This is a genomic window from Arthrobacter sp. TMT4-20, assembly GCF_054510775.1.
On record NZ_JBTNDW010000010.1, the window covers coordinates 115086 to 162910 of the forward strand.

General features: G+C 63.4%; 56 protein-coding genes and 1 pseudogene (1 of these 57 only partly in view). 40 read left to right on the forward strand and 17 right to left on the reverse strand.

Going from position 1 to position 47825, the window contains the following annotated elements; all coding sequences use genetic code 11:
• The 5 genes from sufB to ACX80Z_RS11285 form a co-directional block, all read left to right on the forward strand.
• Positions 1-451 carry the end of a Fe-S cluster assembly protein SufB gene (sufB, locus tag ACX80Z_RS11265; protein WP_019483808.1) on the forward strand. It extends 1025 nt beyond the left edge of the window, so 451 of the gene's 1476 nt are visible here — the last part of the coding sequence; the start codon falls outside the window, past its left edge; the stop codon is at positions 449-451.
• A 2-nt stretch (positions 452-453) separates the two neighbouring features.
• The gene (gene sufD / locus ACX80Z_RS11270; RefSeq protein WP_459315935.1) at positions 454-1719 is read left to right on the forward strand and encodes a Fe-S cluster assembly protein SufD; all 1266 of its coding nucleotides are present in this window, start codon (positions 454-456) and stop codon (positions 1717-1719) included.
• The gene (locus ACX80Z_RS11275) at positions 1719-2078 is read left to right on the forward strand and encodes a non-heme iron oxygenase ferredoxin subunit (protein ID WP_019483810.1); all 360 of its coding nucleotides are present in this window, start codon (positions 1719-1721) and stop codon (positions 2076-2078) included. The genes sufD and ACX80Z_RS11275 overlap by 1 nt, the downstream gene beginning before the upstream one ends.
• 78 nt (positions 2079-2156) lie before the next feature.
• Complete coding sequence (gene sufC / locus ACX80Z_RS11280) at positions 2157-2945, forward strand: Fe-S cluster assembly ATPase SufC (RefSeq protein ID WP_019483811.1); 789 nt, start codon at positions 2157-2159, stop codon at positions 2943-2945.
• A 47-nt stretch (positions 2946-2992) separates the two neighbouring features.
• Entirely contained in the window at positions 2993-3322 is a 330-nt protein-coding gene (locus ACX80Z_RS11285) for a metal-sulfur cluster assembly factor (RefSeq protein WP_019483812.1), read from the forward strand.
• Between the two features lie 146 nt (positions 3323-3468).
• Here the strand turns inward: ACX80Z_RS11285 and ACX80Z_RS11290 are convergent, their stop codons facing one another.
• Genes ACX80Z_RS11290 through ACX80Z_RS11300 form a run of 3 tightly spaced genes read right to left on the reverse strand, consistent with a single transcriptional unit; the run spans position 3469 to position 5506 of the window.
• A complete protein-coding gene (locus ACX80Z_RS11290; RefSeq protein WP_459315936.1) occupies positions 3469-4125 on the reverse strand; it encodes an energy-coupling factor transporter transmembrane component T family protein in 657 nt (218 codons plus the stop codon).
• Positions 4122-4838, reverse strand: a complete 717-nt coding sequence (locus ACX80Z_RS11295; protein ID WP_459315937.1) for an energy-coupling factor ABC transporter ATP-binding protein — start codon at positions 4836-4838, stop codon at positions 4122-4124. The genes ACX80Z_RS11290 and ACX80Z_RS11295 overlap by 4 nt, the downstream gene beginning before the upstream one ends.
• A 20-nt stretch (positions 4839-4858) precedes the next feature.
• Positions 4859-5506, reverse strand: coding sequence for a biotin transporter BioY (locus ACX80Z_RS11300; RefSeq protein WP_116777767.1), 648 nt, complete (start codon positions 5504-5506; stop codon positions 4859-4861).
• A 151-nt stretch (positions 5507-5657) separates the two neighbouring features.
• On the opposite strand from ACX80Z_RS11300, the gene ACX80Z_RS11305 reads away from it, so the two are divergent.
• The gene (locus ACX80Z_RS11305; RefSeq protein WP_116777768.1) at positions 5658-7256 is read left to right on the forward strand and encodes an ABC-F family ATP-binding cassette domain-containing protein; all 1599 of its coding nucleotides are present in this window, start codon (positions 5658-5660) and stop codon (positions 7254-7256) included.
• Here ACX80Z_RS11305 and ACX80Z_RS11310 read toward each other — a convergent pair.
• From ACX80Z_RS11310 to ACX80Z_RS11320, 3 genes are read right to left on the reverse strand one after another with little or no spacing between them, the layout of a single operon-like run.
• A complete protein-coding gene (locus ACX80Z_RS11310) occupies positions 7253-8089 on the reverse strand; it encodes an SURF1 family cytochrome oxidase biogenesis protein (protein WP_116777769.1) in 837 nt (278 codons plus the stop codon). The two genes, ACX80Z_RS11305 and ACX80Z_RS11310, sit on opposite strands and share 4 nt — an antisense overlap.
• Complete coding sequence (locus ACX80Z_RS11315; protein ID WP_019482666.1) at positions 8090-8368, reverse strand: hypothetical protein; 279 nt, start codon at positions 8366-8368, stop codon at positions 8090-8092.
• Positions 8365-8772: a DUF3099 domain-containing protein gene (locus ACX80Z_RS11320; RefSeq protein ID WP_459303734.1), complete on the reverse strand. Its 408-nt coding sequence runs from the start codon at positions 8770-8772 to the stop codon at positions 8365-8367. The genes ACX80Z_RS11315 and ACX80Z_RS11320 overlap by 4 nt, the downstream gene beginning before the upstream one ends.
• A 150-nt stretch (positions 8773-8922) precedes the next feature.
• Here ACX80Z_RS11320 and fabG point away from each other — a divergent pair, with 150 nt between their 5' ends.
• Together fabG and ACX80Z_RS11330 are read left to right on the forward strand one after the other, a co-directional pair.
• Positions 8923-9660, forward strand: coding sequence for a 3-oxoacyl-ACP reductase FabG (gene fabG, locus ACX80Z_RS11325; protein WP_019482668.1), 738 nt, complete (start codon positions 8923-8925; stop codon positions 9658-9660).
• A gap of 61 nt (positions 9661-9721) precedes the next feature.
• Positions 9722-10465, forward strand: a complete 744-nt coding sequence (locus tag ACX80Z_RS11330) for an SDR family oxidoreductase (RefSeq protein ID WP_019482669.1) — start codon at positions 9722-9724, stop codon at positions 10463-10465.
• 70 nt (positions 10466-10535) lie between these two features.
• On the opposite strand, the gene serB is transcribed toward ACX80Z_RS11330, so the two are convergent.
• Positions 10536-11420 (reverse strand): phosphoserine phosphatase SerB, encoded by an 885-nt coding sequence (gene serB / locus ACX80Z_RS11335; protein WP_116777772.1) that lies wholly within the window; start codon positions 11418-11420, stop codon positions 10536-10538.
• Between the two features lie 196 nt (positions 11421-11616).
• Here serB and ACX80Z_RS11340 point away from each other — a divergent pair, with 196 nt between their 5' ends.
• The 5 genes from ACX80Z_RS11340 (at position 11617) to ACX80Z_RS11360 (ending at position 15579) form a co-directional block, all read left to right on the forward strand.
• Positions 11617-12408: an ABC transporter ATP-binding protein gene (locus tag ACX80Z_RS11340; protein ID WP_024476526.1), complete on the forward strand. Its 792-nt coding sequence runs from the start codon at positions 11617-11619 to the stop codon at positions 12406-12408.
• Between the two features lie 18 nt (positions 12409-12426).
• Positions 12427-13206, forward strand: coding sequence for a sulfite exporter TauE/SafE family protein (locus tag ACX80Z_RS11345; protein WP_024476525.1), 780 nt, complete (start codon positions 12427-12429; stop codon positions 13204-13206).
• The gene (locus ACX80Z_RS11350; protein ID WP_459315938.1) at positions 13203-14006 is read left to right on the forward strand and encodes a TrmH family RNA methyltransferase; all 804 of its coding nucleotides are present in this window, start codon (positions 13203-13205) and stop codon (positions 14004-14006) included. The genes ACX80Z_RS11345 and ACX80Z_RS11350 overlap by 4 nt, the downstream gene beginning before the upstream one ends.
• Positions 14007-14146: 140 nt before the next feature.
• Complete coding sequence (locus tag ACX80Z_RS11355; RefSeq protein ID WP_019482674.1) at positions 14147-14401, forward strand: type B 50S ribosomal protein L31; 255 nt, start codon at positions 14147-14149, stop codon at positions 14399-14401.
• A gap of 101 nt (positions 14402-14502) precedes the next feature.
• Positions 14503-15579 carry a lipoate--protein ligase family protein gene (locus ACX80Z_RS11360; protein ID WP_459315939.1) on the forward strand — a complete coding sequence of 359 codons (1077 nt, stop codon included), beginning with the start codon at positions 14503-14505 and terminating at the stop codon, positions 15577-15579.
• Between the two features lie 13 nt (positions 15580-15592).
• On the opposite strand, the gene pepN is transcribed toward ACX80Z_RS11360, so the two are convergent.
• Positions 15593-18193: an aminopeptidase N gene (pepN, locus tag ACX80Z_RS11365; RefSeq protein ID WP_459315940.1), complete on the reverse strand. Its 2601-nt coding sequence runs from the start codon at positions 18191-18193 to the stop codon at positions 15593-15595.
• Between pepN and ACX80Z_RS11370 the strand changes: the two genes are divergently transcribed.
• From ACX80Z_RS11370 to ACX80Z_RS11385, 4 genes are read left to right on the forward strand one after another with little or no spacing between them, the layout of a single operon-like run.
• Positions 18119-18658 carry a hypothetical protein gene (locus ACX80Z_RS11370; protein WP_459315941.1) on the forward strand — a complete coding sequence of 180 codons (540 nt, stop codon included), beginning with the start codon at positions 18119-18121 and terminating at the stop codon, positions 18656-18658. The genes pepN and ACX80Z_RS11370 overlap by 75 nt on opposite strands.
• 48 nt (positions 18659-18706) lie before the next feature.
• Positions 18707-20332, forward strand: a complete 1626-nt coding sequence (locus ACX80Z_RS11375) for a circularly permuted type 2 ATP-grasp protein (protein ID WP_116777778.1) — start codon at positions 18707-18709, stop codon at positions 20330-20332.
• Complete coding sequence (locus ACX80Z_RS11380; protein WP_019482679.1) at positions 20325-21251, forward strand: alpha-E domain-containing protein; 927 nt, start codon at positions 20325-20327, stop codon at positions 21249-21251. Before ACX80Z_RS11375 ends, ACX80Z_RS11380 begins: the two co-directional genes overlap by 8 nt.
• Complete coding sequence (locus tag ACX80Z_RS11385) at positions 21248-22099, forward strand: transglutaminase family protein (RefSeq protein WP_459315942.1); 852 nt, start codon at positions 21248-21250, stop codon at positions 22097-22099. The genes ACX80Z_RS11380 and ACX80Z_RS11385 overlap by 4 nt, the downstream gene beginning before the upstream one ends.
• Before the next feature lie 53 nt (positions 22100-22152).
• On the opposite strand, the gene ACX80Z_RS11390 is transcribed toward ACX80Z_RS11385, so the two are convergent.
• Positions 22153-22464 (reverse strand): hypothetical protein, encoded by a 312-nt coding sequence (locus ACX80Z_RS11390; RefSeq protein ID WP_459315943.1) that lies wholly within the window; start codon positions 22462-22464, stop codon positions 22153-22155.
• An 857-nt stretch (positions 22465-23321) separates the two neighbouring features.
• Between ACX80Z_RS11390 and ACX80Z_RS11395 the strand changes: the two genes are divergently transcribed.
• The 3 genes from ACX80Z_RS11395 (at position 23322) to ACX80Z_RS11405 (ending at position 25472) form a co-directional block, all read left to right on the forward strand.
• Positions 23322-23774 (forward strand): hypothetical protein, encoded by a 453-nt coding sequence (locus ACX80Z_RS11395; RefSeq protein ID WP_116777781.1) that lies wholly within the window; start codon positions 23322-23324, stop codon positions 23772-23774.
• 176 nt (positions 23775-23950) lie between these two features.
• A complete protein-coding gene (locus ACX80Z_RS11400; RefSeq protein ID WP_133185371.1) occupies positions 23951-24151 on the forward strand; it encodes a hypothetical protein in 201 nt (66 codons plus the stop codon).
• Between the two features lie 964 nt (positions 24152-25115).
• Complete coding sequence (locus ACX80Z_RS11405; RefSeq protein ID WP_459315944.1) at positions 25116-25472, forward strand: GntR family transcriptional regulator; 357 nt, start codon at positions 25116-25118, stop codon at positions 25470-25472.
• Positions 25473-25770: 298 nt separating this feature from the next.
• Here ACX80Z_RS11405 and glgC read toward each other — a convergent pair whose 3' ends face one another.
• Positions 25771-27009 carry a glucose-1-phosphate adenylyltransferase gene (gene glgC, locus ACX80Z_RS11410; RefSeq protein WP_024476520.1) on the reverse strand — a complete coding sequence of 413 codons (1239 nt, stop codon included), beginning with the start codon at positions 27007-27009 and terminating at the stop codon, positions 25771-25773.
• 97 nt (positions 27010-27106) lie between these two features.
• On the opposite strand from glgC, the gene glgA reads away from it, so the two are divergent.
• The gene (gene glgA / locus ACX80Z_RS11415) at positions 27107-28309 is read left to right on the forward strand and encodes a glycogen synthase (protein ID WP_459315945.1); all 1203 of its coding nucleotides are present in this window, start codon (positions 27107-27109) and stop codon (positions 28307-28309) included.
• Positions 28310-28387: 78 nt separating this feature from the next.
• Positions 28388-28618: a hypothetical protein gene (locus ACX80Z_RS11420; RefSeq protein ID WP_207771289.1), complete on the forward strand. Its 231-nt coding sequence runs from the start codon at positions 28388-28390 to the stop codon at positions 28616-28618.
• An 8-nt stretch (positions 28619-28626) separates the two neighbouring features.
• On the opposite strand, the gene ACX80Z_RS11425 is transcribed toward ACX80Z_RS11420, so the two are convergent.
• Together ACX80Z_RS11425 and ACX80Z_RS11430 are read right to left on the reverse strand one after the other, a co-directional pair.
• Positions 28627-30723, reverse strand: coding sequence for an acyl-CoA dehydrogenase family protein (locus ACX80Z_RS11425; RefSeq protein WP_019482685.1), 2097 nt, complete (start codon positions 30721-30723; stop codon positions 28627-28629).
• On the reverse strand, positions 30720-31460 hold the full coding sequence (locus ACX80Z_RS11430; protein ID WP_237742119.1) for a TetR/AcrR family transcriptional regulator: 741 nt from the start codon (positions 31458-31460) through the stop codon (positions 30720-30722). The genes ACX80Z_RS11425 and ACX80Z_RS11430 overlap by 4 nt, the downstream gene beginning before the upstream one ends.
• Positions 31461-31526: 66 nt before the next feature.
• Here ACX80Z_RS11430 and ACX80Z_RS11435 point away from each other — a divergent pair, with 66 nt between their 5' ends.
• The 4 genes from ACX80Z_RS11435 (at position 31527) to ACX80Z_RS11450 (ending at position 36434) form a co-directional block, all read left to right on the forward strand.
• Complete coding sequence (locus tag ACX80Z_RS11435; RefSeq protein WP_019482687.1) at positions 31527-32855, forward strand: acetyl-CoA C-acetyltransferase; 1329 nt, start codon at positions 31527-31529, stop codon at positions 32853-32855.
• Positions 32852-34186, forward strand: coding sequence for a 3-oxoacyl-ACP reductase (locus ACX80Z_RS11440; RefSeq protein WP_459315946.1), 1335 nt, complete (start codon positions 32852-32854; stop codon positions 34184-34186). The genes ACX80Z_RS11435 and ACX80Z_RS11440 overlap by 4 nt, the downstream gene beginning before the upstream one ends.
• Entirely contained in the window at positions 34183-35100 is a 918-nt protein-coding gene (locus ACX80Z_RS11445; protein ID WP_459315947.1) for a MaoC/PaaZ C-terminal domain-containing protein, read from the forward strand. Before ACX80Z_RS11440 ends, ACX80Z_RS11445 begins: the two co-directional genes overlap by 4 nt.
• Positions 35101-35201: 101 nt before the next feature.
• Positions 35202-36434: a kynureninase gene (locus ACX80Z_RS11450; protein ID WP_459315948.1), complete on the forward strand. Its 1233-nt coding sequence runs from the start codon at positions 35202-35204 to the stop codon at positions 36432-36434.
• A gap of 122 nt (positions 36435-36556) precedes the next feature.
• On the opposite strand, the gene ACX80Z_RS11455 is transcribed toward ACX80Z_RS11450, so the two are convergent.
• Positions 36557-36859, reverse strand: coding sequence for a DUF4193 domain-containing protein (locus ACX80Z_RS11455; RefSeq protein WP_019482691.1), 303 nt, complete (start codon positions 36857-36859; stop codon positions 36557-36559).
• A 334-nt stretch (positions 36860-37193) separates the two neighbouring features.
• Between ACX80Z_RS11455 and ACX80Z_RS11460 the strand changes: the two genes are divergently transcribed.
• From ACX80Z_RS11460 to ACX80Z_RS11485, 6 genes are all read left to right on the forward strand, one after another.
• Complete coding sequence (locus tag ACX80Z_RS11460) at positions 37194-37901, forward strand: MSMEG_4193 family putative phosphomutase (RefSeq protein WP_024476513.1); 708 nt, start codon at positions 37194-37196, stop codon at positions 37899-37901.
• Between the two features lie 9 nt (positions 37902-37910).
• Positions 37911-38477, forward strand: a complete 567-nt coding sequence (locus ACX80Z_RS11465) for a DUF3090 domain-containing protein (RefSeq protein ID WP_459315949.1) — start codon at positions 37911-37913, stop codon at positions 38475-38477.
• Entirely contained in the window at positions 38477-39244 is a 768-nt protein-coding gene (locus ACX80Z_RS11470; protein ID WP_459315950.1) for an SCO1664 family protein, read from the forward strand. Before ACX80Z_RS11465 ends, ACX80Z_RS11470 begins: the two co-directional genes overlap by 1 nt.
• Before the next feature lie 12 nt (positions 39245-39256).
• A complete protein-coding gene (gene arfB, locus ACX80Z_RS11475) occupies positions 39257-39679 on the forward strand; it encodes an alternative ribosome rescue aminoacyl-tRNA hydrolase ArfB (protein ID WP_459315963.1) in 423 nt (140 codons plus the stop codon).
• 166 nt (positions 39680-39845) lie between these two features.
• Positions 39846-40352, forward strand: coding sequence for a DUF805 domain-containing protein (locus ACX80Z_RS11480; protein ID WP_459315951.1), 507 nt, complete (start codon positions 39846-39848; stop codon positions 40350-40352).
• 241 nt (positions 40353-40593) lie between these two features.
• Entirely contained in the window at positions 40594-41046 is a 453-nt protein-coding gene (locus tag ACX80Z_RS11485) for a hypothetical protein (RefSeq protein ID WP_459315952.1), read from the forward strand.
• Positions 41047-41058: 12 nt separating this feature from the next.
• Here the strand turns inward: ACX80Z_RS11485 and ACX80Z_RS11490 are convergent, their stop codons facing one another.
• Positions 41059-41274, reverse strand: coding sequence for a hypothetical protein (locus ACX80Z_RS11490; RefSeq protein WP_459315953.1), 216 nt, complete (start codon positions 41272-41274; stop codon positions 41059-41061).
• Between ACX80Z_RS11490 and ACX80Z_RS11495 the strand changes: the two genes are divergently transcribed.
• From ACX80Z_RS11495 to ACX80Z_RS11510, 4 genes are all read left to right on the forward strand, one after another.
• Entirely contained in the window at positions 41273-41719 is a 447-nt protein-coding gene (locus ACX80Z_RS11495; RefSeq protein WP_459315954.1) for a hypothetical protein, read from the forward strand. The two genes, ACX80Z_RS11490 and ACX80Z_RS11495, sit on opposite strands and share 2 nt — an antisense overlap.
• A 1205-nt stretch (positions 41720-42924) precedes the next feature.
• Complete coding sequence (locus ACX80Z_RS11500; protein ID WP_459315955.1) at positions 42925-43464, forward strand: hypothetical protein; 540 nt, start codon at positions 42925-42927, stop codon at positions 43462-43464.
• A gap of 67 nt (positions 43465-43531) precedes the next feature.
• Positions 43532-43768, forward strand: a complete 237-nt coding sequence (locus tag ACX80Z_RS11505; protein WP_459315956.1) for a hypothetical protein — start codon at positions 43532-43534, stop codon at positions 43766-43768.
• Between the two features lie 438 nt (positions 43769-44206).
• Positions 44207-44371, forward strand: coding sequence for a hypothetical protein (locus tag ACX80Z_RS11510; protein WP_459315957.1), 165 nt, complete (start codon positions 44207-44209; stop codon positions 44369-44371).
• A gap of 47 nt (positions 44372-44418) precedes the next feature.
• On the opposite strand, the gene ACX80Z_RS11515 is transcribed toward ACX80Z_RS11510, so the two are convergent.
• Entirely contained in the window at positions 44419-44559 is a 141-nt protein-coding gene (locus ACX80Z_RS11515; RefSeq protein WP_459315966.1) for a hypothetical protein, read from the reverse strand.
• Between ACX80Z_RS11515 and ACX80Z_RS11520 the strand changes: the two genes are divergently transcribed.
• Entirely contained in the window at positions 44494-44805 is a 312-nt protein-coding gene (locus ACX80Z_RS11520) for a DUF2958 domain-containing protein (RefSeq protein WP_459315964.1), read from the forward strand. The genes ACX80Z_RS11515 and ACX80Z_RS11520 overlap by 66 nt on opposite strands.
• Here ACX80Z_RS11520 and clpX read toward each other — a convergent pair.
• Positions 44714-45527 (reverse strand): annotated as a pseudogene (gene clpX, locus ACX80Z_RS11525) (ATP-dependent Clp protease ATP-binding subunit ClpX); the annotation flags it as partial. The gene ACX80Z_RS11520 and the pseudogene clpX overlap by 92 nt on opposite strands.
• 177 nt (positions 45528-45704) lie before the next feature.
• Between clpX and ACX80Z_RS11530 the strand changes: the two are divergent.
• Positions 45705-46097: an OmpA/MotB family protein gene (locus tag ACX80Z_RS11530; protein WP_459315965.1), complete on the forward strand. Its 393-nt coding sequence runs from the start codon at positions 45705-45707 to the stop codon at positions 46095-46097.
• 24 nt (positions 46098-46121) lie between these two features.
• On the opposite strand, the gene ACX80Z_RS11535 is transcribed toward ACX80Z_RS11530, so the two are convergent.
• Positions 46122-46724 carry a hypothetical protein gene (locus ACX80Z_RS11535; protein ID WP_459315958.1) on the reverse strand — a complete coding sequence of 201 codons (603 nt, stop codon included), beginning with the start codon at positions 46722-46724 and terminating at the stop codon, positions 46122-46124.
• Positions 46725-46884: 160 nt separating this feature from the next.
• Between ACX80Z_RS11535 and ACX80Z_RS11540 the strand changes: the two genes are divergently transcribed.
• Positions 46885-47043 (forward strand): hypothetical protein, encoded by a 159-nt coding sequence (locus tag ACX80Z_RS11540; protein ID WP_459315959.1) that lies wholly within the window; start codon positions 46885-46887, stop codon positions 47041-47043.
• A 575-nt stretch (positions 47044-47618) separates the two neighbouring features.
• Entirely contained in the window at positions 47619-47771 is a 153-nt protein-coding gene (locus ACX80Z_RS11545) for a hypothetical protein (protein ID WP_459315960.1), read from the forward strand.
• Positions 47772-47825 lie beyond the last annotated feature (54 nt).

Sequence of the window (47825 nt, forward strand, 5' to 3'; positions counted from 1 at the left end):
TGCTTTCGCCGGCGAGGGTCAGCACCAGGACACCGGTTCGAAGATGGTGCACATCGCACCGAACACCAAGTCATCGATCATCTCCAAGTCGGTTGCCAGGGGCGGTGGACGGGCCGCCTACCGCGGGCTGGTCCAGGTCCGCGAGGGTGCCACGCATTCGGCAAACACTGTGCGCTGTGACGCCCTGCTGGTGGACACGATCTCCCGGTCCGACACCTACCCGTACGTGGACATCCGCGAGGATGACGTCACCATGGGCCACGAGGCAACCGTCTCGCGCGTCAGCGAGGAACAGCTGTTCTACCTGATGTCCCGCGGCATGCCCGAGGACGAGGCCATGGCCATGATCGTGCGCGGGTTCATCGAACCCATCGCCCGTGAACTCCCCATGGAGTACGCCCTCGAACTGAACCGCCTGATCGAACTCCAGATGGAAGGGGCAGTAGGCTGATAATGGCTGAAGCTACCCAATTAGACGCTCCGGCGTCCGAAGAGAAAATTGCCATCGACGGTTTCACCGAAGAAGGGGAAAACCTTTCCCCTTTCAACGAGGGCACCGACCAGCATGGCGCGAAAAAGCACAGCCACGGCGACGCCCCGGTCATCCCCGAGGCATCCCGCGGTGAGCGGCTCAAGTCCTACAGGCTGGCCGACTTCGCACCGCTGAACGGCCGCGAAGAGGACTGGCGGTTCACCCCGCTCAAGCGTCTCCGCGGGTTGCACGACCAGCCGCTGACCGGTTCGGGGCCCACCGTTGAGGTTTCCGGCGCCACCAACATCCAGGTGGAAACCGTCGGCCGCGACGACTCCCGCATCGGCTCCGCGTCCATTCCCGATGACCGGGTCTCGGCCGCAGCCTGGGAAGCGTTCACTGAGGCCACGGTCGTGACCATCCCGGTGGAGACCATCGCGGACAGCGACATCCAGATCACCATCAATGGCGTCGATGAGGCCCCTGCAGCCCAGCACCTGATCATCACCGCGGAGCGGTTATCAAAGGCCGTCGTGGTGCTCGATCACCACGGCAAGACCACCCTCGCGCAGAACGTCGAAATCGTCGTCGGCGACGGCGCTGAACTCACCGTCGTCAGTGTGCAGGAATGGGACGACGACGCCGTCCACACCTCCACCCAGCAGGCCAAAATCGGTCGGAACGCGAAGTTCAAGCACGTCGTGATCAGCCTGGGCGGAGACCTGGTGCGGATGACGCCGTCGTCGCTCTTCACCGGACCAGGCTCCGAGGTCGAGATGTACGGACTGTACTTCGCCGACGCAGGCCAGCACCTTGAGCAGCGCCTTCTGGTGGACCACGCCGTCCCGAACTGCAAATCCCGCGTCACCTACAAGGGCGCCCTGCAGGGCCAGGACGCTCACACCGTCTGGGTCGGCGACGTGCTGATCCGCAAGGAGGCAGAGGGGACCGATACGTACGAAACGAACCGTAACCTCCTGTTGACTGACGGAACGCGCTCGGACTCGGTGCCGAACCTGGAGATCGAAACTGGTCTCATCGAGGGTGCAGGCCACGCCAGCGCCACCGGCCGGTTCGACGACGAGCACCTGTTCTACCTGATGGCTCGCGGCATCGACGAGAAAACCGCCCGCCGACTGGTGGTCCGCGGTTTCCTCAACGAGGTCATCCAGCAGATCAAGGTGCCAGCCCTGGAGGAGCGGCTGACCGACGCCGTGGAGCGGGAACTCGCGGCAGGAAACATCTGATGGCTGACGCACCGAAGGGCGAACTGGTCTGCAATGTCAACGACATTGAGGTCCGCCAGGCCCTGCGCATTCTGATCGACGACTATCCGGTGGCTGTGGTGAAGGACTCCGAGGGTGCAATCCATGCTCTCGGGGACACTTGCTCGCATGCCGATATCTCCCTCTCCGAGGGGGACGTCGAAGGATGCGTCATCGAATGCTGGGGACACGGATCGCAGTTCGATCTGCGCAGCGGCGCCCCGCTGCAACTGCCAGCCTATGAACCTGTCCCAGTGTTTGCCCTGGAAATTCACGGCGACGAGGTCTACGTGGACATCACCACCGTCACCAACGGTGCCGCTGTCCCGGACCTCGGCTAGCCACCACACACTTTTCGACTACTTAGCTCGAACACCTACTGCACTCCCTGCCACGCAGGGCGCGAAGGAGAACCACAGATGTCCACCCTTGAAATCAAGGACCTCCACGTCAGCATCGAGACGGAGCAGGGGGTCAGGAAGCAGATCCTCAAAGGGGTCAGCCTGACCATCAACACTGGCGAGTCACACGCCATCATGGGCCCCAACGGTTCCGGCAAGTCGACCCTCGCCTCGACGATTGCCGGTCACCCCCGGTACCTCGTTGACAGCGGATCCATCACCCTCGACGGCGAAGACGTCCTCGATATGAGCGTCGACGAGCGGGCCCGCGCCGGCCTGTTCCTGGCCATGCAGTATCCGGTCGAGGTACCCGGCGTCACCATGACCAACTTCCTGCGGACCGCGAAGACTGCCCTCGATGGCAAGGCTCCGAGCCTGCGTCACTGGACCAAGGACGTCAAGGAAGCGATGTCGCAGCTGCGCATCGACGCCGACTTCGCCCAGCGCAACGTCAACGAGGGTTTCTCCGGCGGCGAGAAGAAGCGCGTCGAAATTCTTCAGCTCGAGCTGTTCAAGCCCCGCTTCGCCATCCTGGATGAGACCGACTCAGGCCTCGACGTCGATGCGCTGAAGGTCGTGTCCGAAGGCGTGAACCGCGAGCATTCGAAGGGCGAAATGGGTACCCTGTTGATCACCCACTACACCCGGATCCTGCGCTACATCAAGCCGGACTTCGTCCACGTGTTCGTTGACGGCAGGATTGCTGAACAGGGTGGGCCTGAGCTGGCCGACCGCCTCGAGGCCGAAGGCTACGACCGCTTCGGTGCCCAGTCCCCGGCTCCTGCTGTCACCACAGCCGGCGCCTAGGCTCAGCAGCAAGTGAACTCGGTAACACTTCGAGAAGGTAGAGAACAATGAGTGAAGTGAACGCGGGACAGACCGCGCTTGACGACGTCGAGGAAGCCCTCAAGGACGTGATTGACCCCGAGTTGGGTGTCAACATCGTTGACCTTGGCCTCCTGTACGGCCTGAAGTACGCCGACGACGGCGCCCTGCTGATCGACATGACGCTCACCACAGCGGCGTGCCCGCTGACTGACGTCATCGAGGAGCAGGTGGGCCTGTCGCTGGACGGCGTCGTGGACGACTGGCGCCTGAACTGGGTGTGGATGCCACCATGGGGTCCCGAGAAGATCACCGACGACGGCCGCGACCAGATGCGGGCCCTCGGCTTCAACATCTAGGACGCTCCTGCGCAGCATTCCCGGACGGGCGCAGCATTCCCGGACCACCGCAGCAGAAAACGGCAGGCGCCCCAGATATAACTGGGGCGCCTGCCGTTTTCTGCTGCGCTAGCCGTTTTTTGGGGCGGCTGCCGGTTCATGCTGCGCTAGCCGGTTTGGGCCGGTCCGCTGGGGTCTGCAGCGTTCGGTTCCCCGAGACCCCGGGCCGCCAGCGCCTCGCCGGTCTGGTGGGCGTAGGCGACGGCGCCGATCACCACCGGGATCACCAGGGCCCGCGGGTTCCGTTCCAGACCGCGGGCCTTTGCCGCGTCCCGGACGTCCGCTACCGAGCCCACAAGATACGGGAGGCTCCGGGTCATCAGGGCAAGCGTCAGGCCGAACCGCTCGGGGTCGGCGCCCAGCCGCCGAAACGGGACGGCGAGGGCGACCAGCCCATCCAGGAGGCGTTGGCCCTCGGTGGTCAGGGTCAGCAGGCGGGCCGCGAGGAGGCACGTGGTGATGTTTCCCACCACCTGCAGGGCCGGTTCCGGCCCGTTAGCGATGATCTGGTAGCCGCCGAGGATCACGAGCATGGGCCAGACCGGCACCAGCGGTCGCCACAGGTGGATCGGGGGCAGGCGTGCACCGATCAGGTAGCCAACTGCCACCAGTCCAAATGCGACGGCGGTCAGCGCCAGTAGGTTCACCACCAGCACGCTCGTGGACAGCAGCAGTACAGCCAGGCCTTTCACCCACAGGGGAGTCCGGTGGAGCAACGAATCACCGGCGACGTAGGTGCCGAACAGGCTGCCGTGGCCCCTCACGGGCGGTGTTCCGGCAGCGGGTCCGCCTCGAGATGCATCCTCCGGTAGTGGTCGATCGCTGCGCCGGGGTCGCCGTCGAACACCAGCTGTCCCGCGTCGATGACCAGCACCCGGTCGCTGTCCCTGGCGAAGTCGAGATCATGGGTGGTGAAGACCACCTGTTGGTCCAGTCCGCGAAACACGCTGCGGACCCGGCGCTCGTTGCGGAGGTCAAGCAGGGTGGTGGGTTCGTCTGCGACCAGGATGGCCGGGTCGACGGCGAGGACCGTGGCCAGCGCCATCAGCTGCCGCTCCCCACCGGAGAGGTCGTAGATGCTTTGCTCTGCCAGCGGCCCCAGCCCGAACCGCTCCAGGACGGCCAGTGCCGCGTTTCGCCGTTCGGTAGGGTTGCGCAGCCGAGCCCGCAGCGACAGCTCAACATCCTCGAGCCCGGTGGGCATCACCAGTTGGGACAGGGGATCGGTAAACACGAATCCCACCCGCTGCCGGACCGCCCGGCCGGCCTTGACCGTGTCGAGTCCTGCCACCAGAACGCTCCCGGCGGATGGAGGGATCAGCCCGTTGATGAGTTTCAGCAGGGTCGACTTCCCGGACCCATTCGCGCCGATGACCGCGATCCGACGCTCGGACAGTTCCAGCGTCAGCGGCGCCAGAATCAGTCGCGCACCATCCGGGCCATCGACGCTGACCGCAGCACCCTCGAAAACGATCATCGGCTAGCTGCTCCGACGGCTCACGTGGCCGTCACAGAAGCATTCCGGCCTGCGCCAATCAACCGGGGGAACGCCCGGTGCACACTCAACCCGATCGCTGCTGCAACGAGGTTCTTCACCACGTCGCCGGGCAGGTAGATCACGTCGGCGAGGATTGCGGTCACGAAGTCCAGCTTGCCGTTGATCATCAGACCAGCAATCCCGAGGGTGTGGACCACCAGCAGGCTGGTCACCATGCAGGCTGCGAACAGGGCGGCATACCTGAACCGGCGCACCCGGACCAGGACGAGACGGGCCAGGAACCCGGCGACGAGTGCAGCAAGAGGGAACGCCAGAAGGTAGCCGGCCGACGGGCCAGCGAGGACACCCACGCCCCCCGAAAAGCCAGCGAAGATCGGCAGACCAGCCAGGCCTACCGCCACATACAGTGCCACTGCAGCGAAGCCACGGCCGGGTCCAAGGACAATTCCGGTCACCATCACGGCGAGAGTCTGCAGGGTCAGGGGTACCCCGAGCGGGCCGGCGGGGATAGCAGGTAGGATTGCTAGAGCGGCCACGAAGGCCGCGAAGACCGCGATCAGCGAAAGATCTGTGGCACTCCAGCGGCGCCTGGCGTGAGTGGGAGTACCCACAGCGGCGGCCGCGGGAGCCTGATTCTCCAGATGCATGGTGACTCTTCCTGTTAGTTATCGACAACAGTGTGCCGTCACTTACTGAGATTAGTGCCACCAGTTCTTATTTCGCTTGTAGGTTTCCTACAAAATTAGGCATCCAGCAAACTCCAATGATGCGGAACCGTTCCATTGAAAGGCCACGTAATTGATTACCGTCTCGAACTTAGAGCTTCGCGCGGGAGCGCGCCTGCTTATGGATGCGGTGTCATTCCGTGTTGACCGCGGGGACAAGATTGGTCTGGTGGGTCGAAATGGTGCCGGCAAGACCACTCTGACCAGGGTCCTGGCGGGGGAGGGTCTGCCGGCCGGCGGGTCCGTCACCCGAAAGGGCGAAATCGGGTACCTGCCCCAGGACCCGCGGACACCCAATATGGAGCAGTTGGCCCGGGACCGGATCCTTTCGGCGCGGAACCTCGACGTCGTCGTCACCAAGCTGCGGGCCGCCCAGGAAGACATGGCGAGCGAAAACAATTCGGTGCGCGACAAGGCGATGGCCCGCTACGACCGGATCGAAGCAGAATTCCTTGCGCACGGCGGGTACGCTGCCGAAGCGGAGGCAGCCGCGATTTCCTCGAACCTCGCCCTGCCGGACCGGATCCTGAACCAGCCGCTGAGCACCCTCTCCGGTGGTCAGCGCCGGCGTGTTGAACTTGCGCGCATCCTGTACTCGGGCGCGGAGACCATGCTCCTCGATGAGCCAACCAACCACCTTGACGCTGACTCCATCACCTGGCTGCGCGAGTTCCTCAAGAACCACCAGGGTGGCCTGATTGTGATCAGCCACGATGTGGACCTGCTTGAAGCGACGGTGAACAAGGTGTTCCACCTGGATGCCAACCGCGCCACGATCGACATCTACAACATCGGCTGGAAGCGTTACCTGCAGCAGCGCGAGACTGATGAACGCGCGAGGAAGCGTGAGCGCGCCAACACGGAGAAGAAGGCCCAGGTCCTCATGGACCAGGCCAACAAAATGCGGGCCAAGGCCACCAAGGCAGTTGCTGCGCAGAACATGGCGAAGCGTGCGGAACGCCTGCTGGGCGGGCTGGAAGCGGTGCGCGCGCAGGACCGCGTTGCTGCGCTGCGGTTCCCCGAACCGTCCCCGTGCGGCAAGACCCCCATGACCGCCGAGGGGCTCAGCAAGTCCTACGGTTCGCTGGAGATCTTCACCGACGTCGACCTCGCCATCGACCGCGGATCGAAGGTAGTGATCCTCGGACTGAACGGTGCTGGCAAGACCACCCTGCTGCGGATGCTCGCCGGCGTCGACAAACCGGACACCGGCGAAGTCATCCCCGGGCACGGCCTGAAGGTGGGCTACTACGCCCAGGAACACGAAACCCTCGACACTGAGCGGACCGTCCTCGAGAACATGCGCTCCTCGGCACCGGACATGAAGGACGCCGAAGTCCGCGGTGTCCTCGGGTCCTTCCTCTTCACGGGCGACGACGTCGACAAGCCTGCCGGGGTGCTCTCCGGTGGTGAGAAGACTCGACTGGCTCTGGCCACCATCGTCGCGTCGTCAGCCAACGTGTTGCTGCTCGACGAACCGACCAACAACCTGGACCCCGCCAGCCGTGCCGAGATTCTGGGGGCGCTGCGCAACTACAGTGGCGCCGTCGTCCTGGTCAGCCACGATGAGGGAGCGGTTGAGGCGCTCAACCCCGAACGGGTGGTGCTGCTACCCGACGGCGTCGAGGACCTTTGGAGCGATGACTATCTCGACCTGGTGACGATGGCCTAATAGCCGCGCGCGTCGAGGTAGGCGTCTTCTTCTTCCTCGGCGGTGGGGCGGCGCTGTCGTCGCGACGGCAGCGCCGAGATAGTGCCGTTGGCTTCTGCGGCCTCTTCTTCGTCCGTCCGCTGCTGCTGCCGGGCAGCGTAGCCGAACCCGACGAACAACAGGCCGCCGAAGGCGAACCACTGCATGGAGTAGGACAGGTGTGGTCCGGCGTCCAGGGACGGACGGGGGAAGATCCGCGGCGAAGTCGCCGGTGCCGGACTTTCGGCTGACATCAGCCCGTAGGCACCCGTCTGAAGCTCGTAGTCGAGGACCTCGTCGTACCGTGCCAGGTTGATGGACGCGATCTGGCCCTCCGGGGCCCCGCGATCCAGCTGCGGCTCACCCGGCTTGATCCTCGCCGTCACGGTGACCTCGCCGTCGGGCGGCTGAGGGAAAGCATCGGGACGGCCCGCCGCATCATTGCCGATCGGTAGCCAACCGCGGTTGATAATCACCGCTGACCCGTCCGCCAGTTTGAGCGGCACCAGCACTTCGTAGCCGGGGCGTCCGCTGAAGGGACGGTTGCGCACCACCAGCTGGTTGGCCGTGTCATAGGTTCCGGTCAGCTCAATGGGCAGCCATTCCTCGGCAGGGTCAAACGATCTGAAATCGGCGGTGTCCGCTGCATACGGGACGGCTGGCTGGTCATAGTTGGCTTCGATCCGTTGGATCGTGTCAGCCAGCTGGTCACGACGGTCGAGCTGCCACATACCGAGGGAGCTGCACGCGACGGCGAGCAGGACCACGAGGGCAAACCACCCCAGCCAGCGGGGCGAAACGAGAAAACGGTACATCTATGCTGTGTCCTCGGCTGAGCCCGCCAGGGGCAGGGTTTCCTTCCACAGATCACGGGTCTGCAGGTAGTTCTCCAGCCAGTCGCGGTGCTCCCCACACGCAACCCAAATTTTCCGGCGCTCTGGCGTGTGGATTTTTGGGTTGTTCCATAGCAGCTGCCAGGTTGCGGGCAGCCGGCACGCCTTGCGTGAGCACACGGTCTCGGCGGGCCGGCCGCCCGGCTCCTGCGTGGTTCCTGGGGCAGCGCTGAGCTGCTGCAGCTGGTCAAGAAGATTCATACGGTGGGACGTCCCCTGTACAGCTTGTCGTTGGTGGTGGCCGGGTCGTCGTCGTCAATAATTTCGCCCTGCAGCACGTCGTCGGTGGGCTCCGGGGACACCGGGGCCGCGGTCTCAAGAGCGGGCAGGGGCACGTTATCGATCAGCGACTGGCTGTGGGGCAGGTCGCTGGTGTCGGACCCACCGTTAGCGAAGATCACCGCGAAGTACGGCAGCACCACCGCACCAACGATCACCACCCACTGCAGCCAGCCCTCAACGAAAAACACGAGGACGATGCAGACGAGACGGATACCCATCGAAATGGAATATTTGATCATTCGCCCGCGTATTTCATCGCTGTGGGCGCTTCGCGCATCGGTAATACTGTGGACGTCAGCGCCATGCCGGATTTGCTTGCTCATCACACTCCAAGGGACCTTTCTATTGTCTCACTCAGTGCCCCAAGATGTTAAAAGCCTGGCAGCCACCAAAGGTTCCCCCGGCGGCTGCCCTTCGCCACATTCTTGCAGTTCAGCAGGTCCCAGCTAGGATCGGCAGGGATAGTTGGAGCAATGATTCTGGAGGAATCCGTGGCAGACGCCGAGCAGGGACGCAGTGTTTTGGTAACCGGAGGCAACCGCGGCATTGGGCTTGCCATTGCGCGAGCCTTTGTTGAGAACGGTGACCGGGTGGCCATTACCTACCGCAGCGGGGAGGTTCCTGAGGGACTTCTCGGCGTGAAAGCCGACGTCACCAGCGAAGCGCAGGTCGACGCCGCGTTCACCGCCGTCGAGGAAGCCCACGGCCCCGTCGAGGTGCTGGTCGCCAACGCCGGGATGACCCGTGACACGCTGCTGCTGCGGATGAGTGAGTCGGACTTCACCGACGTCATCGACACCAACCTCACCGGCGCGTTCCGCGTCATCAAGAGGGCTTCGAAGGGGATGATCCGCCTCCGGAAAGGCCGCGTGGTGCTGATCTCTTCGGTGACGGGGCTGTACGGTGCGCCCGGGCAGATCAACTATTCGGCGTCGAAGGCGGGCCTGATCGGCATCGCCAGGTCGCTCACCCGCGAACTGGGTTCGCGGGGTATCACCGCGAACGTGGTGGCTCCGGGTTTCATTAACACCGATATGACCGCCGAGCTGCCCGAGGACACCCGCAAAAACTACCTCGCCACCATCCCGGCCCGACGGTTCGCTGAGCCGACCGAGGTGGCCAACGTGGTGCGGTGGATTGCCAGCGACGACGCCGCCTACATCTCCGGAGCGGTCATCCCCGTCGACGGTGGACTGGGCATGGGCCACTAACAGCACAGCGTTTATCACCCGTTTTCACTGACTAATGTTTCACCGACTAAGAGGAGTACCTATGGCCGCGTTGGATGGCACAACCGCAATCGTCACCGGATCATCACGCGGAATCGGGGCTGATGTCGCGAAACTGCTCGCGGACCAGGGCGCCGCCGTCGTCGTCAATTACCGCCAGAAGGCACCGCGCGCCGCGAAGGTGGTGGCGGGGATCGAGGCCGCTGGCGGGAAGGCGGTAGCTGTTGGCGCCGACCTGACCACCGCTGAGGGGTCAGCGGCGCTGATCCAGGCAGCGGTCGACAACTTCGGGGGTCTGGGTTTGCTGGTCCTCAATGCGTCGGGCGGGATGGAATCGGGAGTCGAGGAAGACTATGCCCTGAAACTGAACCGTGACGCGCAGGTCAACATGCTCCGCGCGGCGATGGACGTGATGCCGTCGGGTTCCCGCGTGGTGTTCATCACCAGCCACCAGGCGCACTTCATCAACACGGTTCCCACGATGGCAGCCTACGAGGCCGTCGCTCGCAGTAAGCGGGCCGGTGAGGATGCCCTCCGCGAGCTGCTGCCTGAGCTGGAAGCCAAGGGCATCACTCTGGTTGTGGTTTCCGGCGACATGATCGAGGGAACCGTCACGGCAACCCTGCTGGACCGGGCCACCCCCGGGGCGATTGAAGCGCGCCGCGAGCAGGCCGGGCGGCTCTACTCGGTCGCCGAGTTTGCCGCTGAGATCGCGAAGATGGCCACTGCCGATGTCCCCAGCGGACACACGGAGTACGTCGGCGGCTACGAGTACTTCACCAAGTAGCCGGTTCCTTCACCGCCCCAGGATTGGGTCCTGGGGCGGTGAAGTCCATCAAGAGTCAGCCCGGTCCAGGTCAGTACCGGCTGAAGTGCCTGACCACGTCCAGGTAGGGCAGATCGATCGAGGCGTCCGCAGCCGCACGGACCGCGGGCTTGGCGTTGAAAGCCACCCCGAGCCCAGCCGCGCCAAGCATGTCGAGGTCATTGGCACCGTCCCCGACGGCGATGGTCCGCTCCATCGGCACGCCGGCCTCCGCAGCCCACCGCCGTAGGGCCCGTTCCTTGGCTGCGCGGTCCACTACCGGGCCCACGACCTCACCGGTGAGATGTCCGTCGTCGCTGACGCCCAGTACGTTGGCCTCCGCGAAGGTCAGGCTCAGTTGGGCGGCCAGCGGGTCGAGTAGCTGGGTGAAACCGCCCGAGACTGCGGCAACCGCGTGCCCTGCCGCCAGATAGTGGCGGACCAGCTCCTCAGCGCCGTCGCTGAACTCAATGACCGATCCCACCTCGGCGAGGACACTGACCGGAAGGCCCTTGAGCACCGCCACCCTCGATCGGAGGCTCTGGGTGAAATCTATTTCGCCGCGCATCGCCGCGTCGGTGACGGCGGCGACCTCAGCCTCCCGGCCAGCGTGGGCAGCCAGCAACTCAATGACTTCCTGCCGGATCAAGGTGGAATCCACGTCCATGATGAGGAGCTTTCGTCCCTCGTCAACCAGTGGGGGAGGGACGACGGCGCAGCTCAGGTCACCCGTCAGGTGGGGCTGCACAGCGGTCCGCAGGTCGGCGGCGTCGCCGTCGAACGAGACGAAAACGGTGGACGCCTGGAAGCGTGAGCTCCCCGAGTTCTCGAGTTCGATGATCTGGGCACCGGTGTTCTGGACGGCACCCTGGACAGCGATCAGAAACTCATCCGGAAGCTGCACACCGTAACTGACGACACCGAATTCCCTGGGCATAATCCTCCACTTTCACCATTGGTCTTCAACCGCAGCGCGGTCAGCGCCACCAAGCCATTATCGCCGGGCGCCGGGCGGGCCCCGAAATCAGTTCCCCGGATGACGCCGGCCGCTCATCCTGCCCACCGGCACCTCCCGGGCGCCGGGCGGGCGCCGTTTCGCGTTTGCTGCGCTAGTTGGCCTAATGTCTAGTGCTATGAGTGATGTTCTTGAGTTAGCTGGGGTAAGCCTTGTCCGGGGCGGCAAGACGCTGTTGGACAGCGTGGACTGGCAGGTCAAGGACGGCGAACGCTGGGTGATCATGGGCCCGAACGGCGCAGGCAAAACCACCCTGCTCCAGATCGCTGGCGCCCGCATCCACCCCACCCAGGGTGTCGCGGGTATCTTGGACGAAGTTCTGGGTGCGGTGGATGTCTTCGAGTTGCGTCCCCGCATCGGGCTCGCCTCGGCGGCCCTCGCCGCCCAGATACCCGAGCACGAAACCGTGCTCAACGTGGTGGTCACCGCTTCCTACGGGATCACCGGACGGTGGCGGGAGCAGTACGAAAAGCAGGACGCCCGCCGCGCCTTTGCCCTGCTCGATGCGTGGGGCATGTCCACCTTCATGAACCGGCCGTTTGCCTCCCTCAGCGAGGGCGAACGCAAGCGCGTCCAGATCGCCCGGGCCCTGATGACCGACCCGGAGCTGCTGCTCCTCGACGAGCCCGGCGCCGGGCTGGACCTCGCCGGTCGTGAAGACCTGATCACCCGGCTCACAGCCCTGGCCCAGGACGAGGAATCACCGGTCATGGTGTTAGTGACCCATCACCTCGAAGAGGTGCCACCGGGATTCACCCACGCCATGCTGATGCGCGACGGCGCGGTAGTGGCTTCCGGCCCGATCGAGACCGTCTTCACCGAAGAGCACCTCAGCGCAGCTTTCGATGTGCCCCTCGACGTCCGCCAGCAGGACGGCCGCTACACGGCTGTCGCCCGTTCCCGCGCCTAGCGACCGGTACGCCTGCTGATGGAACTGCTGCAGGGTGCCCTCATTTTTGTTGCCGGTCTCTGGGCCGGTGCCATCAATTCGGTGGTGGGCTCCGGCACGCTCGTCACCTTCCCGGTCCTGCTCGCCCTGGGATTCGCCCCGGTCACAGCGACCATCAGCAACGCGATGGGCCTGATCGCGGGCGGTGTATCGGGAACCTGGGGGTACCGTCGTGAACTTGCCGGTTTGCGCTCGACCATCCTTCGCCTGCTTCCCGCCTCGGTTCTCGGGGGTATCACCGGTGCAGCTCTCCTCCTGAATCTGCCGGAACAGGTCTTCGAATTCGCGGCGCCAATCCTGATCGTCATTGCCCTGGGGTTTGTGATCTTCCAGCCCGCGCTGCAACGCAGGGTGCTGCTCCGGGCTGAACGCAAGGAGTCCACCCGGGCCCACCCCGTGGGGCTGACCATCCTCGTGTACCTGGCGGGCGTCTACGGCGGGTATTTCGTCGCAGCTCAGGGCATCCTGCTGGTGGGTATCCTCGGCATTTTCCTGCACGGCACCATCCAGAACGCCACCGCAGTGAAGAACCTGCTGGTGCTCGCGGTCAACGTGGTGGCAGGCATTTCGTACATGCTCTTCGCGTTCGACCGCATCAACTGGTGGGTGGTTCTGGTCATCGCCGTCAGCTCACTCATTGGCGGCTTCTTTGGTGCGGTGATCGGACGCAGGCTACGTCCGGCAGTGCTGCGGTCGATCATTGTGACTCTCGGCCTGATCGCCCTCTACATCATGGTCGCCCGGCTGGTCACCGGATGAGCATCCACCGCCTGACCGACCCCGCCGACCCGCTGGTGTCGGACTACACCTCCCTGACCGATACACAGCTCCGCCGACGACGGGAACCCGCCGAAGGCCTCTACATTGCCGAAAGCACCAAGGTGCTCCGGCGAGCCGTCGACGCCGGCCACACCCCACGGTCCTTCTTTCTCACCGACAAATGGCTGCCCGATCTGCAGGACCTGCTGGAGCGTTTCCCCGCGGTCCCCGCTTTCATCGGCACCGAGCAGATCCTCGAACAGATCACCGGGTTTCATCTGCACCGTGGTGCGCTGGCCGCCATGGACCGGCCCCGTCCGCTCGACCTCGATGGGGTACTGGAGGGCGCGCACCGGATCGCTGTCCTTGAGGACATCGTCGACCACACCAACCTCGGCGCTATCTTTCGCTCCGCTGCGGCACTCGGTGTGGACGCCGTCCTGATCAGTCCGCGCTGCGCCGACCCGCTTTACCGGCGTGCAATCAGGGTCAGCATGGGCGCCGTTTTCCAGGTGCCATGGGTGAGATTAACCGAGTGGCCTGCGCAGCTCGGCGATCTGCAGGAGGCGGGATTCGTGGTTGCCGGCCTCGCCCTGGGGGACAGGACCATCGCCCTAGACGACCTCAGCGCCGCCCGCCACGAACGGCTCGCCCTGGTGCTTGGCACTGAGGGGGAGGGCCTGACCCGGGCGACCCTGGAACAGGCCGACCACAGCGTGAGCATCCCGATGCGAGCCGGCGTCGATTCGCTCAATGTCGCAGCGGCAAGCGCGGTCGCTTTCTGGGAATGCCGGCGCTAGCTGCCGTGCCACACCCACCGGTGGCAAGATGGCTGGGACCGCCTCGGGTGCGGTAGAGTGGGTAGCTGGTCTTAGGACCAACCAACTTTTCCAACCCCCTTGTGCCTGGCCAAATCCAGGCAACTAACGAAGGTAACACTGTGAAGTCTGATATCCACCCCAAGTATTCAACGGTTGTTTTCCGCGACCTCGCGTCCGAGAAGTCATTCCTGACCCGGTCCACCGTGACCTCCAAGAAGACTGTTGAGTGGGAGGACGGCAACACCTACCCACTGGTCGAGGTCGAAATTTCCTCCGAGTCGCACCCTTTCTACACCGGCAAGCAGCGGATCATGGACTCCGCCGGCCGCGTCGAGCGCTTCAACGCCCGCTTCAAGGGCTTCGGCAAGAAGTAATGCCGAGAGCAGACTAGTCTGCCTGATGGGTCCGGACCGCTTAGGCGGTCCGGACCCATTTCTTGTTCACCACCGTTTACCAGTCTCCAAGGAGCACCCCGATGACCAGTCAAATCCCCTCAGGACCTGTCCACGGCGAGTTCAAGGTGCTTGGTGGGAAGCTGGTCGTCGCCGATTTCGAAGTCGCCAACGGTGTCCTGACCGGAGTATCCATCAACGGCGACTTCTTCCTCGAACCTGACGAAGCGCTCGACGACATCAACCGGTCGCTGGAGGGCCTGGCAGCTCACGCCTCGCACGGGGAGTTGACTGCCGCCGTCGTGCAGGGGCTGGACCCCACGGCGGAACTGTTCGGCTTCTCTCCGGAGGCGGTGGCGACTGCCGTCCGGCGCGCCCTGGGCCTGGCAACCGGGTGGGCCGACCACCAGTGGGACGTTATTGGGCCCACACCGCTCTCCACCGAGATGCACGTCGCGATGGACGAGGTACTGACCCGGGACGTTGGCGACGGTCGCCGTAACCCCACCCTCAGGTTCTGGGAATGGGAATCGCCCTCGGTGGTGATTGGCAGCTTCCAGTCGATGCGCAACGAGGTTAACCCTGAGGGGGTGCTGCGGCATGGCGTGAGCGTGGTCCGCCGGATCAGCGGCGGGGGAGCCATGTTCATGGAACACGGCAACGCCATCACCTACTCGCTGTACCTGCCGCAGACGCTGGTGGACTCGTTGAGCTTCGCCGAGTCGTACCCGTTCCTTGACGCCTGGGTGATGGACGCGCTTCGCACCCTCGGGATCGAAGCCTGGTACCAGCCGCTCAATGACATTGCGACCGACGTCGGAAAAATTGGCGGCGCCGCACAAAAGCGGCTGAGCAACGGCGGCATGCTGCACCACGTCACCATGTCCTACGACATCGACGCCGACAAGATGCTCGAGGTGTTGCGCATCGGCAAGGAAAAGCTGTCCGACAAGGGCACCCGGAGCGCGAAGAAGCGGGTCGACCCGCTCCGCCGTCAGACCGGCCGGTCCCGGGAAGACATCATCAAGGTCATGATCGACACGTTCCGGGCGAAGTACGGCGCGCAGGACTCAACGTTCACCGATGATGAGGTGGCACGTGCAGAGCGTCTGGTGGAGGACAAGTTCGGCACCCGCGACTGGCTGTACCGGGTCACCTAGGAGCCGGACCCGGCTAGGCGACCTTTCCCTGGGCGTGTAACGATCGCAACAGGTGATCGCGTTCCTCCAGGACAATCCGGCGCAACGCCGCGGGCGACGACTGGTAAGTTGTCAGCCAGTTATCGGCTGCGAGCACCACCCGGTGCTCTTCGGCTGCTTCGCCCGGAGTGAGGTCCTGCGAGCCGGGGAACAGTCCGCGGACAATGCGACTGGCCATCTCGATTCCCATTGCGTCCCACACGCGGCCGATTTCGGCGAAATAGCGGTCCACGTACGGGGCCCGCAGTTCGGCGGGGCCCTCGGCGAAACCGGCGATGGTCGCTGACAGCAGCTCGTTGGATAGCCTGGTGCCGAAGACTGCTTCCTGCCAGGCCTTCTCCTTGATGGCAGCGTCCGGTACCGAGGTGGAGGCCCTGGTGAATCCTGCTTTACCGGCCGCCGTGCGGTCCCGGACAAGCTCCGCCTCCAGCTCAGCACCCGATGCCTGCCCCTGGGCTGCCAACGCCTGCCAGAGGAGCCAGCGCAGCTCGGGGTCCACAGCCAGCCCGGTCACACTCTGCTTCCCACCGAGCAGTTCCCGGAACCACCCTGAGTGGGTGTTGCTGTGCAGGCCCAGAGCGGCTGCGGCCCGGGCCCAGACCAGCTGCAGGTCGGAGGCTGGCTCGGCCGCGTGCAGACCCTCCACCACAAACGAGAACAACCGGTCCCGCAGGACCTCACGCTCGTCAGCCGGAGAGTAGTGTTCGACGGCGTAGTGCGCGTTCCGCAACATGACCTGCAGCGCTCCGACCCCGGACTCGCCGGGCGCAGCGAGCTGCACCGCACCCACGTAGGCGGCCGCTGAGAGCGCCGCATCCCGGGTATTCGACCACAGCGCCGCCTGACAGACAGCGCGCGCCAGCGGCTCCTCAAGGCAGCCAACGCTACCCAGCAGGGTCGCCAGCGACCGTTCATCAAAGCTGATCTTCGCGTAGGTCAGATCATCATCGTTGATCAGCAGCAGATCGGGCTGGACGACACCCACCAGCTCGGGGACATCCGTTGCGGCGCCGTCAATACGCACATCGACGGCGCCGGTCCGTACCAGTGCTCCGGCGGCGAAACTGTACAGTCCGAGGCGCAGCTGGTGCGGGCGGAGCGCTGCCGCGCCAGTGACCGGGTCGGTGGCGTCCTGGTGGATGACCACTGCACGGTAGGCGCCGTCGTCGTCGACCTCGACCTCGGCGCTGAGCAACGGCACACCCGACGTCTGGAGCCACTGCTGCGCCCAGGCGGTCATGTCCTGGCCGGTGGCGTCCGATAATGCTGAGAGGAGGTCCGTCAACCGGGTATTACCGAACGCGTGGGTTCTGAAATAGGCGCGGGCCGCCTCGAAGAATGCTTCGCTGCCGGCATAGGCCACCAACTGTTTCAGCACCGAGGCGCCCTTCGCGTAGGTGATCCCGTCGAAGTTTTGTTTGGCCGCTTCAAGATCCACAATGTCAGCGGTGATGGGGTGGGTGGAGGGCAGCTGGTCCTGAAGGTAGGCCCAGGCCTTGCGGCGGTTGGCGAAACTCACCCACGATGTGGCGGAACCGGTGGCTTCGGCGACGGCGAGGGCGCCCATGTAGTCGGCAAAGGATTCCTTCAACCACAGATCGTCCCACCAGAACATGGTCACCAGGTCGCCGAACCACATATGGGCCATCTCATGGAGGATGGTGTTGGCGCGGGCCTCATACTGGTCGTGGGTCGCCTTGGAGCGGAAGATGTAGGCCTCGGTGAAGGTGACCAACCCGGGGTTTTCCATGGCCCCGAGGTTGTATTCGGGCACGAACGCCTGCTCGTACTTGCCGAATGGGTAAGGATATTCGAACCGTGAATGGAAGTACTCGAGTCCCCGCTTGGTGACATCGAAGATGGTGTCCGTGTCGAACGCCTCGGCCAGGGACGCCCTGCAGTAAAGCCCCAACGGGATTTCAAGCGTGGACCCGTCGGACATGGTGCCGGACCAGTGGTCGGTGGCAGCGAAGTACGGCCCGGCCAGGATGGTGGTGATGTAGGTCGAAATCCGTTCCGTGGGCACGAACTGCCACACCCGGCTGCCCTCCCCGCCATCCTCACGGGTCGCTTCGGCTCCGTTGGAGGCCACGACCCAGTCTGCAGGTGCGCTCACTGAGAAGGTGAAGGCGGCTTTCAGATCGGGTTGCTCAAAGTTGGCGAATACCCGGCGTGCATCGGCAGGTTCGTACTGCGTGTAGAGGTACGTTTGCCCATCGGCCGGGTCGGTGAAGCGGTGCATGCCCTCGCCGCTGCGGCTGTACAGGGCGGTGCCGGTAATGGTCACTACATTGTCGGCAGCCAGATCCGGAAGGGTGATCCGGGCGCCGTCGACGACGACGGCGGGGTCCAGGTCCGTGCCGTTGAGGGTAACGCGGTGCACCTCATCGGCGATGAAGTCCATGAAGGTTTCGCTGCCCGGCGCGTCGCAGCTGAAGGTGACGGTCGAGCGGGAGAGAAACCCGGCGACCTCAGGATCAGCGGCCTCCCTCAGGTCGAGGTGAACCTCGTAACTGGCGATGGTCAGGAGACTGGACCGGAGGGCTGCTTCGTCGCGGCGGAGATTTTCGTTCATCACCCGGTCATTCAATCACGGCCGCCGGGTCTTGCCTCAGTCGGCGAACAGCGCCTCGACCGGCGCCGTCGCGACCGTTCAAAGACGCCAACCTTCGGGAGGCCGGGGCGCGCTGGTCGGCGCCCGGCTGAGTGCGCGAGAACTGGGCGGCCCGAGAGCACGCTCGGCCAGCCCCATTCCGAGTACGAATCCGAAGGCTACGACAGGTCGGTCTTCGTTGACGGCATTCCCTCCTATGCCGCCGTCAGTGAGGCGCCAGCGGATCGGGTGAGCATGGTCCGGGATTTCCCCGTAACAATCACGCCGGAAGACCTGACCGTGCCGTGGTCCACTCCATGGGCGCCCGAGCGCCCTCAACGCACTCTTTCCTGCCTCCACACCATCCTCGAAGAGGAATGGCAGCACCTTCGCTATGCGGCGCGGGACCCCGACCTTCTGGACCTGCGCGCCACGCCGCCGACGTGACCAATTGCACAATATGTAATACAGGAAATTCGTGGCAATGTTGAGCCCATGTCCGACCTCTTCGAAGATTATGCAGCAGCAGCCAGCCGTACCCCCGCGTTCGATGAAATGTTCGCGCCCGGCCAGTTGGCTCGCAACGAATACAGTCAGGTGGCCGCAGCCCTCAGCGAACTGAACCTCGCCGACGTCACGGCCCGCGCCGATTCCATGGCCCGTACTTTCCTTGACCGCGGTGTCACGTTCGACTACGCGGGGGAGGAACGGCCCTTCCCGTTGGACATTGTGCCGCGGGTTATCTCAGGCAATGATTGGCAGGTTCTGGAACAGGGTGTCAGCCAGCGGGTCCGCGCACTCGAGGCGTTCCTCAACGACGTCTACGACAAAATGTCGGTGGTCGCCGACGGCGTCATTCCTCGCCGCCTGATCACCTCAAGCGCCCATTTCCATCGGCAGGTATCGGGCTTCGACCCCGCCGGTGGCGTTCGGGTCCACATCTCGGGGATCGACGTCGTCCGCGACCAGGAAGGTATCTTCCGGGTTCTCGAAGACAACGTCCGCGTCCCCAGCGGCGTGAGCTACGTCCTGGAGAACCGACGCGCCATGGCCAAGGGGCTGCCGGAGGCATTCGGGCAACAGCACATCCGGCCGGTCGAAGAGTACCCCCGTCGTCTTCTTGCGGCGCTGCGGAAGACGGCGCCGTCGTCGGCTGAAGACCCGACAGTGGTGGTCCTCACTCCCGGGGTCTTCAACTCCGCCTACTTTGAACACACCCTGCTGGCGGGCCTGATGGGTGTGGAACTGGTGGAGGGCCGGGACCTGATCTGCCGTGGCAACCGCGTCTACATGCGCACCACCGCCGGCGAGCAACGCGTCGACGTCATCTACAAGCGGATTGACGACGAATTCCTTGATCCATTGCAGTTCCGTTCCGATTCGATGCTCGGCTGCCCCGGCCTGGTCAACGCCGCGCGCGCCGGCACCGTGACGATCGCCAATGCCCTGGGTAACGGGGTGGCCGACGACAAGCTCGTGTACACCTACGTCCCCGACCTGATCAGGTACTACCTCAGCGAAGAGCCAATCATCGCCAACGTCGACACGTACCGGCTGGAGGATCCAGCGGCCCGCGAAGAGGTGCTGGACCGGCTGGACGAACTGGTGGTCAAGCCGGTGGACGGTTCCGGCGGCAAGGGCCTCGTCATCGGCCCCGACGCGTCGAAGGAAGAACTGGACGCCCTGAGGGAGCGGGTCACGGCTGACCCCCGCGGTTGGATCGCGCAGCCAGTCCTCCAACTCTCAACGGTGCCGACCATGTCCGGCGGTCAGTTCAGTCCCCGCCACGTGGACCTTCGCCCGTTCGCGGTGAACGACGGCGACGACGTCTGGGTGCTGCCGGGTGGGCTCACCCGGGTGGCCATGAAGGAAGGTTCCCTGATTGTGAACTCCAGCCAGGGCGGCGGTTCCAAGGACACCTGGGTGGTCGACGAACAGAATCAGACCCCGGTGCGCCCGGTCGTCGACACCGTGCGTCGCCCAGTCCAGGAACGGGTCTGGCCGATCGAATCGGGGTGGCAGGACCGGCAACCGGAACAACAGCAGCAACAGGCCGATTCGGTTGAAGCCCCAGCCGGGGGACACCGCGTGAACCGTGGAGAGGACACAGTCAATGCTTAGCCGGATCGCTGAATCCCTATTCTGGATTGGTCGTTACGTGGAGCGCGCCGATGGCACGGCCCGTATCCTCGATGTTCACCTGGAGCGCCTGAACCAGATGCCGCGCAGCGAACAGCGCGATGTGTCCCGTCAGCTGCTAGGAGTAATGGGCAGCCGGGCGGAAGGTGACGAGCTTGAATTGTCAGACCTTTTGCAGTCCCTGGCCTACGACCGGACCAGCACCACCTCCATTGCCGGCGCCTTGGGCGCCGCACGTGAGAACGCCCGACGGGCACGGGAGACCGTGTCAGGCAGCGTGTGGGAGAGCCTCAACACCACCTGGTATGGCCTGACCCAGCACCGCAAGGATGTGGTGGGGACCTACCGCTTCTGCCATTGGGTGGTTGAACGTACTGCGATGATCCGGGGCCTGTCGGATACCACCATGAGCCACGACGAAAGCTGGCAGTTCCTGGTGCTGGGCCGGAGCCTTGAGCGGGCGGATATGACAGCGCGTATGTTGTCCACCCACGATGTGCATGCGGCAGGCATGTCCTGGGTCAACATGTTGCGGTGTGCCGGCGCCTACGAGTCATTCCTGCGCACCCGGAGGGCATCGTTTGGCGACCAGCAGGCGGCGGAGTTCCTGCTGTTGGACCGGTTGTTTCCGAGGTCGATCGTGTACGCGCTGAGCGACGCCGAGAAGTGCCTGACCAATCTCAACCCCGCCTACCGCCGGGTCGGGTTTATCAACGATGCCAGCCGAATCGTCGGTCAGGCCCGAACGTTCCTTGAGTTCCACCAGACCGACGACCTGATGTCAGAGTTGCCCGAGCACATGGAGCGCGTCCAGAAGGCCTGTGCCCAGGCTTCCGACGCAATTTCACGCACCTACTTTTCCCAGGCAGACGAGCTGTCCTGGGTGGGAGAACTCTCATGACCCGCTTGCTGATCACCCATCGCACAGGCTACAACTATGTGCGCAAAGTGACTTTGTCCTACAACGAGGCGCGGATGACGCCGCTCACAGACCCCCAGCAGGTGGTCCTTGAGTCGACGTTGAAGGTATCGCCGTCGAGCGCTGCCGTGTCGACATACCGCGATTACTGGGGCACCAGGGTGACCGCGTTCGACATGCAGAGCGCCCACGAGGCGCTTGAGGTTACAGCCGTCACCACCGTTGAGGTGAGCCGGATCGAGCGGATTCCCGCCGAGGATGAGGTGGTGACCTGGGATCATCTTCGCTCCGACGAGGTCATCAATGAGTTCGGCGACTGGCTGCCGCAAACCGGGTTGACCGACCCTGACGCGGAAGTCAGCGCTAACGCGTTACGGCTGGCAGCTGATCGCAATCCGCATCAGGCAGTGCACGCGATCTTTGAGTGGATCAAGCAAGAGATGTCCTATGTGCAGGGCGTCACCGGAGTGCAGACCAATGCTCGGGACGCCTGGGACTCACGGAAGGGGGTTTGCCAGGATTTGGCCCATCTCGCAATTGGCGCGTTCCGCAGCATCGGCATTCCCGCACGCTACATTTCGGGGTACCTGCATCCACGCAGCAGCGCAGGCATCGGGGAGACTGTCGCCGGGCAGTCCCACGCCTGGGTCGAGTGGTGGGATGGCGAGTGGCGCGGCTGGGACCCTACCAACAGTGGACCGGTCAGTGACTTCCATGTTTCGGTGGCGCGTGGCCGGGACTATAAGGATGTATCGCCGCTGAAGGGGATCCTGTCAGGCGGCGGCGGGTCAACGTTGAACGTGAAAGTGGAGATCACCCGCGTCGCCTAGGGCAGTTCCGGGCTGCGTTCGTGCGGCACCCCGGAATGTCATGGCAGACCGCATCAGGATCCATTCTGCACGGGGATGGATACGTGGAGGTCGGGTAACGTCATCTTTATGGGGGGCCGTTTAATTTCGACCACCACACCGAACTCGGAGTCCATCAAGGCGTAACCGGTGAAGTCGCTATCAAAAGTATTCACCAGTGATAGACGTGCGAACCCATCCTCTATGTCTGCCGAAACGGTACGCCAGTCGTCCATCGAGGCACCCCAAAATGAGGTTTCCGACGGCGGTGCAAAAGCTTGGACCGACGCCAGGATCGTACCGGCAATGGTGGCCAGGCTTGGGGTCGGCAGCCTCTGGAGGATCACACAGATCCTGGGCAAACAGCCCGCAGGAGGTTCCGTTGATCCCAAAGGACTAAGCAGAAGCGCCTTCGTCACCGGAAGCACGGGACTAGCACTCGGTGCAGCACTGCTTCTTGGCTCACAACCCGCAGCAGCCGCGGTGAAAGAACGCGACCCATGGCTCGAAGGCAAATCGCCCCACAAGGGCACCGGCAGAAAACTAAATGTCAAGGAGATTCGGGCCGAACTCGACAGCAGCCATGGAACAGCGGCTCTGGCCGGTATCGGAGCATCCAGGTCATCGAAGGCCCAGGCGATAGGCGCCAAAATGCGCGATACGACGCGCAAACTGTCCCGCACCGCTGAAACAGCGCGCGACAGGACCGGCACAGCCGGAACGGTGCACCCGCTCGACGGTGGAGGCTCTCTCTATATAGTCGCAAGCTACGACGACGAGGCGGTTTCTTCATACCAGCGGATGGTACTCCCGAATGGGCAAGTCAAAACCCGGATCCAAGCTTTCAAGTTGGAGCCAGAAGGACGTGCTGAGGATGGCAGTGGCGGAGTAATGACCTTGGTGTCCATCATCGAAGACGGCTACGAGTCGCAGGTAGGCGCAGCTGCCGTGTCGAGTTCAAGCAGCAACCCCTGCGGAGGTTCCGCCTGCAACCGCTGCCGCTGCCAGTCGTGGAACACTAACTGCCTGGTGGGCTGTTGCGGCCCTTGCGCCGCTTCAATCCGATGGTGGGGTCCCTTCGTGGCTTGCGCACTAATCTGGTGCAACTTTTGCGTCAGTGATTTCCACAGCTCCTGCTGCACCGGGCGTGCATGCGTGTACCAAGCGGGCAGCAATTGCTAGGCTCGACAATGAGGAGAGTGGCATGACTACCGATACAGCAGGACAACGGGTGGACGTTGCTCGGAAAACACTTGCCGCGATCTCGGCGATAGTGGTGGCCGCGCTAATCTATCTATACCGCCCCGACGAGGGCAGTGCGGCCGTCGTGGGTGGATGGGCATTTCTCCTTGTATGGGGATCCGCAACCATGGCGTTGGTTCAGTCGACTGGGTCGCAGTTTTCGCGTGATGGACGGACCGCGGCCAAACGTTCGAATGGTCTGCGGCTGCAGTCGCTCGCCTATGGGGTAATCATCGGGCTATTGGTTGCCTCCCTTGCCGCCGAAGGCGGATTCGGAATCGGCATACAGCCAGAAATGCTCTGCTGGCCGATACTTATTGCTTTCGGAGTTCCTGCTCTGCTGAGGGCTGCAGGTGGCGATAAGGACCCCTCGGATCAAGCAAGAAAGGTGCCAGCAACAACGTCGCCAGTCTGAGAAAGGTCTCGAGGCACCTCGTGACGCCGGCTCTCCTTGAAGAAGTAGCCGCAGGTGAGCGAACAGGGGGCCGCATCCCTTCGCGGAGGCGGCCTTCGCCGTCTCGCTGATACGCGAAAAGCGACGCCGGTCCATCCCTGCTCATAACCTTGATCGTGGTGGCCGGGGTGCTGGCGATGACTAGTGACGCATGGGTGGACACCATGCAGAGCCTCGTCTGGAATCCGATGGCTGCCGTCCCTGGGTCGAGTCTCGACGAAATTTGGGATGCCATGTTGGCTGCGAACGAACCGCTGGCCCACGCTCAGGTCGATGTGTTCCCCTGGGGGATCACATCGGTGGTATCTGTTCACCACGCGAATGTGTCAATCACATGATACGGTCGATTGTATCAGTGAAGTGACACAATTGGCTTGGGGGTACAGAAATGGCGTGGTTGCACTTCGTAGTGTGGGGGCCGGTGTATATGGGTATTGGACTCGCTCTGGCGTGGTGGGGGATTCGAGGCCGCAAGAACGGGCTGCCGGGGGGCCGCTTGAGCGTCGTCACCTTTGCGACTGGCCTGTTGCTATTGATTGTTGGTATCGGCTTGCGGCTGATTTCTGGACCGTTTTCATTGCGGCTCGATATACCCACTGAATTCTGGGAGTGGTACCGAGACTACCGGTTCATTGTCCCGTTGCTGCTCGGAATTCTTGCCATGTCAGTTCTTGCTCTCCCAGTTCGAGCTCGAACCGGGAGGGGCACTGCAAACCTCGCGCCACGGACCCCCCTGAGCTTTACGAATAAGTGGTGGTTGATTACTCCTGGGCTCGTGCTCAGCCTTATTGTCACGCTCACCATTGCGGCGGGTATGGCTTCGGAACCAGATGCCAGGACCGGCCGATACACGATGTATTTCGTGGACACAGGCGGGGGGCGGAGCATGGGGACTGGTATTTACGGGTGGTTCAGCTCCCTGCCTAGTCTGATCCTTCTGGGCATCATGATGGTAGTTGCGGCTATAGCCCTGTTCCTCATCGCGCGTCCAGCACTAAACGATGATCAAGAGCAAGATGCCCACACTCGAATCATCCGGACGAGCAACGTTCTTATGGTCGGAACGGGAGCACTTCTCTGGCACCTAGGACTCATCTTCGGATCACTGGCCGCCACTGCATCCCTGAGAGGGAACTTTTCTACCTCTCAGGGAAACGTCAGGTCATGGACAACGTTCGCTGCGCTGGAGCCGACGCTCAACATCGCCTCGATTGTCGCCCCAGCACTCGGGTTTGCGCTCTGGGGTGCGGTGACCCTATCTGCAATCCCATCACGCCGGAGGGCGTTAGTTGCAGGGCGACCATGATCATCACGCTGTCGGGCGCGGCCCCACCAACGGAGCAAATCCGAGATCAGATCCGCGGTCTGATCGCTTCAGATGTACTTGGGGCTGAGGAACGTCTCCCTTCGGTGCGTCAACTAGCCAGAGACCTCGGAGTTGCTCCAGGCACCGTTGCAAAGGCATATCGGGCGCTTGAAGCCGAAGGTTATCTCATTGCTCGCACCGGCGGAGGAACCCGTGTCAGTCCACACGCGGTGACAACTCCTCGGGTAGTGCTTGAAGCGGCACGCGAACTCGCCCAGATTAGCACCGCCGCGGAGACAAGCTTGGACGACACTATCCGCATCCTTCGTGCAATCTGGCCCGCACCAGAATAGACTCCTTCATCATCCACGTTGAACTAGCTTGATTACGGTCATCAGGGGGACCTGGTTATCGCCAGCCGAAAGTAGGGCCAGGAACGCCAACTGAGAACAGGGCCACCGACCAAGATGGCAGGTGATCAATTTGGATGATTGGGCCCTCGGTCACCGCCGACCCAACGAAGTCCATTCCAGTTACCAGCAGTCAGCCATGTCAGCGTAGAGATAACCAATAAATCTGCTGGGCGGCCCCGGGGTGCCGGGCGGACGACGCGCGCCAGCCGGACCTACCCAGGGGTCGGCCACGATTTACCTAGCCCGGAAGAACTACCTGCCCCTTGCTAAGGATGGTCAGTCCGGACTCCGTCACGGTGTAGCCGCGGCTAAGGTCCAGCTCGCGGTCAACCCCAATCCTGGCACCGGCCGGCACCCTGACGTTTTTGTCGATGATCGCCCGCCGGACAATAGCCCCCGGACCGATGGACACCTTGTCCATCAGCACCGACCCCGACACAGATGCACCTTCGTCAACAAACACATCGGTGGCAAGGATGGACCCCTGCACCTGGCCTCCGGAAACCACTGCACCGTTCGAGACGATCGAGTCGTGAGCTACACCGGAACCGCCTGACGCGCTGCGGACGAACTTGGCCGGGGGAGAGACACTTTGCCGCGTGTAGATCGGCCATTCCAGGTTGTACAGATTGAATAGTGGCAGGGGAGAGATGAGGTCCATGTTGGCGTCGTAGTAGGAGTCGAGAGTTCCGACGTCGCGCCAGTACTGACGGTCCCTGTCCATGGAGCCAGCAATGTCGTTGGAGGTGAAGTCATAGACTGCTGCATCTCCCCGTTCAACGAAATACGGAATGATGTCGCCACCCATGTCGTGCTTGGTGTTCAGCCGGGCAGCGTCTTCCTCGAGGGCCGCGACCAGAGCGTCAGCGGTGAACACATAGTTACCCATCGACGCCAGGAAGCTATTCGGATCGTCGGGCAACCCGGGGGTGCTCTCCGGCTTTTCGACGAACCCGGAAATCCGGCCTGAGCCATCGGTCTGGATGACGCCGAACTGGTCAACCAGGTTCATTGGCTGCCGGACCGCCGCGACACTGGCCGATGCACCGCTGGCAATGTGAGCAGCAACCATCTGCTCGAAGTCCATCCGGTAGACGTGGTCGGCGCCAATCACCACCACAATGTCAGGGTTCGCATCGTGGATCAGATTGAGGGATTGGTAGATGGCGTTGGCACTGCCCAGAAACCAGCTTTTTCCTCGCCGTTGCTGCGCCGGGACCGACGCCACATACTGCTGCAGCTGGGTGGACATGCGCCAGGTCTCGGAAATGTGGCGGTCCAGGCTGTGGGACTTGTACTGGGTGAGCACCACAATTTCCAGGTACCCCGAGTTTACGAGGTTCGAGAGTGCGAAGTCGATCAGCCGGTAGATGCCGCCAAACGGCACTGCGGGCTTCGCACGATCGGCCGTGAGTGGCATGAGTCGTTTTCCCTCGCCCCCGGCTAGGACGATCGCCAGTACTTTTTTCAATGCCACGAATGGCCCCCTGCCCTACTGTTGCTCTTCATTGAGTTATTACCTCTTGATTGACTCACACTAGATGAGATGGCCGCGCTGCACTACGTTTGGAAACGTGCGTATAGACATTGTGACAAAAGAGTTCCCACCCGAGATCTACGGCGGCGCCGGAGTGCACGTTGCTGAGCTAAGCCGAGTGCTGGCCAGCCAGGTGGATTTGCGGGTTCACTGCTTCGGCGCGGAGCGGAGTCCCGATTATCACGGGGCGACCGTGAGCACCTACCTGCCCCCGGCCGAGTTGAACCGCTCGAACGCCGCGGTGCAGACCTTCGGAACCGATCTGGCGATGCTGGACGGGCTGGCTGGCGCGGATGTGGTGCACTCCCACACCTGGTACGCGAACATGGCGGGGCATCTCGCATCCCTCCTGTACGGGGTGCCGCATGTCCTCAGTGCCCACAGTCTCGAGCCGTTACGGCCGTGGAAGGCTGAGCAGCTCGGCGGTGGCTACGCGCTGTCTTCGTGGGCCGAACGAACCTCCTACGAGGCCGCCGCAGCGGTCATTGCCGTCTCGCATGGGATGCGCGCGGATATCCTGCGCAGCTACCCGGATGTTGACCCCGACAAGGTGCAGGTCGTGCACAACGGCATCGATGTGAGCCTCTGGGAACGGGATACCAACCACGACGCCGTCAGGAAGTTGGGCATCGACCCGGACCGCCCCAGCGTGGTGTTCGTGGGACGGAACACCCGTCAGAAAGGCGTTCCCTACCTCCTCCGTGCAGCGGCGCTGCTGGAGCCCGGCGTGCAGTTGGTGCTCTGTCTCGGTGCCGCCGACACTCCCGAGCTGGCAGCCGAAACCGCTCAGCTGATCGCCGAGCTGGAAGCTAAGCGCGGATCGGTGGTGCTGATCGAACGCATGTTGCCCCGGAACGAGCTCATCCAGGTCCTGAGCACGGCGACCGTCTTCGCCTGCCCCTCCATCTACGAGCCCCTCGGCATCGTGAACCTTGAGGCGATGGCGTGCGGCGCGGCAGTCGTTGCCAGCGCCACCGGAGGCATCCCGGAGGTGGTCGACGACGGCGTGACCGGCACCCTGGTCCCGCTGGAACAGGTGACCGACGGTACGGGTATCCCCTTGGATCCTGAACGGTTCGTCACCGACTTCGCGGCGGCCGTAAACGCCCTGGTTGCAGACCCGGACCGGGCCCGCCGGATGGGTGGGGCGGGGCGCCGTCGCGCTGAAGAGCACTTCTCGTGGGACTCGATTGCTGAGTCCACCCTCGAGGTCTACCGTTCAGTGATCCCCAAGACCTGAGCACACCGGCAACCCGGTAGTTCCTGACACCGCCCAGCGTAGGGTGGCGTACCACCATCAACCACGGAGGACTCATCAGTGACCGAACACCCCAGCCCAGTGTCACCGGACTCACCCGACTCACCGGATTCGCCGGACTCAGCAGCTTCGGCGCCTTCGCCCGATGAGGCGAATGTTCCCGAGTTGAATGAGACGGAGGTCGACGAGGCAGTGATGGACGAGTCTGCCGAGAACCCGGCCCTCGACGAGGGGCGGGTCACCACCCCCGTCGATGAAGAGAACGAGGATGACGACCCGCGCCAGGTTTAGGTGCGTCTTTAGCGCTTCGCTTTAGCCTTCGCCTTGCGGGCCAGCACCGTTTTCTCGTCGATGGGGAACGTACCGCTGGCCCGCTGCTGCCGCGCGTAGGCCATCGCTTCGTCCTGGCGTTTCTTCTCCGCGCCGGTGGCAATCGCTGACCGCAGATGTTCAGGGCCGTACCCAAAGGCGTCAACAAGATCGACGGCGTGGGGGCGGATCTTCGCGAGCAGACGGTTGATGTACGGCGAGAGCGTCCGGGCCCGCTGGGTGGAAAGCCGGCCGTTCATCAGATACCAGGCGAGATTGCGCTCAATCAGGCACAACCCAAACAGGTCCCGCACCCAGGTGAGCACCTGTTTGGTGCCCGCGTCATCGACCTGGTGAACCGCGGCGGTGAACGCCTCCCACTGCAGCAGTTCCGCGTGTGCCTTGGCCGTCTCGATCAGTTCGTGCTGATGTTCGTTGAACTTCTCGGCGGCGGCTTCCTGCGGCAGCTTCCGTACCCCGCGCAGCTCGCCGGCCAGTTCAGCGACCATGGCCTCGACGCGGTCGGACAGCAGCTCATGCTGGGTGTGTTCATCCCGCAGCGCGATCGCGGATTTCCGTTCGGATCCGGCGTCGACGACGGTCTGCACTACCCGCCGCAGACCCGAGCGGTGCAGGGTTTTCTCGGCACGCTGGGTGACCACGTAGCGTGCGAGCACACCGAAGTCGACGCCGCTGAACTCTTTCGCGTAATCCGCGAGGAGGCGCTTGGCCACCAGTTGCAGCAGGACGTTGTTATCACCCTCAAAGGTTGCGTAGACATCCATGTCCGCACGCAGGGAGGTAAACCTGTTCTCGGTCAGGAACCCTGCCCCACCACAGGCTTCCCGGCATTCCTGCAGCGTGTCGAGGGCATGCCAGGTCGACAACGGCTTGAGCGCGGCTGCGAGGGTTTCGAGGTCCTGACGATCCTCGTCTGTGTCGTGGGCGCCGGAGAAGACGTCGTCGAACTTGGCCAGCAGTTCCTCGTGGGCGAAGGATGCCGCGTAGGTGGCGGCTATCAGGGGGAGGAGCCTGCGCTGGTGCTGCTGGTAGTCGAGCAGCACCTCTTCCTTGAGGTCCGAACCCGCGTTGAATTGCCGCCGCTCCACTGAGTACTGCACCGCGGTTTTCAGCGCGAGCTTTGTGACAGCCACCGCCGCTCCGTCCAGTGAGACGCGACCCTGCACCAGGGTGCCGAGCATGGTGAAGAAACGACGTCCGGGAGAAGCAATCGGCGAGGTGTACACGCCTTCACTGTCGACGTTGCCGTAACGGTTGAGCAGGTTGGTGCGGGGGATCCGCACCTTGGTGAAGTGGAGCCGACCGTTGTCGATGCCGTTGAGTCCACCCTTCAGCCCGTCGTCTTCGCCGCCGATGCCCGGCATGAAGTTGCCATCAGCATCGCGAAGCTCAACGTAGAACGCGTGAACCCCATGGTTCACCCCGCCAGTAATGAGCTGCGCAAAGAGGACTGCGGCCCGGCCGTCGATCGCCGCGTTACCGATGTAGTCCTTCCAGGCCGCCCTGAATGGGGTGTGAATCTCGAACTCGTCGGTTTCGGGCTGGTAGACCGCGGTGGTGGCGATGCTGGCGACATCGGACCCGTGTCCGGTTTCGGTCATCGCGAAACAACCCGGGATGTCCATGTTCATGATGCCCGGAATCCACGCCCGGTGATGCTCGGCCGTGCCCAGGTGGAGCACCGCGCTGCCGAAGAGGCCCCACTGCACTCCCGCCTTGATCTGCAACGATGGGTCAGCGACAACCAGCTCCTCGAAGCCCGCAATATTGGCTCCGTGATTGTCCTCACCACCGAGTTCAGCGGGAAACGCCCGGTGCACTGCCTTGTTCTCCACCAGGTAGTGCAGTTGATCAAAGCAGCGGCTCCGCTGGTCTGCGTGGGACTGCCCCTCGATTCGGTGGACTTCCGGGCGACCCGCAAGCTCGCGGGCAACCCGGCGGGTGGCTGCCCACCGGCCCAGCAGCAGCTCACCCAGCGCTTCGACGTCGACGACGGCGCGGTCGTCGTCGTGGATGGCCGCCGTTGCGGGAACGTTGAGCTCGGATCGCGTGGCTGTCTGTGTCATGGGGTGTCCTCCAGAACTGAAATGGTGCTAGCGGGTGTTGGAACGTGATTGGCGATGCCCTCGAAGAGCCAGGTGGTGAGTTGCTCGCTGAGCTGGGCCTCGGTGGGCTTTGTGGGGCCGTCGGGGGTGGCGAGCCACAGCTCGCCGGCCGCACGGACCATGCCGATCGCCGCCTGCGGCCAGAGGGTGAGCGCCGGGCCACCGAGCTGCCTGGCCCGTGGATCGGAGGCGAGGAACGATTTCATCGGACTGGCGAGCATGCTGGTCACCGCCTCGAAGAAGTGGCTCAACAACTCGGACGTTTGGGGGTCAGCAGGATTGGTGAGAGCGTCCGCGGCACCCAACCGGGTGACAAAGGCGTACACATTGGGTGAGGTCTGGGCCATCTGCAGGTATGCCGACACCATCGCGTGGAGCCCCTCGCGTGGTGAGGCCGCCTGCCGTGCCGCATCGAGCACCTTGTCTTGCATCTGGGCGATAACCACCTCGCCCATGGCCTGCTGCAGCCCGGCTTTGTCACCGAAATAGCGGTAGTACACGGATTTGGACGTGCCAGCGGCCGTGGCGATGTCTTCCATCGATGCGCTGTAGCCGAGCGAATGCACCGCGCGGCGGGCGGTTTTCACCAGTGCGCGACGTCGTTTGTCCCGGTGCGCTTGCCACCGACTTGAGCGACCATCGCCGGCTGCCGCGGCGGGACGTGCTGCTGGTCTTGGCGCAAGGGCCTGCTTGTTCACGATACTCAGCGTATCAGGTACGCTGAGTATCGGTAACTCACCGTTTTGGCGAAGGAGAATCACAGCATGGTCGACCAATCAGCAGAGCAGGGCAGCACGCAGCCCTCCACATCCGTCCGCAACGCGGTGGTCATTGGCGGAAACCGGATCCCATTCGCACGGTCCGGCGGGCCTTACGCGTACTCCTCCAACAAGGACATGCTGACCGCGGCGATTGACGGCCTCGTGGCACGGTTCGGTTTGCAGGGGGAGCGGATCGGCGAAGTCGCGGCCGGAGCCGTACTGAAGCACTCACGCGACTTCAACCTCACCCGGGAAGCAGTACTGGGTTCAGCCCTGGCGGCCGACACCCCCGCCTACGATGTGCAGCAGGCCTGCGCGACCGGCCTTGAAACCGTCATCGGCCTGGCCAACAAAATCAAGCTCGGGCAGATCGAATCAGGTATTGCCGGCGGCGTGGACTCAGCCTCCGATGCGCCAATCGCCGTCAGCGAAGGACTACGCCGCGTCCTCCTTGACCTGTCCCGCGCAAAGACCACACCCCAGAAGCTCTCCGTCCTCAGCCGCCTCCGGCCCCGGGACCTCACGCCCAACGCCCCAACAACCGGCGAGCCGCGCACCGGCCTGTCAATGGGCGAGCATCAGGCCATCACCACCGCCAAATGGGAGATCACCCGCGAGGCACAGGATCAGCTGGCGCTGAACAGCCACCACAACCTCGCCGCAGCCTACGACCGGGGATTCTTCTCCGACCTGGTCACCCCGTACCGCGGCGTCACCCGGGACGCCAATCTCAGGGCCGATACCTCGCTGGAGAAACTGGCCAAGCTGAAGCCTGTCTTCGGCAAGGGCGCAGCCGGTGCCACCATGACAGCAGGCAACTCCACCCCCTTGACCGACGGCGCGGCCACAGTCCTGCTCGGTTCAGAAGATTACGCCCGCCGGCACAACCTGCCCATGCTCGCCAACGTGGTGGACGCAGAGGCTGCAGCAGTGGACTTCGTGCATGGCGCCGAAGGCCTCCTCATGGCACCGGTCTACGCGATGCCCCGGATGTTGCAGCGCAACGGGCTAACCTTCGACGATTTCGACTTCTTCGAAATCCACGAAGCTTTCGCCGGTACCGTGCTCAGTTCCCTCGCAGCATGGGAGAACGAAGACTTCTGCCGGAATACGCTGGGACTCGACGGCGCCCTGGGCACCGTCGACCGGAGCAAACTCAACGTCAATGGCTCATCGCTGGCCGCGGGCCACCCCTTTGCCGCGACCGGCGGCCGGATCGTTGCGTCGCTCGCCAAGACACTGGCAGAGAAGGGTTCGGGTAGGGGACTGATCTCCGTGTGCGCCGCGGGCGGCATGGGCGTCGTCGCCATTCTGGAGGCACGCGAACAGTGACTGACAACTACCTGAACCTGGTCAACTCCGGTCCTGCCGGAAAGCTCGCCAAGAAGCTGGGGCTGCCACGACCGGCGGTACTCCGCAGGCACAAACAGAGCGCACCACTGGTCCCCGGACCGTTGCTGGTGCTCGGAGCTGGGGCTGCGGCCGACTCGCTCGCCTCCGAGTTGCTCGGATGGAACCAGGATGTCCGCCGCCACGCCGCGCCCGGTGAGAAGCTCGGCGCCGTCGTCGTCGTGCTGGAAAACGTCACGGCACCCGGTGACCTCGGCGCCCCCATCCTGGAACTCGGTCAGGCGGTGCGCCAGCTTGCGCGTGGCGGCCGCATCGTCACGGTCTCCCGTCCGGCGAAGGAAACCACCGACCCCGCCGAGGCTGCAGCCAGGCAGGGAATCGACGTAATTGTCAGGTCGGTCGGCCGGGAACTGCGTGCCGGTGCCACCGCAAACGGCATTCTGCTCCGCGACGGCGCCTCGGTGCAGGCCGCCGCCGGTGCCCTCAAGTTCCTACTGTCCGGAAAAAGCGCCTTCGTCAGCGGGCAGTTCATCACCGTCCGCGACAGCGGGCAGGCCGGCGGCCAGGACGAGGACCGTCCGCTGGCCGGCCAGACGGCCGTCGTCACCGGTGCTGCCCGCGGTATCGGCGCCGAAATCGCGGCGGTGCTGAGCCGCGACGGAGCGCAGGTGGTCCTCGTGGACGTGCCGGCTGCCGGAGAGCAGCTCGCCGCAGTGGCCAACCGGATTGGCGGGACCGCCCTGCAGTTGGACATCACCACTACTGACGCTGCCGCGAGGATACTCGAGCATGTGCAGCAACGGTATGGCTCCCTGGATCTGCTGGTGCACAACGCCGGAATCACCCGCGACAAGCTGCTCGCGAACATGGACACCGCCCGATGGGACTCGGTACTGGCAGTGAATCTTGAGTCGCAGCTGCGAATCAATGAGACGTTGCTCGGCTCCGAGGTGTTTGCTGCAACTGGCCGGATTGTCTGTCTCGCCTCGACCAGCGGCATCGCAGGCAACCGTGGCCAGTCCAACTACGCAGCCTCCAAGGCCGGGGTGATCGGCATGGTGCGCAGCACCGGCGTGGCCCTTGACGGCACCGATCGCACGATCAACGCCGTCGCGCCCGGATTCATCGAAACCGAGATGACAGCGAAAATGCCTTTCGCCACCCGTGAAGCGGCACGCCGCCTGAGCAGCCTGCAGCAGGGCGGACTGCCCATCGATGTGGCTGAGACCATTGCATTCCTCGCGTCGCCGGCCGCTGCCGGCGTCAATGGAGAGGTGCTCCGCGTGTGCGGACAGTCCCTGGTGGGCGCGTGAGCGAGCTGGTCCTGGACTCGGTTCCAGGACTCCCGTCGCTGTACCGCAGCGCCCTGATCAGCAGTGTTCCACTGCCGTGGGCCCGCGGGCGGTCGGCCAAAGGTTCAGGCATCCCGGAACTGCCGACCGTCCGGCATAGCGTCGCAGGAGTCCAGGCTTCGGTCGCCGACCTGACCAGGTTCCAGCAGTTGATCGGGGCGCCAGCCCACGACCTGCTGCCGTCTGGTTTCATCCACACCATTGCGTTCCCGGTGGCGATGAGCGTCATGGCACGAGCGGATTTCCCGCTGCCGCTGCTCGGAATGATCCACCTCCGAAATTCGGTTGAACACCGGCGAGCGATTCACTTCAGCGAAAAACTCAGCATTTCCGCCTGGGCTGAAGACCTGCGCCCCCACCCTTCCGGCGCCCAGGTGGACCTGGTCACCGAAGTCACCGTGGCGGGCGAAGCCGTGTGGACCGGCCGCTCCACCTATCTCGCGAAAGGGTCACGGCTGGCGGGCGCAGCTATCGCACCGAAAGAGGAACGGACCACCTTCGTCCCACCCCAGCTCACCACCCTGTGGGACCTCCCGGGGAGTACTGGGCGCAGCTATGCGGCAGTGTCGGGGGATTACAACCCGATCCACCTCAATGCCCTGGCGGCCAAGGCACTCGGGATGAAGCAGACCATCGCTCACGGCATGTATCTCGCGTCGCGCATGGTCCAGGAGAGCAAACCGGCCGGGGTGGAATCATTCGCCTGGAGCATCGACTTCCGGTCACCGGTGCTGCTGCCCGCCCGGGTGGCCTTGGCCATCACGCCGCATCAGGAAGCTGGCACCTGGCGCGGAGCCGAGATCACCGCCTGGAATGCCCGTCGCGCCCGCGAGCACTTTACGGGCACCCTCACCCGGCTGGCCGGAACAGACTAGCCGAGCAGGTCCTGCCCATGCGGCACCAGCTGCCCTTCCCACTCACCGGTGGGGAGGGCAGCTGGCGTTGGACGTCTGTCGTTCGGGCCTAAACTGTGATCATGAGCGAGAACGTACCCCTGCTTACCCGTGCCCGCACCCTCGACGCCGCGGACCCCCTGTCCAGTTACCGGTCCAGGTTCGAGGGTCATGACGATCCCGACATTGTTGCCTATCTGGACGGCAACTCGCTGGGCCGGCCACTGACCGACACGCTGGGACGGCTTGAGTCGTTTGTTCGCGAGCAGTGGGCAGGCAGGCTCATCCGGGGCTGGGATGAAGGCTGGCTGGACCTGCCGGAGCAGGTCGGTGACCTGATTGGGCGGGTGGCGATCGGTGCCGCGGCAGGCCAGTGCACGGTCGCCGATTCGACCAGTGTGTTGCTGTACAAACTTGCCCGTGCAGCGGTCGCCGCCCGGCCCGGACGCACCGAGATCGTCATTGACCGGGACAATTTTCCCACTGACCGTTTCATCATGGAGGGTATCGCCGCCGAGCGGGGACTCCAGCTGCGCTGGGTGGAACTCCAGTACGACGGCGGTGCTACCCCCGCCGACGTCGCGGCAGCCGTCGGCCCACAAACAGCGTTGGTGGTACTCAGCCACGTCGCGTACCGCTCAGGGCACCTGGCCGACGTCCCCGCGATCACCGAGGTGGTGCACGACGCCGGCGCACTGGTCCTGTGGGATTTGAGCCACTCCGTCGGCTCGGTGCCCGCCGAGCTCGACCGATGGAACGTGGACTATGCAACGGGGTGCAGCTACAAGTACCTCAACGGCGGTCCCGGCGCTCCCGCCTGGGCTTATGTGGCCCAGCGGCATCTGGAGGATTTTCAGCAGCCGATCCAGGGGTGGCTTGGCAGCGCCGACCCCTTTGGCATGGGCTCGGATTTCGAACCCGCCCCGGGGATCAGGCGGATTATCTCGGGCACCCCGCCCATCATCGGGATGCTGGCAATGCAGGACATGCTCGGGCTGATTGCCGAGGTGGGCATGGACGCAGTCCGCGCCAAATCCGTGTCGCTGACCTCGTTTGCGGTGGAAGCGGTGGACGCGCTGATGGGGGAGCACGGCGTCGTCGTCACCTCTCCGCGCGACCCGGGACAGCGCGGGAGCCACATCACCATCGACCACCCCGGCTTCAAGGACCTGATCCCCGAGCTGTGGGCGAAGGGGGTCATCCCGGACTACCGCAACCCCGCGGGTATCAGGCTGGGACTCTCGCCGCTGTCGACGTCGTTCGAGGAGACCTACTTCGGAATCCAGCGGATCGCCGAAAGCCTGCCTCCCGCCTAAACCCCGGCGAAGAAGCGGACTTCTCGGCATTCCGTCCCGGCTTCACCCAGAAGCGGCCGCCGCAGCAAGGTTTGCCATGGTGCAAGCGGCGGTTCTGAGCCTATCGGCCGCTTCGTTGTCGGCTAACCCTCACACTCGGCGCAGTACTTGTCGCCGTTCTTCTCGCGTGCGAGCTGTGTGCGGTGCTTCACCAGGAAGCAGGACATGCAGGTGAATTCGTCTTCCCGTTCGGGGATCACCGAAATAAGGAGCTCTTCCTCAAGGACGGCACCTGGAAGATCGAAGCCCTCAGCGGTGTCGCTTTCATCGGTGTCGATCGTGGACGACTGGGTGGTGGCGCTGCGTTGAGCCTGAATCGCCTCAAGCGATTCATTGACAGGCTGGTCTTCGGGCCTGACGCGTGGTTCGTCGTAGTCAGTTGCCATGCGGGCGGTGCTTCTCCTTCAGTTGTGTGATCAATCAGAGTACAGGGAGCGCCAGCGGAAAGTGGCGGCTTACGCTAACAGCGTGTGGGATACAGATTAAGTTCCCCGATTGTCAAGGGACAAGGTAGCAGGGACGACACTCAGTAGCGCAATCGCGCGGCTGATCGGGCCGGACGCACCCGGTTGGGCCCACCTCACCCGGTCGGTCCGCCTCACCCCTACCTTCCCGCAGCAACTGCCGTCCGGCACAGAACCGCCGGAAGAAGCCGGCAAGGCTGTGCCGGACGGCAGTTTCCGAGCCGGGATGCACCACCGGGTTCGTTACTCTAAAGAGATGGCCACAGTTATCCTCGTGCGGCACGGCCGCACCACAGCGAATGCCGCCGGACTCCTCGCCGGGCGGACCGTCGGCGTGAACCTGGACCAGGTCGGACGTGACCAGGCAGCCCTGACGGGTGACCGTCTGGCTGCCGTCCCAGTCGTCGGCGTGGTATCGAGCCCACTCGAGCGGTGTCAGCAGACCGCCCAGTTCATCCTCGATCGTCAACTAGGCAACCCGCTCACTCCCATCGACCCCGATCTGACCGAATGTGATTACGGCCAATGGCAGGGACGCACCCTCAGCGACCTTGCGACCGAAGACCTGTGGACCGTTGTGCAAGCCCAGCCCTCCGCGGTGACCTTTCCCGGCGGCGAATCCATGGCAGCAATGCAGGCCCGGTCCGTAGCCGCGATTCGCCGCCACGATGCGGCCTTCGAGGCCGAGCACGGGGCAGGTGCGGTGTGGGTGGCGGTGAGCCACGGTGACATCATCAAGTCGATCCTCGCTGACGCACTCGGGATGCACCTGGACCTGTTCCAGCGCATCAATGTGGGGCCGGCCTCCGTATCGATTGTGCGGTACGGCACAAGCCGGCCGAGCGTCTATGCCACCAACACCGATGCCGGGGATCTGTCCTGGTTGTCGACAACGGTCCACGCGGCTGATGCACCGGTCGGCGGCGGCGCGGGACCGCAGCCCCCACGAACCTCAATCACCTAAAATAGCTGTATGCCTACTAAAGTTCATGAGTTCACCTGGCCTGATCGAGTTGTTGTCGGAACGATCGGCGCTCCGGGGTCGCGCACGTTCTATCTCCAGGTACGTGCCGGGGCGCAGATCGTCAGCATCGCCCTGGAAAAGCAGCAGTCGGCCCAGCTTGCCGAGAAGATCGACGAGATTCTCGACCAGCTCATCACCCTGGAGGGCAACCCGTTCAGCATTCCTGCGAGCACTCCCATTGAACTGGTCGACAATGACCAGCTCGAACCCGTGGAAGAGCAGTTCCGCACCGGGGCCCTGACTCTCGGTTGGGACCCATCGACAGTTCAGCTGGTCATCGAGGCCTACCCGATCACCGAGATTGATACTGAGGACGACGGCGACGCCGTTGATGAGTCGATCGGCGCAGAAGGGGTCGAGGTGTCCGAAATGCTACTGGTCCGGATGCCGGTCGGTACCGCCCGCGCATTCGCGAAACGCACCCGCGAGATTGTCGACGCTGGCCGCCCCACCTGCCCGCTGTGCGGGGAACCGGTCGACATCGATGGGCACACCTGCACCCTTCCTGAGGCCTGATGCCGACGCCTGACCTTGCGACGGCCGAGCTTACGCTCACCGGTCGCATCACGACAGCGTCGAACGCCACGTTCCTGGGCAGTATCGGCACCGAGGCGGTCGTCTATAAACCCATCGCGGGGGAGCATCCGCTCTGGGATTTTCCCAGCGGAACCCTGGCGCACCGGGAGGTCGCCGCGTACCTGGTCTCGCAGTCGTTCGGCTGGAACGTCGTGCCCTTCACCTGGCTGCGTGAGGGCCCGCTGGGCAAAGGAATGGTGCAACTCTGGCAGGAGCAGGACCCGGAGCAGAACCCCGTGGACCTCGTTCCCTCCCACCGGGTGCCCGAGTCGGGCTGGAAACAGGTGTTGGAGGGCCAGGACGAAAACGGTCGGATGGTCGCCCTCCTTCACGAGGACACGCCGGCATTGCGGCGGATGGCAGTGTTCGACGTCGTCGTCAACAACGCCGACCGCAAAGGTGACCACATCCTCGCGATGGGCGACGGGCACCGGTACGGGGTCGACCATGGGCTCACCTTCCACAGCGACCACAAGCTGCGCACGGTGCTGTGGGGATGGCTGGGCGACCCCCTGACCGCGGATGAGCTCGACGGTATTGACCGGGTCAGTGTGGGGCTGACCGGTGATCTTGGTCGCGCCCTTGCGGACCTGCTCAGCGCGGAGGAGATCGCTTCGCTGGCCGCGCGCTGCGACAAGCTGCGCGCGGACGGGCGTTTTCCGGCGCCGAGCGGACAGATGTCGGCGGTACCCTGGCCACTGTTTTAGGGATGTGCCGTGATGGATCTTGAGGTGTCAACGGGACTCGTCATTCCCGAGCGTGAACTCGGCTGGCGCTTCTCCAGATCATCCGGGCCGGGCGGGCAGCACGTGAATACCTCCGACAGCCGGGTCGAGTTGTTTTGGAACATTGCGGACTCGACGGTCCTCTCCGACGAGCAGCGCGCGATGCTCCTCCACCGGCTCAGTCGCAACATCGTTGCCGGAACGGTCACCGTCGTCGCCTCCGAGCAGCGTTCCCAGCTGCGCAACCGCGACACGGCAATGCGCAAACTCGCCGATCTGGTCACCGTGGGACTGGCTCCCGACGCCAAACCTCGGCGTCCGACCAAGCCCACGCGCGGCTCCGCCCGGCGGCACCTTGCCGCGAAGCAGCAGCGGTCGGCCACGAAACGCAACCGGCAGCGCCCGACCGCCGACTAGGGTGGTGGTGGCCCCTGGATGGTCGTGGCCCCTGAAAAATCACCCACCCGAGGTCCCGGCCAGCCGTCGTGGCGCAGGTGCGTGCTAGTAACTGGATCAACCTGGTTCATGAACCCCTGGCCCGCGGCGGAGGGAGTCGACCACAGCCGTATAGTGGACCCACCGATTGCATCACTTCCTGGGGGAACAAATGACTGCACCTACTCCGGCGCTAGCTGTGCCCGACCCGCCGCTCTTTCTGCCGCACTACGGCGCATCACCGAGGGTTGCAGTGCAGCGCTTCTTCAAAAAGTACGCCACGACATCGGGGCGGGCCAGCCGCAGCGAATTTTGGTGGTGGGTTCTCGTCTCAGGAATTGTGTGCAGCCTCCTGAACCTATTGATGACTTCTGGCGGCCGTGTTTATCCATCATTCGGGCACCTCACTGCTGAACCAGTTGTTGCCATCGGGTACGCGTTATTCCTGCTCTGGATAGTGGCCACAGCCATCCCAAGCATTGCCTTGGGTGTCCGTCGACTTCACGACGCCAACGAAAGTGGATGGCTACTATTGACAGTCGCAATACCGGTTGTTGGTCAGCTGGTGCTGCTCTTCCTGCTGATCCTCGGCCCGAATGCGGAAGGTCGTCGGTACGATGAGCAACCTTCAGATGATGGAGCGATCCGCTCCTAGCCTGGCTTGAGCAGTTCTGCGTCCGCCTCGATGACACCCGCAGTGACAGAAGGATGACGCGATGCCAGAGTCGCAGCTACAGACTAAATACATGAACCCCACGGAGGTCGCTGTGCGTCTCTCGGTCATGCCCTCTGGTGTGCGGCAGCGGGGCACAGCGCCCAGCCATGTGACCAGTTCAGGGCCGGCAACCGTCTCCCGGGCTCTATCGCCGCTGCGACCAGCAACGTAGGGTCAGATGATGAGGGAAAACACGACTCCACTGTCAGGTGCGTTCTTTAAGATGGTGCTCGCCGGCGGAATCATAGGAGCCGTAATTGTGCTCGTCTTCGCTGTAGCGGGGTGGCTGAATCCGTCTCCGCTGGCAGTCACAGCTTCCATCTGGGCGCCAGTGTACGGGTTCTTCATGGGCTTGGTGGTGGCAGCTTCGGCAGCTGCGCCGGCCATCGGACTGCACGCCCTGGCTGCAGCCAAAGCCCCTAAGCTTCGTGCCGCGGCGGCGGCCTTCGGTGGTGCGGCGGGACCGGTAGCAGCATTCAGCCTGGTCATGGGGGTGTCCTTGGCCGACTCACGTGTGGCGGCAATCTGGTGGATGCTACTACTACCGGTCGCGTCCCTTGCCGCTGTCTACTTCACGAGGCCGCTCCGGGAGCCGGAACAGCAAGGGGTCGCCCTAGATAGCTCAGAGCCCTAGGCAGCCCCCACGCTATTCCCCGGCGCTCTGGAGAATGAATCCGGTGACGGCGAAATCCTCGGGCAACATCACCGCTGTAGACATGTACATGGTCGAGACGCCCAGGGATTCCGAGGGCGCGTCTGACCACTGCTTGACCTGAAGGGATAGTGTTGAGCGAAATCGGTGATGGGGGATCACAATAGGACGACCGACACACGCCGCAACCTCGATCATAGCGGCACTCATGCTGAGCTCCTGCGGAGTAGGCCAGGCTTTTACCGATGCCGTTGGTGAGGAATCGCTGGACACAGCGGAGGTAGTCGCCTCGGCTTCGGCGGCTGCTGACCTCCAGGCGGAGCCTCTTGATCTGGGGCTTGACCCGTCGGCGGTGATTATTGCAGGCGAAGGCGATGCCGAGACGCTCAACCGGATCGGGTGGGAGGGCACCGAGCTTCCTGTTGGTGAGTACACTGCCCACCTCCAGTGTCGTGGCACGAAGGATGTCACTTTTACCTACCATCCCGTTGATAGTGGGGGTGTGCTGCAAAACTTCAGTTGCGGCGCCCCACAACAAATCAAGGTCTCAGCGCCTGAACCCGGCTATTTCCTGGGATTCAACGCACGGGCTGACGCGACCGAAGGCATCGAATACATCTTCGCGGTCACCGCTTTGGACTACCAACACAGCTAGCAACGCAGCGATTGCACTATCAGCGCATGGGAAACGGTATGACCCGCCATGTACTTTCACCGCTTCGCTCCGCCTCAGCTCCGCCTCATCCTCCGGCTTAGCTGGGACCAGCCCCAACCAGTCCTCCGCTAACGCTGCCGATCGGTTCTTATCAACTAGCTCATCGGGGCGGGTTTGATTAGTGATCGGCCACCACCGGTGATCAGACGAAAGCTCGGTTCATCACCGCTGCAGTGTCTGAAACGCCCTCCGGCAACAGGTGAGAGTAACGGTCGATGGTGGTGCTTGGGTCCGCTTGCCGGTCTTTTTGTCGACCCAGCGTAGCTAGACGGTGGACCCGTCTTTGCGGGGACGTCTTCCGATGTTGGCCATGCTGATTCTATGGTTCTACTGCGCCGACGGCCCATCGGAAGCAACCGGGTCGCGTTGTCAAAGGGCCACTGTGGTCGAGGGCATAAAAAAACCCCGGCGGACCGGGGTTTTTTCACTGTGCGCGGAGGGGGACTTGAACCCCCACCACGGCGTGTCGTTCTAGGCAAAAGGCCCGGAAACACGAGGAACTTGCCACTTCTTACATCGAGTTAACTCGCTATGAAACGCGACTTCTGACCACGCCGACCACGCGAAACATTCAACGATTTGATCTTGCGTGCCCGCGAAGAGGTCATCCGCATAGAACCCTTGACGGACAAACTGGTCTCCGTCATGAGAGAGAGTCGGTTCAATGTCGGAGTCACAGGCAAGAACAGAGTTCATGAGCCCCAAAGAGGTTGCCATCCGTCTAGGAATATCCGAACGGTCTGTGCGGGAAAAGGTGTACCGCGGCCTTTGGCCTCACCTAAGGTTCGACCAAAGGACAGTTAGGTTCTCTGAAGAGAACCTTGCCGAGATCATTTCTATGTCACGGCGATCAGGGGCAGTCGCTGCAGAGGTACCCCGGGCGCTGGATCCAAGTATCGAATTGGCGGCGCTCTTGAGGGGCCGCAGAGCGGGATAGCCAATCCGATTTGGACGCAGCATCGTTGTCGTCAGTTCCCCTGGGCCAGCCCCTTCCATGAATTTGATCGGAGTAAGGAATGAATCTTCAAGCGGGTGTTTGGGTCAGTCGCTATGTCGTTGCCCTCCGCGATCCCTTGATCACTTTGGAGTCTCGCGCGGAAGTTGAAAAAGCTGCCGCCGAGCTATCCGGGAGAGACCCGCATTGGATGGCCGTATGGGTCTCCGGCTTCCTCTCGGACATCGTCCGATCCCTTGATCCAGACGACCTCTGGCGCCAGCTAACTGTCCGGGACGGGAAGACGCTGCACCCCGATGGCAGCCCTTTCGGCAGCTACGTCGACACCACTGACATCGTGCATGCCAGCCATGACGACATCCGCTCCGACCTTGGCCTGGCTGCTCTTGAGCACCGCCTGGATGATCAGTCCGCGGCGCTCATTGCTGTTGCCGGCACCGGCTGGAAGCTGACCCTCGAATGGCTGCGAGCAAACCTGGTGACCGACATTGTCCTGGACGAAGCCCAGGGCAAAGTCTTCTTCGAGACGATCCACTCCGCCCTGCGCTGGTCCATCCACCGCCGCCGCCTGTTTGTGGGCTGGGATGATGAATTCGTACCCATCTCCGGCGTCGCATGGGCCGACCGTGCTGACAAGATCATCACGGGCGAGGCCTGGGATGAAGCCCGCGCTGCCCGGTTCCTGAGGCTGGCAACCCAGCCGCAAGGAACTTACGCCCAGTTCCTCTAACGGGGACGCCGCTACACTTGGGGCTTCCTGCTGCCCTGAAGCATCAGCACCCGACCTCGTCTCCGACATGAAGCTACAGCGAATGTTGGGCACGGGGCGGACAGAAGATGTCGGCGACAATCACGTCTTCAACGACGTCGCCATCCACGTGCCGGCACTGGCCAATATGGTTCAAGCCGTCCGGTCATCCGCAGCAGACACCCTGAAACAGGTCCGCAACGCCGCCAACGGACGCCTCTGCCACTCGCTAGGAAGGTTCCGGCGCCCCGGGGCCCGCAAAGAGTGGATGAACTGGCTTGCCTAAGTCGCCGTCCGCCACTGGCCGCTCCCCATCGAACAGGTCGTCGAGTTTGTCACCATCGCCAAGGCACTCGACTGGGGGCGCACCGATGAGGCACCTCACGGATTCCGAGCTTGGCCGCGAGAAGAGCGCATCGGGCTCCTCGCGAGCACAGACAAACCAGCGCTGATTGCGCCCCTGGCAGCCTGGATGACCGCGTATCGGCTAAGCCTTCAGCAGGGAGCAGCGCTGACGGCCGCAGCCTGAACAGTTCGGGTTCCGGCGCTCCTAGTCTGCCGGGCTCGGATTTTCTGCGCACATGATGGTGGGTGTGCCCCAGACGTTATCTGCGTGCCCGTGGTCGCGACAATCTTCGAGCCGAAGCCGGTTTGCGCCGGTTAGGTCTACCGTGATCTCCATTGGCTCATCGAAAATGCCGGGTGTCTCTTCTCAGAGATCAGCATGAATTTATTGAGAGAGCCCACGGGCGGGCGGTTCGCTGCCGCCAGCATCGCGGAAGGCGGAATCTCCATCCGCGCCGCCAAACCACTCTCAGAAGACACCCAGCGAGAGCTCCGTGGCCACGACTTTTACCCGGCAGACATCGCCAGCTGGCCTGGCCTGTAAGAGACCTCTAATGGCAACGCTCTCGCGGAAATGCTTTTCGTCGCCCGCTACTTCCCGGCGGCATGGACTGGTACATCGTAGAGATCGACCAGAAGAACGGCGAAGCCTTTGGCTACGTTGACCTGGGTTACGGCGGAGAGTTCGGCTACATCGGCATGCAGGAGCTGGAGTCGGTTCGCGGCCAGCACGGCCTGCCGATCGAACGCGATCTGTGCTTCACCCGGGCACGAAGGCCAAAGACTGCATCGAGGAGTACCGGGACAAGACAATCAAGCCTCGCGAGACAAAAGCACCGGTGCGAATTTCGGCAGTTCCGGCCGGGGCAGCGGTTCAGAGCCTCAGCGACGCGAGGGGAGCGCCGAAGCCGATGCCCTTCCGGCCCGCGCGGGAGCCGACGATCTCTTCCAGACCGGCGAAGGCACCGGCGACGATGACCAGGACGTTCTTCGTATCGATGGTGAGCATCTCCTGGTTCGGATGCTTCCGACCGCCCTGCGGTGGCACCAAGGCAGCGGTGCCCTCGATGATCTTCAGCAGCGCCTGCTGGACACCCTCGCCGGAGACATCCTGAGTCATGGAGGCCTTCGTGTTCTTGCGGGCGATCTCGTCGATGTAGATGATGCCCCGCTCGGCACGGTTGATGTCGAAGTCGGCGGCCCTTGATGAGCTTCAAGAGGATGTTCTCGACGTCCTCGCTGTCGTAGCCGGCCTCCGTGGGCGCGGTGGCATCAGCGACCGCGAAGGGGACGTTCAGCCGGCGGGCGGGGGTCCGCGCCAGGTAGGTCTTGCCGCTGCCAGTCGGTCCGAGGAGCATGACGTTGGACTTCGTGATCTCGACGTCGCAGCCGATGGTCTCGGACGTGGTGCCCTGGACCCGCTTGTTGTGGTTGTAGACGGCCACCGACAGGGTGCGTTTGGAGGAGTCCTGGCCGACGACGTATTCGGTCAGGAAGTCGAAGATCTCCCGCGGCTTGGGCAGCACGAAAGCTTCATCCGTCCCCTTGTCCGTGACCTCATCCTCGAAGATGTCGTTGCACAGGCCCGCACTCGTCGCAGATGTAGACCCCAGATCCGGCCACCAGCTTCTGGACATGCTTTTGGCCGTGCTGCAGAAAGAGCACTTCAACAGTTCGTGCTCTTCGCCGATACGCGCCACGCAAACTCCTCTTGCGATGCCCCTGCAAAGGGTGGACCCTTCCCCGGACGGCACCTCGATCCGACGGTCGCTGAACTCGAAACGATCGAAGCCCAAATCCGCGCCGCACTAGAAGCTCAAGGGCTCGCCGAGACCGTCCGTTTCGGCATCGAGGAGAACGGCCTGACCGTGCGCATCGTGAGCTCCGAGGCGTTCTTCAGCCCAGACAGCGCTGTGCTGCAGGACCAGGCCATCGAGGTCATCAACGCCGTCACCCCACCAATCAAGGGCAGCGGCCGGATCGTCGACGTCGAAGGTCACACCGCCAAGCAGCCGGGAAACCAGCCGCTTCGTGACTGGGAGCTTTCCTCGGACCGGGCCGTCGTTGTGGTCCGACAAATGACCGAGCAAGGCGGCATCGACGGGAAGCTGATTTCCGCACGCGGTTACGCCGGCAACCGGCCTGTCTTAGACAGCACCGCGCCACAGGACATGGAAGCGAACCACCGGGTCGACGCCATCGTCCAATCTGACGAATCCGACGCCGTAAAGGCGCTCATCCCCGAGATTGCAGCTAATAAGGACCTCTAAAAGTTCGCTTTTTCGAGGGCGGAATTATCGAGGCTTCACCCCGACGATACGGGCACCCGGGTCTACTGCGTCGGACTGCAAGGCGGCTGCAACGGAGACCCCGACCATTTCGCGGAGGTCCTCAAAGGAGCTCACCAAGGAGCTCACCAAGGAGCCGACCGACGAGGGCGGCAAATTGCAGAGCAGGAATTTCTCACGATGTTCTGGCACCACGTCCGGATACTCTGATTTCCAGTGGCCATCATCTCTCCAGCCATGATCAGAATCGACAAGCGTGACCGTTTGGCCCTCCCCATGCCAAAACGAACCTGAGGCTTGAAGGAGAATGCTTACGGGCCGCGGCCCCCACTCGGAATCTGGCTTCCAACCCTGCAGATCCCAAGCTTCGCCCCAGTAGGTGGAAGTGGTAGTCACTAACCATCCTCCCGGAAATTGTTCCGGCTTCGATTGAGGCCCTGTCACGTAGACGGGTTTCAGAGGGATACCTCGCTCGACGAGCAAGGCAGCCAACTCCTTCGTCCAATCAGCAGACCTGCCGGCGTATTTGGTTTCGAGCGACGCCTGTTCAGCTGCTTCAAGTCTGGCCTGATGTCCGAGGAGTTCCGATGCGTCATCTAGTAGTCCCATGCGTGCAGAATACCCGTGTCCCGAGGGGCACTACCGCCAACCCCCGGCCTAGTCGTACCTTTTTCTCGGCTCATTTCCGCCCGTGCAGACTTTTCTGACTCTCCGCACACATGAGGAATATGTGCGCCAACCATCTCCGAGTTCAGCAGATCATCAACTGATGGCGAAGAAAGCCGCGGCTCCGTCCAAAGACACCGCCCGCCCGAAGCCGAAGACCATCGAGGTCTATGACTTCAGCTGCCCGACCACCCTCGCTCGAGAGCACGCCCGTGTCCTGGAACTGGCCTTCGAGACGTTTGCCCGGCAGCGGGGGACCTAGCTCACCGCCAAGGTCCGGGTGAAATCCTCGGTCGTCTCGGAGTCCGTGGATATGAAGACCTACGACGAGTACGCAGCTTCCCTGCCCCCTACGACGGCGATGGTCCTTTGCTCACTCGAAGGTTTCGACGCCACGGCCGTCATCCAGACCTCATGTCCTCGGGCTTGTCCTGGGTCGCACGGATGGCCGGAGGCAACGGTTCTCAGGCCGCACCGGACCGGAAGTTCACTCAGCTGGAACAGGTGCTGGTCAAAAGCTGATGGAAGATACCATCGAAGACCTGTTGCCATCGGTTCAATGTACTTTTCTCGGGCGGGTGCTGCAACAGAATACACGGACGAGGCAGGCGTTGCATCCAGACTATTTTTGAGCGGGTCTACGCATGTTTCCCTGTATGAACAACATGCTGGTTCGCAGCTTCTATGTGCTCTCTCAGCGCAATTCTGGCCCTATTCGGCGGGTTCGGAATCTCCACGTTTCACCCGGCACCGGAGATGCCTGACTACCCTTCGATGAGCGGTATTGCCCACGACTCTCCCATCTATGAGTTGCGCGAGCAGTAGCATGCAATCGCCATGGACACCTACCGGGACCTCAACGACGCCTACGGCAAACAGGTCACGGTGATCGCCCTGGCAGCCTCCGTGGCCCTCTTCGGTATGAGCCTCTCAGGGTGTCTAGGTTCAGGACATAGGCGACACATGAGTCGCGACATGGGCGACAGTTGATACCCGCCGGTGAGTCGGGACATCGGCGACACTTTAGGGGCCTGAGTATGAGCC

Coding starts and splice junctions, on each gene's coding strand:
- ACX80Z_RS11490 (WP_459315953.1), bottom strand. CDS start 41,274: ATGAGTGCCGCTATGATCGAGGTTGCGGCGTGTGTCGGTCGTCCTATT.
- ACX80Z_RS11455 (WP_019482691.1), bottom strand. CDS start 36,859: ATGGCAACTGACTACGACGAACCACGCGTCAGGCCCGAAGACCAGCCT.
- ACX80Z_RS11315 (WP_019482666.1), bottom strand. CDS start 8,368: ATGAATCTTCTTGACCAGCTGCAGCAGCTCAGCGCTGCCCCAGGAACC.
- sufD (WP_459315935.1), top strand. CDS start 454: ATGGCTGAAGCTACCCAATTAGACGCTCCGGCGTCCGAAGAGAAAATT.
- arfB (WP_459315963.1), top strand. CDS start 39,257: ATGGATCTTGAGGTGTCAACGGGACTCGTCATTCCCGAGCGTGAACTC.
- ACX80Z_RS11345 (WP_024476525.1), top strand. CDS start 12,427: ATGGAACTGCTGCAGGGTGCCCTCATTTTTGTTGCCGGTCTCTGGGCC.
- ACX80Z_RS11470 (WP_459315950.1), top strand. CDS start 38,477: ATGCCGACGCCTGACCTTGCGACGGCCGAGCTTACGCTCACCGGTCGC.
- ACX80Z_RS11275 (WP_019483810.1), top strand. CDS start 1,719: ATGGCTGACGCACCGAAGGGCGAACTGGTCTGCAATGTCAACGACATT.
- ACX80Z_RS11295 (WP_459315937.1), bottom strand. CDS start 4,838: ATGATCGTTTTCGAGGGTGCTGCGGTCAGCGTCGATGGCCCGGATGGT.
- ACX80Z_RS11540 (WP_459315959.1), top strand. CDS start 46,885: ATGGCGAAGAAAGCCGCGGCTCCGTCCAAAGACACCGCCCGCCCGAAG.
- ACX80Z_RS11400 (WP_133185371.1), top strand. CDS start 23,951: ATGACTAGTGACGCATGGGTGGACACCATGCAGAGCCTCGTCTGGAAT.
- ACX80Z_RS11500 (WP_459315955.1), top strand. CDS start 42,925: ATGGCCGTATGGGTCTCCGGCTTCCTCTCGGACATCGTCCGATCCCTT.
- ACX80Z_RS11450 (WP_459315948.1), top strand. CDS start 35,202: ATGAGCGAGAACGTACCCCTGCTTACCCGTGCCCGCACCCTCGACGCC.
- sufC (WP_019483811.1), top strand. CDS start 2,157: ATGTCCACCCTTGAAATCAAGGACCTCCACGTCAGCATCGAGACGGAG.
- ACX80Z_RS11465 (WP_459315949.1), top strand. CDS start 37,911: ATGCCTACTAAAGTTCATGAGTTCACCTGGCCTGATCGAGTTGTTGTC.
- ACX80Z_RS11425 (WP_019482685.1), bottom strand. CDS start 30,723: ATGACACAGACAGCCACGCGATCCGAGCTCAACGTTCCCGCAACGGCG.
- ACX80Z_RS11380 (WP_019482679.1), top strand. CDS start 20,325: ATGCTTAGCCGGATCGCTGAATCCCTATTCTGGATTGGTCGTTACGTG.
- ACX80Z_RS11375 (WP_116777778.1), top strand. CDS start 18,707: ATGTCCGACCTCTTCGAAGATTATGCAGCAGCAGCCAGCCGTACCCCC.
- ACX80Z_RS11330 (WP_019482669.1), top strand. CDS start 9,722: ATGGCCGCGTTGGATGGCACAACCGCAATCGTCACCGGATCATCACGC.
- ACX80Z_RS11310 (WP_116777769.1), bottom strand. CDS start 8,089: ATGTACCGTTTTCTCGTTTCGCCCCGCTGGCTGGGGTGGTTTGCCCTC.
- ACX80Z_RS11360 (WP_459315939.1), top strand. CDS start 14,503: ATGACCAGTCAAATCCCCTCAGGACCTGTCCACGGCGAGTTCAAGGTG.
- ACX80Z_RS11320 (WP_459303734.1), bottom strand. CDS start 8,772: ATGAGCAAGCAAATCCGGCATGGCGCTGACGTCCACAGTATTACCGAT.
- ACX80Z_RS11285 (WP_019483812.1), top strand. CDS start 2,993: ATGAGTGAAGTGAACGCGGGACAGACCGCGCTTGACGACGTCGAGGAA.
- ACX80Z_RS11395 (WP_116777781.1), top strand. CDS start 23,322: ATGACTACCGATACAGCAGGACAACGGGTGGACGTTGCTCGGAAAACA.
- ACX80Z_RS11545 (WP_459315960.1), top strand. CDS start 47,619: ATGGACACCTACCGGGACCTCAACGACGCCTACGGCAAACAGGTCACG.
- ACX80Z_RS11350 (WP_459315938.1), top strand. CDS start 13,203: ATGAGCATCCACCGCCTGACCGACCCCGCCGACCCGCTGGTGTCGGAC.
- ACX80Z_RS11405 (WP_459315944.1), top strand. CDS start 25,116: ATGATCATCACGCTGTCGGGCGCGGCCCCACCAACGGAGCAAATCCGA.
- ACX80Z_RS11385 (WP_459315942.1), top strand. CDS start 21,248: ATGACCCGCTTGCTGATCACCCATCGCACAGGCTACAACTATGTGCGC.
- ACX80Z_RS11510 (WP_459315957.1), top strand. CDS start 44,207: ATGAATTTATTGAGAGAGCCCACGGGCGGGCGGTTCGCTGCCGCCAGC.
- serB (WP_116777772.1), bottom strand. CDS start 11,420: ATGCCCAGGGAATTCGGTGTCGTCAGTTACGGTGTGCAGCTTCCGGAT.
- ACX80Z_RS11505 (WP_459315956.1), top strand. CDS start 43,532: ATGAAGCTACAGCGAATGTTGGGCACGGGGCGGACAGAAGATGTCGGC.
- ACX80Z_RS11495 (WP_459315954.1), top strand. CDS start 41,273: ATGCTGAGCTCCTGCGGAGTAGGCCAGGCTTTTACCGATGCCGTTGGT.
- fabG (WP_019482668.1), top strand. CDS start 8,923: ATGATTCTGGAGGAATCCGTGGCAGACGCCGAGCAGGGACGCAGTGTT.
- ACX80Z_RS11340 (WP_024476526.1), top strand. CDS start 11,617: ATGAGTGATGTTCTTGAGTTAGCTGGGGTAAGCCTTGTCCGGGGCGGC.
- pepN (WP_459315940.1), bottom strand. CDS start 18,193: ATGAACGAAAATCTCCGCCGCGACGAAGCAGCCCTCCGGTCCAGTCTC.
- ACX80Z_RS11435 (WP_019482687.1), top strand. CDS start 31,527: ATGGTCGACCAATCAGCAGAGCAGGGCAGCACGCAGCCCTCCACATCC.
- ACX80Z_RS11485 (WP_459315952.1), top strand. CDS start 40,594: ATGAGGGAAAACACGACTCCACTGTCAGGTGCGTTCTTTAAGATGGTG.
- ACX80Z_RS11460 (WP_024476513.1), top strand. CDS start 37,194: ATGGCCACAGTTATCCTCGTGCGGCACGGCCGCACCACAGCGAATGCC.
- ACX80Z_RS11300 (WP_116777767.1), bottom strand. CDS start 5,506: ATGCATCTGGAGAATCAGGCTCCCGCGGCCGCCGCTGTGGGTACTCCC.
- ACX80Z_RS11535 (WP_459315958.1), bottom strand. CDS start 46,724: ATGGGACTACTAGATGACGCATCGGAACTCCTCGGACATCAGGCCAGA.